Origin of the sequence: Enterobacter sp. CC120223-11, from assembly GCF_900215375.1 — a bacterium.
Taxonomy (GTDB): domain Bacteria; phylum Pseudomonadota; class Gammaproteobacteria; order Enterobacterales; family Enterobacteriaceae; genus Scandinavium.
This window is the reverse complement of sequence record NZ_OBEF01000013.1, coordinates 56,616-114,286: the sequence shown is the minus strand read 5'-3', so window position 1 is coordinate 114,286 and position 57,671 is coordinate 56,616. Positions and strand designations below refer to the sequence as shown.

56 protein-coding genes (2 of these 56 cut by a window edge) are annotated in these 57,671 nt (G+C 57.4%); 44 read left to right on the top strand and 12 right to left on the bottom strand.

The genetic code is table 11. The features are described from left to right. The 3 genes from araH to otsA all read left to right on the top strand — a co-directional run. Positions 1–70: the final stretch of an L-arabinose ABC transporter permease AraH gene (araH, locus tag CRO87_RS15685; protein ID WP_097163877.1), read on the top strand. Its footprint begins 911 nt before the window's first position; the window shows 70 of its 981 coding nt (coding positions 912–981); the start codon falls outside the window, past its left edge; it ends in the stop codon at positions 68–70. 162 nt (positions 71–232) lie between these two features. After that, positions 233–1,024, top strand: coding sequence for a trehalose-phosphatase (gene otsB, locus CRO87_RS15680; RefSeq protein WP_097163876.1), 792 nt, complete (start codon positions 233–235; stop codon positions 1,022–1,024). Beyond that, positions 999–2,423 (top strand): alpha,alpha-trehalose-phosphate synthase, encoded by a 1,425-nt coding sequence (otsA, locus tag CRO87_RS15675; protein ID WP_097163875.1) that lies wholly within the window; start codon positions 999–1,001, stop codon positions 2,421–2,423. Before otsB ends, otsA begins: the two co-directional genes overlap by 26 nt. Positions 2,424–2,461: 38 nt before the next feature. On the opposite strand, the gene uspC is transcribed toward otsA, so the two are convergent. After that, positions 2,462–2,890, bottom strand: a complete 429-nt coding sequence (gene uspC, locus CRO87_RS15670; RefSeq protein ID WP_097163874.1) for a universal stress protein UspC — start codon at positions 2,888–2,890, stop codon at positions 2,462–2,464. A gap of 799 nt (positions 2,891–3,689) precedes the next feature. Here uspC and flhD point away from each other — a divergent pair. From flhD to cheZ, 17 genes are all read left to right on the top strand, one after another. Then, complete coding sequence (gene flhD / locus CRO87_RS15665; protein ID WP_217992672.1) at positions 3,690–4,040, top strand: flagellar transcriptional regulator FlhD; 351 nt, start codon at positions 3,690–3,692, stop codon at positions 4,038–4,040. Beyond that, positions 4,037–4,621, top strand: coding sequence for a flagellar transcriptional regulator FlhC (flhC, locus tag CRO87_RS15660; protein ID WP_176504323.1), 585 nt, complete (start codon positions 4,037–4,039; stop codon positions 4,619–4,621). Before flhD ends, flhC begins: the two co-directional genes overlap by 4 nt. A gap of 125 nt (positions 4,622–4,746) precedes the next feature. Then, positions 4,747–5,637, top strand: coding sequence for a flagellar motor stator protein MotA (gene motA / locus CRO87_RS15655; protein ID WP_097163871.1), 891 nt, complete (start codon positions 4,747–4,749; stop codon positions 5,635–5,637). Continuing rightward, positions 5,634–6,563 (top strand): flagellar motor protein MotB, encoded by a 930-nt coding sequence (gene motB, locus CRO87_RS15650; protein WP_097163870.1) that lies wholly within the window; start codon positions 5,634–5,636, stop codon positions 6,561–6,563. Before motA ends, motB begins: the two co-directional genes overlap by 4 nt. Positions 6,564–6,567: 4 nt before the next feature. After that, positions 6,568–8,604: a chemotaxis protein CheA gene (gene cheA, locus CRO87_RS15645; protein ID WP_097163869.1), complete on the top strand. Its 2,037-nt coding sequence runs from the start codon at positions 6,568–6,570 to the stop codon at positions 8,602–8,604. Positions 8,605–8,623: 19 nt separating this feature from the next. Further along, positions 8,624–9,127 (top strand): chemotaxis protein CheW, encoded by a 504-nt coding sequence (gene cheW / locus CRO87_RS15640; protein ID WP_097163868.1) that lies wholly within the window; start codon positions 8,624–8,626, stop codon positions 9,125–9,127. 344 nt (positions 9,128–9,471) lie between these two features. Further along, on the top strand, positions 9,472–10,041 hold the full coding sequence (locus CRO87_RS15635) for a spore coat protein U domain-containing protein (protein ID WP_097163867.1): 570 nt from the start codon (positions 9,472–9,474) through the stop codon (positions 10,039–10,041). A gap of 20 nt (positions 10,042–10,061) precedes the next feature. Then, complete coding sequence (locus tag CRO87_RS15630; protein WP_097163866.1) at positions 10,062–10,601, top strand: spore coat U domain-containing protein; 540 nt, start codon at positions 10,062–10,064, stop codon at positions 10,599–10,601. A gap of 15 nt (positions 10,602–10,616) precedes the next feature. After that, on the top strand, positions 10,617–11,384 hold the full coding sequence (locus CRO87_RS15625) for a molecular chaperone (protein WP_097163865.1): 768 nt from the start codon (positions 10,617–10,619) through the stop codon (positions 11,382–11,384). After that, positions 11,360–13,747, top strand: coding sequence for a fimbria/pilus outer membrane usher protein (locus CRO87_RS15620; protein ID WP_097163864.1), 2,388 nt, complete (start codon positions 11,360–11,362; stop codon positions 13,745–13,747). The genes CRO87_RS15625 and CRO87_RS15620 overlap by 25 nt, the downstream gene beginning before the upstream one ends. After that, complete coding sequence (locus tag CRO87_RS15615) at positions 13,747–14,721, top strand: spore coat U domain-containing protein (protein WP_097163863.1); 975 nt, start codon at positions 13,747–13,749, stop codon at positions 14,719–14,721. Before CRO87_RS15620 ends, CRO87_RS15615 begins: the two co-directional genes overlap by 1 nt. A gap of 76 nt (positions 14,722–14,797) precedes the next feature. After that, a complete protein-coding gene (gene tar / locus CRO87_RS15610) occupies positions 14,798–16,456 on the top strand; it encodes a methyl-accepting chemotaxis protein II (protein WP_097163862.1) in 1,659 nt (552 codons plus the stop codon). Positions 16,457–16,492: 36 nt separating this feature from the next. Next, positions 16,493–18,094 carry a methyl-accepting chemotaxis protein IV gene (tap, locus tag CRO87_RS15605; protein ID WP_097163861.1) on the top strand — a complete coding sequence of 534 codons (1,602 nt, stop codon included), beginning with the start codon at positions 16,493–16,495 and terminating at the stop codon, positions 18,092–18,094. Between the two features lie 22 nt (positions 18,095–18,116). Then, complete coding sequence (gene cheR / locus CRO87_RS15600; RefSeq protein ID WP_097163860.1) at positions 18,117–18,983, top strand: protein-glutamate O-methyltransferase CheR; 867 nt, start codon at positions 18,117–18,119, stop codon at positions 18,981–18,983. Next, positions 18,980–20,029, top strand: a complete 1,050-nt coding sequence (locus tag CRO87_RS15595; RefSeq protein ID WP_097163859.1) for a chemotaxis response regulator protein-glutamate methylesterase — start codon at positions 18,980–18,982, stop codon at positions 20,027–20,029. The genes cheR and CRO87_RS15595 overlap by 4 nt, the downstream gene beginning before the upstream one ends. A gap of 15 nt (positions 20,030–20,044) precedes the next feature. Further along, positions 20,045–20,434 carry a chemotaxis response regulator CheY gene (gene cheY, locus CRO87_RS15590; protein WP_097163858.1) on the top strand — a complete coding sequence of 130 codons (390 nt, stop codon included), beginning with the start codon at positions 20,045–20,047 and terminating at the stop codon, positions 20,432–20,434. A gap of 10 nt (positions 20,435–20,444) precedes the next feature. Continuing rightward, the gene (gene cheZ / locus CRO87_RS15585; RefSeq protein ID WP_097163857.1) at positions 20,445–21,089 is read left to right on the top strand and encodes a protein phosphatase CheZ; all 645 of its coding nucleotides are present in this window, start codon (positions 20,445–20,447) and stop codon (positions 21,087–21,089) included. A gap of 135 nt (positions 21,090–21,224) precedes the next feature. Here cheZ and CRO87_RS15580 read toward each other — a convergent pair whose 3' ends face one another. Next, on the bottom strand, positions 21,225–22,118 hold the full coding sequence (locus CRO87_RS15580) for a LysR family transcriptional regulator (RefSeq protein ID WP_097163856.1): 894 nt from the start codon (positions 22,116–22,118) through the stop codon (positions 21,225–21,227). Between the two features lie 139 nt (positions 22,119–22,257). Between CRO87_RS15580 and CRO87_RS15575 the strand changes: the two genes are divergently transcribed. The 11 genes from CRO87_RS15575 to CRO87_RS15525 all read left to right on the top strand — a co-directional run bounded on the left by CRO87_RS15575 (position 22,258) and on the right by CRO87_RS15525 (position 34,675). Further along, a complete protein-coding gene (locus tag CRO87_RS15575) occupies positions 22,258–22,956 on the top strand; it encodes a CoA transferase subunit A (protein WP_097163855.1) in 699 nt (232 codons plus the stop codon). A 9-nt stretch (positions 22,957–22,965) separates the two neighbouring features. Beyond that, on the top strand, positions 22,966–23,640 hold the full coding sequence (locus tag CRO87_RS15570) for a CoA transferase subunit B (RefSeq protein WP_097163854.1): 675 nt from the start codon (positions 22,966–22,968) through the stop codon (positions 23,638–23,640). Beyond that, positions 23,633–24,823, top strand: a complete 1,191-nt coding sequence (locus tag CRO87_RS15565; protein ID WP_097163853.1) for an acetyl-CoA C-acetyltransferase — start codon at positions 23,633–23,635, stop codon at positions 24,821–24,823. The genes CRO87_RS15570 and CRO87_RS15565 overlap by 8 nt, the downstream gene beginning before the upstream one ends. Continuing rightward, complete coding sequence (locus CRO87_RS15560; RefSeq protein ID WP_097163852.1) at positions 24,823–25,743, top strand: 3-hydroxyacyl-CoA dehydrogenase family protein; 921 nt, start codon at positions 24,823–24,825, stop codon at positions 25,741–25,743. The genes CRO87_RS15565 and CRO87_RS15560 overlap by 1 nt, the downstream gene beginning before the upstream one ends. Positions 25,744–25,783: 40 nt before the next feature. Further along, positions 25,784–27,178, top strand: a complete 1,395-nt coding sequence (locus CRO87_RS15555; RefSeq protein ID WP_176504322.1) for a GntP family permease — start codon at positions 25,784–25,786, stop codon at positions 27,176–27,178. Between the two features lie 11 nt (positions 27,179–27,189). Continuing rightward, a complete protein-coding gene (locus CRO87_RS15550; protein WP_097163850.1) occupies positions 27,190–27,957 on the top strand; it encodes a 3-hydroxybutyrate dehydrogenase in 768 nt (255 codons plus the stop codon). Positions 27,958–28,072: 115 nt separating this feature from the next. Next, positions 28,073–29,227, top strand: coding sequence for a flagellar biosynthesis protein FlhB (gene flhB / locus CRO87_RS15545; protein WP_097163849.1), 1,155 nt, complete (start codon positions 28,073–28,075; stop codon positions 29,225–29,227). Continuing rightward, on the top strand, positions 29,220–31,298 hold the full coding sequence (gene flhA / locus CRO87_RS15540; protein ID WP_097163848.1) for a flagellar biosynthesis protein FlhA: 2,079 nt from the start codon (positions 29,220–29,222) through the stop codon (positions 31,296–31,298). Before flhB ends, flhA begins: the two co-directional genes overlap by 8 nt. Next, on the top strand, positions 31,295–31,690 hold the full coding sequence (locus tag CRO87_RS15535) for a flagellar protein FlhE (protein ID WP_141398708.1): 396 nt from the start codon (positions 31,295–31,297) through the stop codon (positions 31,688–31,690). Before flhA ends, CRO87_RS15535 begins: the two co-directional genes overlap by 4 nt. Before the next feature lie 257 nt (positions 31,691–31,947). Then, positions 31,948–33,531: an MFS transporter gene (locus CRO87_RS15530; RefSeq protein WP_097163846.1), complete on the top strand. Its 1,584-nt coding sequence runs from the start codon at positions 31,948–31,950 to the stop codon at positions 33,529–33,531. Positions 33,532–33,535: 4 nt separating this feature from the next. After that, positions 33,536–34,675 (top strand): glycoside hydrolase family 105 protein, encoded by a 1,140-nt coding sequence (locus CRO87_RS15525; protein WP_097163845.1) that lies wholly within the window; start codon positions 33,536–33,538, stop codon positions 34,673–34,675. A 51-nt stretch (positions 34,676–34,726) separates the two neighbouring features. Here CRO87_RS15525 and argS read toward each other — a convergent pair whose 3' ends face one another. After that, positions 34,727–36,460, bottom strand: coding sequence for an arginine--tRNA ligase (gene argS, locus CRO87_RS15520; protein ID WP_097163844.1), 1,734 nt, complete (start codon positions 36,458–36,460; stop codon positions 34,727–34,729). A gap of 188 nt (positions 36,461–36,648) precedes the next feature. Here argS and CRO87_RS15515 point away from each other — a divergent pair, with 188 nt between their 5' ends. Both CRO87_RS15515 and cutC read left to right on the top strand, forming a co-directional pair. After that, positions 36,649–37,221, top strand: coding sequence for a VOC family protein (locus CRO87_RS15515; protein WP_097163843.1), 573 nt, complete (start codon positions 36,649–36,651; stop codon positions 37,219–37,221). Positions 37,222–37,287: 66 nt separating this feature from the next. Next, complete coding sequence (cutC, locus tag CRO87_RS15510) at positions 37,288–38,034, top strand: copper homeostasis protein CutC (RefSeq protein ID WP_097163842.1); 747 nt, start codon at positions 37,288–37,290, stop codon at positions 38,032–38,034. A 143-nt stretch (positions 38,035–38,177) separates the two neighbouring features. Here cutC and cmoB read toward each other — a convergent pair whose 3' ends face one another. Genes cmoB through CRO87_RS15485 form a run of 5 tightly spaced genes read right to left on the bottom strand, consistent with a single transcriptional unit; the run spans position 38,178 to position 41,760 of the window. Then, positions 38,178–39,152 (bottom strand): tRNA 5-methoxyuridine(34)/uridine 5-oxyacetic acid(34) synthase CmoB, encoded by a 975-nt coding sequence (gene cmoB / locus CRO87_RS15505; RefSeq protein WP_097163841.1) that lies wholly within the window; start codon positions 39,150–39,152, stop codon positions 38,178–38,180. Beyond that, positions 39,149–39,892, bottom strand: coding sequence for a carboxy-S-adenosyl-L-methionine synthase CmoA (gene cmoA, locus CRO87_RS15500; protein ID WP_097163840.1), 744 nt, complete (start codon positions 39,890–39,892; stop codon positions 39,149–39,151). The genes cmoB and cmoA overlap by 4 nt, the downstream gene beginning before the upstream one ends. Positions 39,893–39,930: 38 nt before the next feature. Then, the gene (locus CRO87_RS15495) at positions 39,931–40,326 is read right to left on the bottom strand and encodes an MAPEG family protein (protein ID WP_097163839.1); all 396 of its coding nucleotides are present in this window, start codon (positions 40,324–40,326) and stop codon (positions 39,931–39,933) included. Positions 40,327–40,378: 52 nt separating this feature from the next. Further along, positions 40,379–41,197 (bottom strand): DUF72 domain-containing protein, encoded by an 819-nt coding sequence (locus CRO87_RS15490; protein WP_097163838.1) that lies wholly within the window; start codon positions 41,195–41,197, stop codon positions 40,379–40,381. Next, the gene (locus CRO87_RS15485; RefSeq protein ID WP_097163837.1) at positions 41,194–41,760 is read right to left on the bottom strand and encodes a hydrolase; all 567 of its coding nucleotides are present in this window, start codon (positions 41,758–41,760) and stop codon (positions 41,194–41,196) included. The genes CRO87_RS15490 and CRO87_RS15485 overlap by 4 nt, the downstream gene beginning before the upstream one ends. A gap of 244 nt (positions 41,761–42,004) precedes the next feature. Here CRO87_RS15485 and aspS point away from each other — a divergent pair, with 244 nt between their 5' ends. From aspS to ruvB, 6 genes are all read left to right on the top strand, one after another. After that, positions 42,005–43,792 (top strand): aspartate--tRNA ligase, encoded by a 1,788-nt coding sequence (aspS, locus tag CRO87_RS15480; protein ID WP_097163836.1) that lies wholly within the window; start codon positions 42,005–42,007, stop codon positions 43,790–43,792. 1 nt (position 43,793) lies between these two features. Beyond that, positions 43,794–44,237: a dihydroneopterin triphosphate diphosphatase gene (nudB, locus tag CRO87_RS15475; protein WP_097163835.1), complete on the top strand. Its 444-nt coding sequence runs from the start codon at positions 43,794–43,796 to the stop codon at positions 44,235–44,237. A gap of 26 nt (positions 44,238–44,263) precedes the next feature. Further along, entirely contained in the window at positions 44,264–45,004 is a 741-nt protein-coding gene (locus CRO87_RS15470; RefSeq protein WP_097163834.1) for a YebC/PmpR family DNA-binding transcriptional regulator, read from the top strand. A 37-nt stretch (positions 45,005–45,041) separates the two neighbouring features. Then, positions 45,042–45,563 (top strand): crossover junction endodeoxyribonuclease RuvC, encoded by a 522-nt coding sequence (gene ruvC / locus CRO87_RS15465; RefSeq protein ID WP_097163833.1) that lies wholly within the window; start codon positions 45,042–45,044, stop codon positions 45,561–45,563. 82 nt (positions 45,564–45,645) lie between these two features. Next, complete coding sequence (gene ruvA, locus CRO87_RS15460) at positions 45,646–46,257, top strand: Holliday junction branch migration protein RuvA (protein WP_097163832.1); 612 nt, start codon at positions 45,646–45,648, stop codon at positions 46,255–46,257. 8 nt (positions 46,258–46,265) lie between these two features. Continuing rightward, complete coding sequence (gene ruvB, locus CRO87_RS15455; protein ID WP_097163831.1) at positions 46,266–47,276, top strand: Holliday junction branch migration DNA helicase RuvB; 1,011 nt, start codon at positions 46,266–46,268, stop codon at positions 47,274–47,276. 65 nt (positions 47,277–47,341) lie between these two features. Here the strand turns inward: ruvB and znuB are convergent, their stop codons facing one another. Next, positions 47,342–48,127: a zinc ABC transporter permease subunit ZnuB gene (gene znuB, locus CRO87_RS15450; protein WP_097163830.1), complete on the bottom strand. Its 786-nt coding sequence runs from the start codon at positions 48,125–48,127 to the stop codon at positions 47,342–47,344. Further along, a complete protein-coding gene (gene znuC / locus CRO87_RS15445) occupies positions 48,127–48,879 on the bottom strand; it encodes a zinc ABC transporter ATP-binding protein ZnuC (protein ID WP_097163829.1) in 753 nt (250 codons plus the stop codon). The genes znuB and znuC overlap by 1 nt, the downstream gene beginning before the upstream one ends. 78 nt (positions 48,880–48,957) lie before the next feature. On the opposite strand from znuC, the gene znuA reads away from it, so the two are divergent. The 3 genes from znuA to lpxM all read left to right on the top strand — a co-directional run bounded on the left by znuA (position 48,958) and on the right by lpxM (position 52,326). Continuing rightward, on the top strand, positions 48,958–49,902 hold the full coding sequence (gene znuA / locus CRO87_RS15440; protein WP_141398707.1) for a zinc ABC transporter substrate-binding protein ZnuA: 945 nt from the start codon (positions 48,958–48,960) through the stop codon (positions 49,900–49,902). 15 nt (positions 49,903–49,917) lie between these two features. Continuing rightward, positions 49,918–51,237 carry a murein DD-endopeptidase MepM gene (gene mepM / locus CRO87_RS15435; protein ID WP_097163827.1) on the top strand — a complete coding sequence of 440 codons (1,320 nt, stop codon included), beginning with the start codon at positions 49,918–49,920 and terminating at the stop codon, positions 51,235–51,237. Positions 51,238–51,354: 117 nt separating this feature from the next. Then, positions 51,355–52,326: a lauroyl-Kdo(2)-lipid IV(A) myristoyltransferase gene (gene lpxM, locus CRO87_RS15430; RefSeq protein WP_097163826.1), complete on the top strand. Its 972-nt coding sequence runs from the start codon at positions 51,355–51,357 to the stop codon at positions 52,324–52,326. A 45-nt stretch (positions 52,327–52,371) separates the two neighbouring features. Here the strand turns inward: lpxM and pyk are convergent, their stop codons facing one another. Continuing rightward, positions 52,372–53,814 (bottom strand): pyruvate kinase, encoded by a 1,443-nt coding sequence (pyk, locus tag CRO87_RS15425; protein WP_097163825.1) that lies wholly within the window; start codon positions 53,812–53,814, stop codon positions 52,372–52,374. 128 nt (positions 53,815–53,942) lie between these two features. Continuing rightward, positions 53,943–54,812 carry a MurR/RpiR family transcriptional regulator gene (locus CRO87_RS15420; protein ID WP_097163824.1) on the bottom strand — a complete coding sequence of 290 codons (870 nt, stop codon included), beginning with the start codon at positions 54,810–54,812 and terminating at the stop codon, positions 53,943–53,945. A 368-nt stretch (positions 54,813–55,180) separates the two neighbouring features. Between CRO87_RS15420 and zwf the strand changes: the two genes are divergently transcribed. After that, positions 55,181–56,656: a glucose-6-phosphate dehydrogenase gene (gene zwf / locus CRO87_RS15415; protein WP_097163823.1), complete on the top strand. Its 1,476-nt coding sequence runs from the start codon at positions 55,181–55,183 to the stop codon at positions 56,654–56,656. Positions 56,657–56,891: 235 nt separating this feature from the next. Further along, positions 56,892–57,671, top strand: the 5' end (the start) of a protein-coding gene (gene edd / locus CRO87_RS15410; RefSeq protein WP_097163822.1) for a phosphogluconate dehydratase. It continues 1,032 nt past the right edge of the window; only the first 780 of its 1,812 coding nucleotides appear in the window; its start codon is at positions 56,892–56,894; its stop codon lies off the right edge, out of view.

Genomic DNA, 57,671 nt, shown 5'->3' with positions numbered 1-57,671 from the left:
GCGTGGCCTGATTTTGCTGGCGGCGGTGATTTTCGACCGCTACAAGCAGAAAGCGAAGCGTACGGTCTGATTTGATACCAACTTTTAAGTGTAATCCTAACCTTGCGCCAGGGGCTAATCCCCCTGGCGTTTTCATTCGAAAATGGCGAGGCCGGTCACACTGTCTATACTTAATCTGCTAACGTTTAATTAACATTTAATCGAAAACAGCAGTACTGAGGAGGTAGACAGGGTGACAGACCCGTTAACCGCTCCGCCGGTTTTGCGCGGAAACTTCGCATTTTTCTTCGACCTGGACGGTACGCTGGCGGAGATCAAGCCGCATCCCGATCAGGTTACGCTCCCCGAGCCCGTCCGCATCACGCTATACCAACTGGCGCAGCAGCAGGATGGGGCGCTGGCCTTGATCTCAGGGCGCTCAATGAGCGAACTTGACGCGCTTGCCGCACCGTACCACTTCCCGCTGGCGGGCGTGCACGGGGCTGAACGCCGTGATATCAGGGATCAGCTTCACCGGGTAACGCTGCCTGAGGCGCAAGCCGCGGCGCTATATCAGTGGCTAAGCGATCGGATGGCACCGCTTGCAGGCAGCGAGGTGGAAAACAAAGGGATGGCCTTTGCGCTGCACTACCGCCTGGCACCGCAGCATCAGCAGGCTATCGAGAAGCTGGCGCAGGAAGCCGTTTCCCGCTTTCCGGGCCTTGCGTTGCAGCCGGGGAAATGCGTGGTAGAGATTAAGCCTGAAGGCATCAGCAAAGGGGCTGCCGTGGCGGCCTTTATGCAGGAAGCGCCGTTCCAGGGCCGCCAGCCGGTGTTTGTCGGCGACGACCTTACGGACGAGGCCGGATTTGAAGCGGTGAATGCCGCAGGCGGGATTTCGGTGAAGGTCGGGCAGGGGGAAACACAGGCGCACTGGCGTCTGGCAAACGTGGCGGACACCCATCAGTGGCTGTTTCAGATCGCACAACTTCACGCGCTAACTGACAGGAGAGAAAGCTATGAGTCGCCTGATCGTGGTATCTAATCGTATTGCCCCGCCGGATGATAAAAAGTCCAGTGCCGGTGGGCTGGCGGTAGGGATTCTCGGCGCGTTAAAGGCCGCGGGCGGGCTGTGGTTTGGCTGGAGCGGAGAAACCGGGAACGAAGATCAGCCGTTAAAGAAAGTGACGCGCGGTGACATTACCTGGGCCTCTTTCAACCTAAATGAGCAGGATCATGACCTGTACTACAACCAGTTTTCCAACGCCGTACTCTGGCCTGCGTTCCACTATCGTCTGGACCTGGTGAACTTTCAGCGTGAGGCATGGGAGGGCTATCTGCGTGTCAATGCGATCCTTGCCGACAAGCTGCTGCCGTTAATTAAAGAAGATGACGTGCTGTGGATCCACGATTACCACCTGCTGCCGTTTGCCAGCGAGCTGCGCAAGCGTGGCGTGGATAACCGCATCGGTTTCTTCCTGCACATTCCTTTTCCAACGCCGGAGGTCTTCAACGCGCTGCCAACCCACGCCGAACTGCTGGAGCAAATGAGTGACTACGACCTGCTTGGATTCCAGACTGAGAACGACCGTCAGGCGTTCCTGGAGGGGGTTTCTGGCCAGACGAGGCTCACCAGCCGGGGCAGCAAAACCCACAGCGCCTGGAGCCACACCTTCAGCACTGAAGTCTATCCGATAGGCATCGATCCGAAGGAGATTGCCCGTCAGGCGCAGGGGCCGCTGCCGCCGAAGCTGGCGCAGCTCAAGGCTGAACTGAAGAGCGTACAGAATATCTTTTCGGTCGAGCGTCTGGACTATTCCAAAGGGCTGCCGGAGCGTTTTCAGGCCTATGAGACGCTGCTGGAGAAGTATCCGCAGCATCATGGGCATATTCGCTATACCCAGATTGCACCGACGTCGCGTGGGGATGTGCAGGCCTATCAGGAGATCCGTCATCAGCTTGAAACCGCCGCCGGGCGCATCAACGGCCAGTACGGTCAGCTTGGCTGGACGCCGCTTTACTACCTGAATCAGCACTTCGATCGCAAGCTGCTGATGAAGGTCTATCGCTACTCGGACGTGGGCCTGGTAACACCGTTGCGGGACGGGATGAATCTGGTCGCTAAAGAGTATGTGGCAGCACAAGATCCTGCCAATCCAGGCGTACTGGTTCTGTCGCAGTTTGCCGGGGCTGCCAACGAATTAACTTCGGCGCTGATCGTAAATCCTTACGATCGTGATGACGTGGCTGCGGCGCTCGACAGGGCGCTGAACATGCCGCTGACGGAGAGAATCTCCCGACATGCCGAGATGATGGAGGTGATTAAGCACAATGACATCAATCACTGGCAGGAGCGATTTACTCACGACCTAAAGCAGATTGCGCCGAGAACGGCGGAAAGTAACTTACAGAGCAAAATCGCGGCTTTTCCTAAACTCGCGTGATAAATGATTATTGCCCGGTGGAATTGGCCGGGCGATATTTATTCGTTCTCCAGCGACACCAGCAGCACATCCACACCGCTGTTTACTGCGACGGATTTGGCGCTGCACGTCGCCCGGGCAAAGAAGGTTTTGTTGTGATTTCCGCAGATGACCAAATCCACCTGCTGCTTCAGGCAAAAATCCTTAATGTGTTCGCTTAGCTCTCCACAGGCGATGGTCGCGTTGGCTATCGGGTAGTCGGCTCTCGCTTTCAGCTCATCAAGAAACTGGCGGGTTTCCTCCTGCATCAGTTCTCGTAAGTTTTCCAGCATCGGGGCAGCGAACTGGTTATACATTTCAGGATCGGCAGAGGAGGTCATCAGGCTGATGCGAGCGTTGACGGGTCTGGCGATGGACACCGCTTTGCTGACGAGTTGGTGACTTTCCGGTGTCGGTGCAACGGCAACTAACAGATGCGAGTACGTCATGGTGCCTCCTTAAAACGTGGCGATAAAACGCCCATTCATTCCTGTTACTCTTTTTTCTGGGTATCTGCAAGAGGGGGCGGCAGCCTGTACTGTGAGCTTTATCGAATATTCATTAATTATTCTTATATTAAGAATATCTCGTTTGCGCCGGTTTCATTGATTTTTTACGCACTTATCCTAAATCTGACAGATAAATAATAAACAGTTAACCAATTTCTTAATAAGATTAACAAAATGATAATAATTTCAACCTGTGATTATCAGGAATAAATAAAGATATAACTTACTGTTTTATATGATGATGATCACACTATCGCCCCGCCTATTTTCTGAGCTATTTGACTGGGGAGGGCAAGTCATTCTTATCTGCTGAAAAATAAAGCAACAGAACATGTTTTGCTTGGTTATTCACCTTAAAGGAATAGTCAAAATGTGGGATTGACCTTTTTTTACACAAATGACAATGGTAATTGATGGATTTGGTGATAAGAAACGGTCATTTTGTGTGATCTGCATCACATAATTTTCAAATTTAATGTAAGGCCACGTTGTATGTGCCATTACTGACGAGTAGAGTTGCGTCGAATTAGGAAAAATCTTAGTCAATTGTAAGAAATATTTAAAATGGCGGGCTTACCCTGTTTTAGCAGGGATCGGCCATGCAGTGCGCAGGGATCCAGCGCCTAAGTCAACTATGCATTTTGGCCTTTTCTTTTTTTACCGGGTCTTTTTACCCGGCGACATCACGGGGTGCGGCCTTGCCGCATAAAATAATGGTTGGTTATTCGGGATGGGAAAAATGCATACATCCGAGTTGCTAAAGCATATCTATGACATTAATTTGTCGTATTTATTACTTGCACAGCGTTTGATTAGTCAGGATAAAGCCTCTGCCATGTTCCGTCTCGGAATCAACGAAGAGATGGCCACCACGCTTGGGGAACTGACGCTTCCACAAATGGTTAAATTAGCGGAAACCAATCAACTGGTCTGTCAGTTCCGCTTTGATAGCCATCAAACCATCACCCGACTCACACAAGAGTCGCGAGTCGATGATCTGCAGCAAATTCATACCGGTATTCTGCTCTCTACACGCTTACTGAAGGAAGCCAGCCTCGCAGACGGCTCTGCACGGAAGAAAAGGGCCTGATCATGAGCGAAAAAAGCATTGTTCAGGAAGCCCGTGACATACAGCTGGCAATGGAACTGATTACGCTTGGCGCGCGTCTGCAGATGCTCGAAAGCGAAACCCAGCTGAGTCGTGGTCGCCTCATTAAGCTTTACAAAGAGCTGCGCGGAAGCCCGCCGCCGAAAGGCATGCTGCCGTTTTCTACCGACTGGTTTATGACCTGGGAACAGAACATTCACTCCTCCATGTTCTGTAATGCCTGGCAGTACCTGTTGAAAACCGGCCTGTGCAACGGCGTTGATGCGGTGATAAGAGCCTATCGTCTCTATCTCGAACAGTGTCCACAGCAGGAAGATGGGCCGATTTTAGCCCTGACCCGCGCCTGGACTCTGGTGCGTTTTGTTGAGAGCGGCATGCTTGAACTCAGCGGCTGCAACAGCTGCGGCGGCAATTTTATCACCCATGCTCACCAGCCCGTTGGGAGCTTTGTGTGTAGTCTCTGCCAGCCGCCATCGCGAGCAGTAAAAAGACGTAAACTTTCCGGCGAAGGTGCCGATATATCTCCACAACTGCTGGATGAACAGATAGAGCAAGCTGTTTAACCGAAAATCAGGTGTGGCAAAACACTCCAGCAGCGGACGCAGGTCCGCTGCTTTTTTTTTGCCACCGCTTCGGTGAAATGCTCTGTCGTTCTTCCCGGGCTTAACAACAGCGGAAGGATGATGTCGTGCTTATCTTATTAGGTTACCTGGTTGTTCTTGGTACAGTTTTCGGCGGGTATGCAATCACCGGCGGACACCTTGGGGCACTCTATCAGCCTGCAGAACTGATCATTATTGGCGGCGCGGGGATAGGGGCGTTTATCGTTGGCAACAACGGGAAGGCCATCAAGGGCACGCTGAAGGCGCTGCCGTTACTGTTTCGTCGTTCAAAGTACACCAAGAGTATGTACATGGATCTGCTGGCCTTGCTCTATCGCTTGATGGCCAAGTCACGTCAGCAGGGCATGTTCTCACTCGAACGTGATATCGAAAACCCAACGGAAAGTGAAATCTTCGCCAGCTATCCACGGATCCTCGCGGACAAACTCATGCTGGAGTTTATCGTCGATTATCTGCGGCTCATCATCAGCGGCAACATGAACACCTTCGAAATTGAAGCGCTGATGGATGAAGAGATCGAAACCCACGAAAGCGAAGCCGAAGTGCCGGCGAACAGCCTCGCGCTGGTAGGCGATTCCTTGCCTGCATTCGGGATTGTCGCCGCGGTCATGGGCGTGGTGCACGCGCTTGGCTCAGCGGATCGTCCGGCGGCGGAACTCGGGGCGATGATTGCGCATGCGATGGTCGGCACCTTCCTCGGCATTCTGCTGGCCTACGGTTTTATTTCACCGCTGGCGACGGTGCTGCGTCAGAAAAGTGCTGAAACCACCAAGATGATGCAGTGCGTCAAAATCACGCTGCTGTCGAACCTCAACGGCTACGCGCCGCCGATTGCGGTTGAGTTTGGTCGTAAAACGCTCTACTCCAGCGAACGTCCATCGTTTGTTGAGCTGGAAGAGCATGTGCGTGCGGTGCGTAATCCAACGGCACAACAGACGACCACCGAGGACGCATGAAAAATCAGGCCCACCCGATAATCGTCGTCAGGCGCAAAAAGCATAAAAGTCACAGCGGGGCAGGTCACGGCTCGTGGAAGATTGCTTACGCCGATTTTATGACCGCGATGATGGCCTTCTTCCTTGTGATGTGGCTTATCTCCATCTCCAGCCCGAAAGAGCTGATTCAGATTGCCGAATACTTCCGTACCCCGCTGGCAACTGCGGTAACCGGCGGCTCGCGCATTTCTGAAAGTGAAAGCCCCATCCCCGGCGGCGGCGACGACTACACCCAGCGTCAGGGCGAAGTGAAGAAAGAGCCAAATATTGACGAACTGAAAAAACGCATGGAGCAGAGCCGCCTGAAGAAGATTCGCGGCGAACTGGATCAGCTGATCGAGTCGGATCCGAAGCTAAAAGCCCTGCGTCAGTACCTGAAGATAGACCTGGTGCAGGAAGGGCTGCGTATTCAGATTATCGACAGCCAGAATCGGCCGATGTTTAAAACCGGTAGCGCGGAAGTGGAATCCTATATGCGCGACATCCTGCGCGCAATTGCGCCGATCCTGAACGAAGTCCCGAACAGAATCAGTCTTTCAGGCCACACCGATGACTACCCTTACGCCACGGGTGACAGGGGCTACAGCAACTGGGAGCTTTCCGCCGATCGCGCCAACGCGTCGCGCCGGGAGCTGGTGGCAGGTGGCCTGGATGACGGCAAAGTATTGCGGGTAATTGGCATGGCTAACACCATGAAGTTACAGCAGCACGGCGGAGATGACGCTATCAACCGCCGCATCAGTTTACTGGTGCTCAATACTCAGGCTGAACAGGCAATTCTCCACGAGAACGCCGAAAGCCAGAATGAACCCTTAAGCGTATTACAGCAGCCGGCGGCAGTGCCTCCGGCGGCCAGTCCCACATCGCCACAATCTCTACAGAGGTGATAGCGTGAGCATGGATATCAGCGATTTTTATCAGACATTTTTTGATGAAGCCGACGAGTTGTTGGCGGATATGGAGCAGCACCTGCTGGATCTCGTCCCGGAAGCCCCTGACGCCGAGCAGCTGAACGCCATTTTTCGTGCCGCGCACTCCATTAAAGGCGGCGCGGGCACCTTCGGTTTCAGCGTATTGCAGGAAACCACGCACCTGATGGAAAACCTGCTGGATGACGCCCGGCGCGGTGAGATGCAGCTCAATACCGACATTATCAACCTGTTTTTGGAAACGAAAGACATTATGCAGGAACAGCTCGACGCCTATAAAAGCTCGCAGGAGCCGGACGCTGCCAGCTTCGAATATATCTGCCAGGCCCTGCGCCAGCTGGCTTTAGAAGCCAAAGGTGAAGCGGCGACTCCGGCCCCGACTGCGGGCGCCAAACTGAGCGTCGTGGATAACGAAACGCCTGAGAGCGAAGTGGCGATAGCGCCCGCGCAGGCAGGCGGCCAGACCCGCATCGTGCTTTCCCGCCTGAAGGCCGGTGAGCCAGAGATGCTGCAGGAAGAGTTGAGCAACCTCGCTCAGATTAGCCAGGTGGTGAAAACCGCAGATTCACTCAGCGCGAACCTCGATGGCGCGGTGTCGCAGGACGATATCGTGGCGGTGCTCTGTTTCGTTATTGAAGCCGATCAAATCGCCTTTGAAACTGCATCAGCTGCGGTGACTGAAACCCCGGCGGTGGTGGTTGTGGAAGCGGCTGAAGTGCCTGCCGTGGTGAATGCTCCGGCGCTGAAAGCCGTGCCGAAAGAAGCGGCGGCAGCCCCGCGTGTGGAGCGTGAAAAACCGGCACGCGTGAGCGAATCAAGCAGTATTCGCGTGGCGGTGGAGAAGGTCGATCAGCTGATCAACCTCGTCGGCGAACTGGTTATTACCCAGTCCATGCTGGCGCAGCGTTCCAACGAACTTGACCCGGTGCAGCACGGCGATCTGATCACCAGCATGGGTCAGCTCGAGCGCAACGCCCGTGACCTGCAGGAATCGGTGATGTCGATCCGCATGATGCCGATGGAGTACGTCTTCAGCCGCTTCCCGCGTCTGGTGCGTGACCTGGCGGGCAAGCTGAATAAGCAGGTGGAACTGACGCTGATGGGCAGCTCCACCGAGCTGGACAAGAGCCTGATCGAGCGCATTATCGACCCGCTGACGCACCTCGTGCGCAACAGCCTGGATCATGGCATTGAATCGCCTGAAAACCGCATGGCGGCAGGGAAATCTGCCGTCGGCAACCTGATCCTTTCCGCTGAGCATCAGGGCGGCAATATCTGTATCGAAGTTACCGACGACGGCGCGGGCCTCAATCGCGATCGCATCCTGGCGAAAGCGCTGTCGCAGGGGATGGCGGTCAGCGAAAGCATGACGGATGAAGAAGTCGGGATGCTGATTTTCGCCCCGGGCTTCTCCACTGCCGAACAGGTGACGGACGTCTCCGGGCGCGGCGTCGGCATGGACGTGGTGAAACGAAATATCCAGGAGATGGGCGGCCACGTTGAAATTAAATCGAAGCAGGGCGCGGGCACCACAATCCGTATTCTGCTGCCGCTGACGCTGGCGATCCTCGATGGCATGTCCGTCAAGGTGAGCGGAGAGGTGTTCATTCTGCCGCTCAATGCGGTGATGGAATCCCTCCAGCCGCGTGAAGAAGATCTGCACCCGCTGGCGGGCGGCGAGCGCGTGCTGGAAGTGCGTGGCGAATACCTGCCGCTGGTCGAACTGTGGAAAGTGTTTGATGTCCAGGGGGCCAAAACCGAAGCCACCCAGGGCATCGTGGTTATCCTGCAAAGCGCAGGCCGCCGCTACGCGCTGCTGGTGGATCAACTGATCGGCCAGCATCAGGTCGTGGTGAAAAATCTGGAAAGCAATTACCGCAAAGTGCCGGGCATCTCGGCGGCGACTATCCTCGGCGATGGCAGCGTCGCGCTGATCGTCGATGTCCAGGCTTTGCAGGGTTTGAATCGTGAACAACGTGTGGCGTACAGCGCTGCCTGATGCTTAAGAAGGGAAAAAAATGACCGGTATGACGAACGTAGCAAAACTGGCGGGCGAGCCATCAGGCCAGGAGTTTCTGGTTTTCACGTTGGGCAATGAAGAGTACGGGATTGATATCCTGAAGGTGCAGGAAATTCGCGGCTACGACCAGGTGACGCGCATTGCCAACACACCGTCGTTTATCAAAGGTGTGACCAACCTGCGCGGTGTGATCGTGCCTATCGTTGACCTGCGCGTGAAGTTCAGCCAGGAAGACGTGGAGTACAACGACAACACGGTTGTTATCGTCCTGAACCTGAGCCAGCGCGTAGTTGGCATCGTGGTTGATGGCGTATCCGACGTGCTGTCGCTCGCCGCCGACCAGATTCGCCCGGCGCCGGAATTTGCCGTCACGCTCTCCACCGAATACCTGACCGGCCTCGGCGCGCTCGGTGAGCGTATGCTGATTCTGGTGAACATCGAAAAGCTGCTCAACAGCGAAGAGATGTCCCTGCTTGATAACGCGGCTATTAGCGCGGCATGATGGTTATCCCCCCGTAATTTCGGGGGGAAATTCCTTCAGATTTCACCCCCTCTAAACTCCCCGTAAGCCCCGCTAATATCTCCCTGAAAACGTTGTGTGATTCTGATCACAATACCTGCAATATATTCTCTGCAACCTGTCATTTTTTCCTGCCGCTGCGTTGTTAATTTATTGATATATAAAAGATAAATATGTAAATAAGGCGAAAGGCTTAATTTGTGTCATAAACTTGGTTGAATGAAATCTCCTGAACTAGATTTCAGTTAAGGCACCCGTGGGGTGGCCTGTTAACCGTCTGACGCAAAACAGAAAAGCGCCAGGACTTCTGACTCCGGAGACGCCCTATGAACAGAACTCGTCTTCTACTGACCGCCGCGAGTTTTCTGGCGCTGGCTGCCCCTGGCGCACAGGCTGTGACCAGCCTCGGCACCATCGCCGCAACCCTGACGCTGACCAACGGTTGCCTGATAAACAGCTCCCCAAGCCAGAGCGGGATCAACTTCGGTACCCTGGACTTTGGTACGCGGCCAGCCACCTTCTCGACGCTGACCACTCAGCTGACCGGGGCCAGCGGTGGGAACAGCTTCACCGTCCAGTGTACGACCAGCAGCTATACGGTGACGATCACCGGCAATGCCAACAGCACCGCGCCGGGCACGGTGGTGGGCACGCCTGGTACGCCTGGTCGCTACCTGATCAGCACCACCAATGCGGCGCAGGGTGTGGCCTACAGCCTCTATAGCGACAGCGGCTACAACAACATCATCACCAACGGTGCCGCGTTGCCGATTGCCTCGACAACCGGCAACGTGGACAGCTACACGCTCTACGGGCGCATTCAGGGCGGGGGCAACAGCGTGAGCGTGGTGCCGGGGACCTACACCGACACGATTAACGTCAGCGTCAATTATTAACTTCGCGAATGACATTGGGTATGACTGGCCTCCTGCAGGTGGCCCGGGAACGGCTACGCCTTTTTCTGCTGGTTGTGCTGCTGGTTCAGGGCTTTCCGGTGCAGGCGCTGACGGTCACGACCCAGTCATTTAAGGTGAACGCCACCATCACGCCGGGCTGTTCGGTGGCGACGGGCAGCGGTGGGGCGATGGGATCGCTGAGCTTTGGCAGCTACAGCGGCGTAAGGTCGGGGCAGGTGAGCACGCAGTTTGTGCCTAACGCGTCGTTAAAACTTGCCTGCACGCCGGGCGTGGCATTGAGCATGAGCATCAATGGCGGGCAGAACTACACCACGGTGCGCAATCTGCAGCGCTCCGGCGGAACGGACAGAGTGCCGTACCGGCTGTACACCAACAGTTCGCTGGCGGCGAATAGCGAAATTGGCGTGAATCAGGCCGTGTCGGTGAGTTACAGCAATGGCGACAACATCTCGCTGACGCTTTACGGCGCGGCGCAACTGACCGGGTTCAGCCCGGCGGGGACCTACAGCGATCAACTTACCGTGACGTTGTCATGGTAGACAGGGAGAAACAGCATGAACCAGAGTTGTCTGCCTCGCGCGCTCATCGCGCTGGCGTGTCTGAGCGGCCCCGGCCTGTTTTCTGCTGGCGCACAGGCCGCGGCTACTGTGCTTATCTGGCCCATCGATCCTTTTCTGACGGCAGACAAAAAAGCCACCGAGCTGTGGATTGAAAATCAGGGCACGAACGCCACCACCATGCAGGTGCGCATTGTGCGCTGGCAGCAGGAGGGTGGCCATGAGCGCTATCAGCAGCAGCAGGACGTGGTGGCGAGTCCGCCCATTTTGCGTATCGATCGCGGCGGCAAGCAGCTGATTCGTTTGATTAAGCAGGCTGATGTGCCGCAGGGTAAAGAGCAGGCCTACCGCATTATCATCGACGAAATTCCTCAACCCACCGAGACCGGCAAGCCGCAGATCGGCCTGAAGCTGCAAATGCGCTACTCCATTCCGCTGTTTGTCTACGGGCAGGGCATGCCGGTGGAAACGGAAGGCGCCAATCACGTGCTGGTCGATGGCCGGAACCTCAGCTGGAGCAAAACGACGCTCGACGGCAAACCGGCCATTGAGGTGCGTAACCGCGATTTAGTCCACGTGCGGCTGAGTCAGGTGTCCGTCCGTCAGGGCGGCAGCGAACGGGAAGTTGCGCCGGGCCTGCTTGGGTATGTGTTGCCCGGCCAGTCGCGCAGCTGGCCGTTGCCTGCCGGGGTAACAAACCCCACGGGCCTTAGCGCGACCATCAATGCCCAGGACGCGAAATGGCAGTCCGCCGCGGGCAACTGACGAAACTTGCCATGTGCACGCTGTTATTAAGCTCAGGTCTTTGTCAGGCGGAATCGGGCGACGATCTGCTGCCTCCGCCGCCGGACGCCCGCAGCATCAATCAGCAGGCTGTGTATCAGCTAGGGTTGGTCATCAACCACTATGACACCCAACTGGTGGTACCCGCCACGCAGCGTGACGATCACTGGTTTGTCGCCAGCCAGGATCTGCAGCGCGCCGGGCTTCCGGCCGCACAATTCCCGACAGGAGAGGTCGATCTTTCGGCGCAAAGTCAGGTCAAAACCGAATATGACGGTAACGGTCAGCGGCTGCTGTTAACCGTACCGTCAGACTGGTTTGCAGCCAAAGAGGCCGCATTTGACGGCGGCATTCAACGGGTGAAACCGCTGGACGGCAGCGGCGCCTTGCTCAATTACGACTTCTATACCAGCCAGACTGAGCACGGCATTGGCCAGGCGGCCATCTGGCATGAACTGCGCTTCTTTCGCGGCAAAAGCAGCCTCTCCTCAACCGGCTACGTCCGGCAAAATCTCAGTGGCGACAACCCGATCGACGATGGCTATATGCGCTACGATACCACCCTGAGCTACACCGACGACGATACCGCGCTGGAGTGGGAACTGGGCGATACGCTCAGTGATGCTCTGAGCTGGAGCAACAGCGTGCGCGTGGGCGGGGTACGTATCGGGCGTGACTTTACCCTGCGCCCGGACCTGGTTACCTGGCCACTCCCTGCCTTTACCGGCGATGCGGCGGTGCCGACCTCGGTGGATCTGTTCATTGATGGCTATCGGGCGGGATCGACGCAACTCCAACCCGGGCCGTTTACCCTCACCAATCTGCCCTACATTAACGGGGCGGGTAACGCCGTGCTGGTGACCACCGATGCCCTCGGTCGTCAGGTCAGTACCACGCTGCCGTTTTATGTCGCCAGCCAGATGCTGAAGCCCGGACTCAGCGACGGAGCCGCCACCTTTGGCGCGCTGCGCCGCAACTACGGCATTGAAAATTTTGACTACGGCCCGGCGGTGGGCAGCGGGACGTATCGCTACGGCGTGAATGAGTACCTGACGCTGGAAAGCCACGCTGAAGCCGCTGATTCGCTGGCGCTGGGTGGGGCTGGCGCGCTGGTGAAACTCGGGCAATTTGGTATCGTCAACGGCAGCTACACCCACAGCCAGATGTACGGCGAAGGCGGCCAGCAGCTGAACTGGGGCTACCAGTACAGCACCGGGGCGTTCAGCTTTATCACCCAGCACACCCATCGCGATAAAACCTTCGGCAACCTGGCGCTGTATGACATGCCGCGCCTGTATGACGACAATCACAACCCCATTGCCAGCCTCAGCCAGCGCAGCGACCAGTATTCGCTGTCGCTGAATATGGGAAATTACGGCAATATCGGCGCGGCATGGATAGGGGTGCAAAGCTTCGACAGCCAGAAGACCGAGCTGCTGAATCTCTCCTGGAGCCGCAACCTGTGGGGGAGCAGCAGTATCTATCTGGCGGCGAGCCGCGACCAGCAGCGCGGCGACTGGACGGTGGCGCTGTCGCTGCAAATCCCTCTCGGCGACAGAGACAGCGTAGCGGTCAGCACCGAAAGCACGCCGGATTCCGGCAGCACGCAGCGCATCAACTACAACCACACCATGCCGACGGACGGCGGCTTCAGCTGGAACCTGGCCTGGGCAAGGCAGTCGCAGTCGAACAACTACCAGCAGGCGACGCTCGGCTGGCGCAACAATAACGTCGAACTGCAGGGCGGTGGCTACGGCGAAGAGGATCAGATGACCTGGTGGGGCGAGGCGTTGGGCTCGCTGGTACTGATGGACGGCCAGGTCTTCGCCGCCAATAAAATCAACGACGCTTTTGTGGTGGTCAGCACCGACGGTCAGCCTTCCGTGCCCGTCAATTATGAGCATCAGCAGGTGGGCGAAACGAACGACAAAGGCTATCTGCTGGTCAGCGGAGTATCGGCCTGGTACCCGGCGAACTACAGCATCAACGCGCTGAATTTACCGGCGGATACGCAGCTTAAAGAGACGGAAAAACGCATTGCGTTACGGCGTAACAGCGGCTATCTGCTTGAATTCCCGATGGAACAGGAACGCGTTGCCAGCGTGATTCTGCATGACGAGCAGGGTCAGCCATTGCCGGTGGGCAGCATTGTTTCGCGTCCCGGCAAACCCGACGCGCCCGTTGGCTACGACGGTATCGGCTGGCTGGAAAACCTCAATGACATTAACCCGCTGACCGTTGTGGCGCCGGGAGGCAAGCGCTGTGCAGCCAGCTTCAGCACGCGGCCCAATCCGGATCACAAACTTCAGACCTACGGCCCGCTTATCTGCCGGGAGACAAAATAATGTGCCGCACGCTCGGATTGCTGTTCCTGCTCTGGCTGATAAGCGCGCCGCTGTATGCGGCCTGTACCGTGTCGATGGGGAATGCCTCGTACGCCAGCCAATCCTCTTTCACCGTCAACAGCACCGAGCAGCAAACGTCCGCCAACCTGGTGGTTTCCTGCGATACCGTGCTGAATCTGCTGACCGCAGGCGACACCGTGTCGATGAACGTGCTGAGCGCCACGGCTACCTCGGGCACGCGGGCGGCGATGAAGCGCACGGATAACACCACGGTGACGGATGTGATCCCGGTGCGGGTGTGCGGCACAGCCAGCTGTAGCAACAGCACCGAAACCCCCATCGGGCAAACTTACACCTGGAGTGGCAGCATGCTGCTGGGGCTGCTGACCTCCAAAACCTATACCTTGCCGATTTACTTCCGCACCGTGGCCGGGCAAAGCGTCAGCGCCGGGCCTTACCAGGCAAGCATCACGCTCAACGTCAGCTACAGCGTGTGTGCCCTGAGCGCGCTTGGGCTGTGCATCGGCACGCCGCAAACGGGTACGGTACCGGTGACGGTACAGCTCACCATGAACGTCACCACTGACTGCATCACCATCAGCGCGCCGGATGTCAATTTCGGCAGCGCGCCGCTGATAAGTGGCTTCTCCTCTGTGTCGCAGTCCGTCGCCATCACCTGCACCAAGGGCAGCACTTACACCGTTGGCATTGATAACGGGGCGAATGCAAGCGGCGGTTCGGTGCGCAAAATGGTTAACGGCAGCAACTCGATGAGCTATGACATCTATAAAGGCAGCACCAGCAGCCGCTGGGGGCCTGCTGGCACTGAGCGCTGGGCCAGCAGCGCTGCGAGCCTGACCAGCAGCGACGGTACGGTGAACACCTACAACTATACAGCGAAGATCCTGAGCGGGCAGAGCACACCGCCTGCGGGGACCTACACCGACACGCTGATCGTCGACATCGCCTTCTGAATAGGAAGTGACTTAACGTAAAGTTCCGTCACAACGTGCCGATAACACCGCTATCACGTTATTGAAAAGGTGTTGTATGTTGAACCGTCTGCGCGTTGTCACCCTGTTGATGCTGGTGCTGGTCGTTTTCGCACTGCTTCAGCTGCTGTCCGGTGGCTTTCTTTTCTCGTCACTTAAGCAAAACCAGCAAAGTTTCGCCCTCTCGAACGACCTGCGCACCCGCCAGACTGAGCTGAGCAAAACCTGGGAGCTGATGCTGCAAACGCGCATCAACCTCAGCCGCTCCTCAGCCCGCATGATGATGGATGCCGCCAACCAGCAAAGCAGCGCCAAAACGGACCTGCTCAATAACGCTAAAACGTCGCTTGCCGAAGCGGCAAAACACTATGCGGCGTTCACGCAAATAGCCGCGCAGCCTGAACTGACTGACGTCAGCGCCGTGGTTGACGCCAGCTACCAGAAATATTTCGCCGGGCTGACCGAGCTGGTTGGCTTCCTGCAAAACGGCAACATGGATGCCTATTTCGCCCAGCCGACTCAGGGCATGCAGAACGGCCTCAGCGACGCGATGACGCGCTACGCCGCGCAAAGCGAAACGCTCTATCAGCACGCCTTCACCACCAGCAAGCATGACTACAAGTTTGCCCAATGGCAGCTGGCGATCATCGCCCTCGTGCTGGTGACCATTCTGGCGGCGGCTTGGTACGGAATTCGCCATATTCTGCTCAATCCTCTGGCGGGCGTAATGAATCATTTGCGTCATATCGCTCAGGGAGATTTAACCCAGACGGTGACGGTCCGCGGGCGCAATGAAATTGCCGAACTGGCCGACACGGTCAACCACATGCAGCAGTCGTTGATCGACACCGTCACCCGTGTGCGTCAGGGCTCGGATGCGATTTACAGCGGCACCAGCGAAATCGCCCTCGGCAATAACGACCTCTCCTCACGTACTGAAGAACAGGCGTCCGCGCTGGAGCAAACCGCTGCCAGCATGGAAGAGCTGACCGCCACCGTGAAGCAAAACGCCGAAAACGCCCGCCAGGCATCGCAGCTGGCGCTGAGCGCCTCGGAAACGGCACAGCGCGGCGGCAAAGTGGTCGATGGCGTGGTGAAAACGATGCACGACATCGCCGCCAGTTCGCAGAAAATCTCCGACATTACCGGCGTTATCGACGGCATTGCCTTTCAGACCAATATTCTGGCACTCAACGCCGCAGTCGAAGCCGCCCGTGCGGGTGAGCAGGGGCGTGGCTTTGCGGTGGTTGCCGGGGAAGTGCGCAACCTTGCAAGCCGCAGCGCGCAGGCCGCCAAAGAGATTAAAGGCCTGATAGAAGACTCGGTGTCGAAAGTCGATACCGGATCGGTGCTGGTGGAAAGCGCCGGGGAGACCATGAACGACATCGTCAACGCCGTCACCCGCGTGACCGACATCATGGGCGAGATCTCCTCCGCCTCCGATGAGCAGAGCCGTGGCATCGATCAGGTGGCACTGGCGGTCTCGGAAATGGACAGAGTCACCCAGCAAAACGCCGCGCTGGTGCAGCAGTCTGCTGCCGCTGCCGCCGCGCTTGAAGAGCAGTCCAGCAGCCTGACCCGCGCCGTCTCGGCGTTTCAGATTGCGAGCGTCAATAGCAATACCGTCAGTAAAAAAACAAACGTGCTTCCGGTCAGCACCGTGCCGCAGCGTGCGCGTGCCGCCACCGGAACCGACGACAACTGGGAAACCTTTTAACTTTACGCGGCCTGTTGCCGTTTATCGGGAGTGGTGATGTTCAATCGTATTCGTATCTCGACCACCTTATTTGTGATTCTGGTGGTGTGTGGCCTGTTGCAGGTGGGTAGCAACGGGCTGTCATTTTTGGCGTTTCGCGATGGACAGCAAACTCTGGGGCAAGTGGAAAAGGGAAATCAGTTACTGAACAGCCTCGGCGATGCGCGCGTAGTGCTGTTGCAGGCGAGCACGGCGCTGAACAAGGCCGGAACGCTTACGGCGCTCAGCTATCCGCCTGAGGATATCAAGGCGCTGATTGCCGGGGCACATCAGAGCCTGAAGCAGTCGGACAAAGAGTTTGCCGAGTTTATGGCCATCCCGGCGATGAACGACGACGCTCAGGCCCTGAAGGATCAAACGAAAAAACGCTTTACCGACTGGCATGACGCGTTGACTCATCAGGTCGCGTGGCTTGAAAACAACCAGCTGTCGGACTTTATGACCGCCCCGGTGCAGGAGGCTCAGCAAGGGTTTGACGGCAGCTGGCACAACTGGATCCAGTTTATCGGCTCCCACGTTGAAGCCGCTCGTGAGGCAGGGGAAAGCAACTACCACCGCTCAGCGCTGATCTTCGGCGTGGTCGTGATTCTGGCCGTGCTGCTGGTCGGTGGGGCGCTGCTGTGGACGCGCAGGATGATTGTCCAGCCACTCGCCATCATCAGCGATCACTTTGAAAGCATCGCCAAAGGCAATCTCGCAAGGCCGATTTCGGTGTACGGCAAAAATGAAATCTCGGCGATCTTCTCCGGGCTGAAGGCGATGCAGATTGCGCTGCGCGGCACCGTGAGTCAGGTTCGTCAGGGCAGCCACGCCATGCATACCGGTATTTCAGAGATTGCGGCGGGCAACAACGACCTGTCTTCTCGCACTGAACAGCAGGCGGCATCACTGGCGGAAACGGCGGCAAGCATGGAGCAATTGACCGCCACGGTCGGGCAGAACGCCGACAACGCTCGCCAGGCATCCGGGCTTGCCAGCAGTGCTGCGAGCACCGCCAAACGCGGCGGTGAGCAGGCTTCGCACGTGGCAGAGACGATGCATGAAATTGCCACCAGTTCGCAGAAAATTGGCGACATTATCAGCGTGATCGACGGCATTGCCTTCCAGACGAACATCCTGGCACTCAACGCCGCCGTGGAAGCCGCGCGGGCAGGAGAGCAGGGCCGCGGATTCGCAGTTGTGGCAGGTGAAGTGCGTAACCTTGCCAGCCGCAGCGCCCAGGCCGCTAAAGAGATTAAGGGCCTGATAGAAGAGTCGGTCGCCCGCGTGCAAGAAGGTTCGGCGCTGGTGGATACCGCCGCCAATACCATGACTGAAATCGTCCGCTCCGTAACTCAGGTGAACGACATCATGGGCGAAATTGCCTCTGCATCGGATGAACAGCGTCGCGGCATTGAGCAGGTAGCGCTGGCGGTGAGTCAGATGGATCAGGTCACGCAGCAGAACGCCTCGCTGGTGGAAGAAGCCGCCGCGGCAACGGAACAGCTGGCCGGGCAGGCCGATAACCTGACCTCGCTGGTGTCCGTGTTTGAACTGGAAGAAAAGCACGTAACGCAGCACGAAGGGGGGCGGCCGACGGCCGTACCTGTTGTTTCCTGAAAGGACGTAAAAAGAAGGCGCTATGACAGCAACTCTGCCCCAAGGGCAATCGTCACTCCTCACGCAGATGACACAGCGCCTCGCGCTATCCGACGCGCAGTTTCGTCGGATTTGCCAGTTGATCTACCAGCGCGCAGGTATTGTGCTGGCCGATCACAAGCGCGACATGGTGTACAACCGGCTGGTGCGCCGTCTGCGCCAGCTTGGACTGGATGATTTTGGCCGCTATCTGGCGATGCTGGAGGCCAATCAGGATAACGCCGAATGGCAGGCGTTTATCAATTCCCTGACCACTAACCTGACGGCCTTTTTCCGTGAGGCGCACCATTTCCCGACGCTTGCCGAGCACGCAAAACGGCGTCAGGGCGAGTATCGCGTGTGGAGTGCGGCGGCGTCGACCGGGGAAGAACCCTATTCGATTGCCATCACGCTTGCCGACACGCTCGGCACCGCGCCGGGTCGCTGGAAGGTGTTTGCCAGCGACATTGATACCGAAGTGCTGAACAAAGCGCAAAGCGGCGTCTATCGTCAGGATGAGCTGAAAACGCTGTCGCAGCAGCAGCTTCAGCACTATTTCATGCGCGGTACCGGGCCACACAGCGGGCTGGTACGCGTGCGTCAGGAACTGGCGAACTACGTGGATTTCTCCCCGGTGAACCTGCTGGACCGAACCTACAACGTGCCGGGGCCGTTTGACGCTATTTTTTGCCGTAACGTGATGATTTATTTTGATAAGACGACGCAGCAGGACATATTGCGTCGCTTTGTTCCCCTGCTAAAGCCTGACGGATTACTGTTTGCCGGGCATTCAGAAAACTTCAGCAACCTCGTGCGCGAGTTCAGTCTGCGGGGGCAGACGGTGTACGCGCTGAGTAAGGATAAAGCATGAATAAAATCAGGGTGTTGTCTGTAGATGATTCGGCATTGATGCGTCAGATAATGACGGAAATTATTAACAGCCACAGCGACATGGAAATGGTGGCAACCGCGCCCGATCCGCTGGTTGCCCGCGATCTTATTAAGAAATTTAATCCTGACGTACTGACGCTCGATGTCGAAATGCCGCGCATGGACGGCCTCGATTTCCTGGAAAAGCTGATGCGCCTGCGCCCGATGCCGGTGGTGATGGTTTCTTCGCTGACCGGTAAAGGTTCAGAGGTCACGCTGCGTGCGCTGGAGCTTGGGGCTGTGGATTTCGTCACCAAGCCGCAGATCGGCATCCGTGAAGGGATGTTGGCCTACAGCGAAATGATTGCCGACAAAGTGCGGGCCGCCTCGCGCGCCCAGCTGAGTGCGCATAAACCGCTGGCTGCGCCCAAAGCGCTGAAGGCCGGGCCGATGCTGAGCTCGGAAAAGCTGCTGGTGATTGGCGCGTCAACGGGAGGAACCGAGGCCATTCGTCACGTCTTACAGCCTTTACCCTTGACCAGCCCGGCGATTCTGATCACCCAGCATATGCCGCCAGGATTCACCCGTTCCTTTGCTGAACGGCTGAACAAGCTGTGCCAGATAGCGGTGAAAGAAGCGGAAGACGGCGAGCGCGTACTGCCGGGGCACGCCTACATCGCGCCGGGCGACAAGCATATGGAGCTGGCGCGCAGCGGGGCGAACTATCAGATCAAAATTCACGACGGGCCGCCGGTGAACCGGCACCGTCCGTCGGTGGATGTGCTGTTTCATTCGGTGGCGAAAAACGCCGGGCGTAATGCCGTGGGGGTGATCCTCACCGGCATGGGCAACGACGGCGCCGCCGGAATGCTGGCGATGCACCAGGCGGGCGCCTGGACCATTGCCCAGAACGAAGCAAGTTGTGTGGTGTTCGGCATGCCGCGTGAGGCCATCAATATGGGTGGCGTCAGCGAAGTGGTCGATCTCAGCCAGGTAAGCCAGCAGATGCTGGCGAAAATCAGTGCCGGACAGGCAATACGTATTTAAGGGGAGTAAAAATAAATGGCGGATAAAGAGCTTAAATTTCTGGTTGTGGATGACTTTTCCACCATGCGTCGCATTGTGCGTAACCTGTTGAAGGAACTGGGATTCAACAACGTTGAAGAAGCGGAAGATGGCGTGGATGCACTGAACAAGCTGCACGCGGGCGGGTTCGGTTTTGTGATTTCAGACTGGAACATGCCGAACATGGACGGCCTGGACCTGCTGAAAACCATTCGCGGCGACGGTGCCATGGCGGCGCTGCCGGTGCTGATGGTGACGGCGGAAGCCAAGAAAGAGAACATCATCGCGGCGGCGCAGGCGGGTGCCAGCGGATACGTCGTCAAACCGTTTACGGCGGCTATCCTCGAGGAGAAACTGAACAAAATCTTCGAAAAACTCGGTATGTGAGGCCCTGACGATGACTCAACACCCCATGAAACCGAGTGACGAGCATTCAGCGGGCGACATTATCGCCCGAATCGGCAGCCTGACCCGCATGCTGCGCGACAGCCTGCGCGAGCTCGGTCTTGACCAGGCCATTGCCGAAGCGGCAGAGGCTATCCCGGATGCCCGCGACCGTCTGGATTACGTCGTGCAGATGACCGCACAGGCCGCAGAGCGCGCGTTGAACTGTGTGGAGCTTTCGCAGCCTCATCAAAACCAGATGGAAAAGGAAGCCAAAGCGCTCTCCGGCCGCTGGGATGAGTGGTTTGAAAACCCGCTCGAGCTGAGCGATGCCCGCGAGCTGGTGACCGACACCCGAAGCTACCTGTCGGAGGTACCAAAGCACACCAGCTTCACCAATGCCCAACTGCTGGAAATCATGATGGCGCAGGACTTCCAGGATCTGACCGGGCAGGTGATCAAGCGGATGATGGACGTTATCCAGGAGATTGAGCGCCAGTTGCTGATGGTGCTGCTGGAAAACATGCCTGACCAGAACGCACGCCAGAAGCGGGAGAACGAAAGCCTGCTCAATGGCCCGCAAATGGACACCAGCAAGGCGGGCGTGGTTGCAAGTCAGGACCAGGTGGACGATTTGCTGGACAGTTTAGGGTTCTGATTTGTCGGGCAGATTGCAGGATGGCGCTGATGCTTATCCGGCCTGCGGCCCGTACCTTGAAACACCGTAGGCCCGGTAAGGCGTAGCCGCCACCGGGCAGGAATGTAACGGGAGGCTTCGGCCTCCTGTTGCTTTTTATCGCGGCTGACACTGTTGCAGGATCGTGTTAAGCAGAGCGGCAGCGGCCGTGGAAAGCTGGCCGTGGGCCGTACGGATCACGCCAATCTGACGCTCAATTACCGGGTTTCCCAGCGGGACGCACACCGCGCCCAGCTCTCCCATTTGTGCTTCGCATAAGGCGGGCACGGCGCTGACGCCAAGCCCGTTTGCCACCATCCTGCCGACGGTGACCAGTTGATGGCTTTCAAACGCGACCTTCAGCGCATGTCCGTGCTGAATCAACGTCTCTTCCAGCAGGATACGCACGGCGGACGGGCGCTGGAGGGTGATGAAATCGGACATCAGCAATTCTCGCCAGGTGACGTGCGGCTTCTGTGCCAGCGGGCTGTGCTGTGGAACAACAGCCACAAAACGATCCACCCCTAATGGCGTAAATTGCAGGCTGGACGATGCCGCAGGCTCGAACGCCACGCCCATTTCCACGCGCCCCTCGCTCACCATTTCAATCACCTGCTCATTGATCACATCATGCACGGTCACGTTCACGCCACGATAGCGGTCGCGAAAGGTTTTCAGCACCGGCGGCAGGGCATTGGCGGCAAAGGAGGGCATCGCCGCCACGGATACTTTCCCGGTTTGCAGGGTAAAGCGCTGGCGCATGGCTTCTTCGGTGTTATCCCAGTCGGCCAGCAGCCGTCGTGCCATCGGGAAAAAGGCATCACCCTCTGCCGTCAGCGCCACGCGTCGGGTGGTTCGGGTGAACAGCATTCCGCCGAGGGCATCTTCCAGACTGTGGATAGCAAGGCTCAGGGCAGGCTGCGACATATTCAGTTTTTCACTCGCCAGAGCAAAGTTCAGAGTGTGAGCTACCGCTAAAAACGCGCGTAACTGTTTGATGCTCATTTTCATTTTTGTTTTTCTTAACGATATGAAAACATTGATTTAACAATTTATTGATTTAGAAAACTCATCAATCGCTCACAAATTCAAAATTAACAGATGAGTTCCTGCCCGTGATGATGCCTCCACCATAAAAGGAGGGCAGGCAATGGCAGGACTGGATAAACGCGTTGGCAGCTACGCCGAAGCGCTGGAAGGCATTACCGATGGCATGACCGTACTGGCAGGCGGGTTTGGCCTCTGCGGTATACCGGAAAACCTGATTGCAGAAATTCGTCGCCGTGCGGTGAAGAATTTGACCGTAGTTTCCAATAACTGCGGCGTGGACGGTTTCGGTCTGGGGTTGCTGCTGGAAACAAGGCAAATCAAAAAGGTGATCGCCTCTTATGTTGGCGAAAACGCGCTGTTCGAACAACAGGTGATCTCCGGTGAGCTGGAAGCAGAGCTCACCCCGCAGGGAACGCTGGCGGAAAAGCTGCGGGCGGGTGGGGCAGGCATTCCGGCGTTTTACACCGCCACCGGCTACGGCACGCCTGTCGCCGAAGGTAAAGAGGTACGCGACTTTGACGGTCGGCCTTATATCCTGGAGCAGGCTTTACGCGGCGACTTCGCCATTGTGAAGGGCTGGAAAGCGGACTGGTACGGCAACGTTATCTATCGCCACACGGCACAAAACTTCAACCCGCTGATGGCCTGCGCCGGGCGCATCACCGTGGTGGAAGTGGAAGAGATAGTACCTCCGGGCGAGCTAGACCCGGCCGCCATTCATACCCCGGGTATCTACGTCGATCGCCTCATTCAGGGGCATTTCGAAAAACGCATTGAACAGCGCACGCTGCGCACATAAGGAGCCAGGATGTTGACTCGTGAACAGATGGCGCAGCGTGTGGCACGCGAACTGCGCGACGGCTATTACGTCAATCTTGGCATCGGTATTCCGACGCTGGTGGCCAACTACGTACCAGACGGTATGGACGTGATGCTGCAATCCGAAAATGGCCTGCTCGGGATGGGGAGCTTTCCCACCGAAGCCGAGCTGGATGCCGACATGATCAACGCCGGAAAGCAGACCGTCACCGCTCGCCCCGGAGCTGCCATTTTTAACTCCGCCGACTCCTTCGCCATGATCCGCGGTGGTCACGTGGACCTTACCGTGCTCGGCGCGTTCGAGGTGGACGTTGAGGGCAATATCGCCTCATGGATGATCCCGGGAAAGATGGTGAAAGGGATGGGCGGGGCGATGGATCTTGTCGCGGGCGCGGAAAATATCATCGTGGTTATGACCCACGCGGCGCGCAACGGAGAGTCCAAGCTGCTTTCGCGCTGCACGCTGCCGCTGACGGGGGCGGGCTGCATTCGCCAGGTGCTCACCGATCTGGCGTGGCTTGAGATTCGTGACGGTGCATTTGTACTGAAAGAGCGTGCGCCTGGCGTCAGCGTCGAGGAGATCGTCAGCAAAACAGCCGGGCGGCTGGTCGTGCCTGACCACGTGCCGGAGATGCAGTTTGGTGAGGAGAGTCATTATGCATAACGTCGTCATCGTGGCTGCCACGCGCACGCCGATTGGCGCTTTTCAGGGCAGCCTTTCGCTGCTGGCGGCCAATGAGCTTGGGGCTATTGTGATTGGCGAACTGCTCAAAAAAACGGGCCTTGATACCTCGCTTGTAGACAGCGTGCTGATGGGGCAGGTGTTAACCGCGGGCTGCGGGCAAAATCCGGCTCGTCAGAGCGCTATTAAAGCAGGTCTGCCAGTCACAACGCCCGCTATGACGCTGAATCTGGTTTGCGGTTCAGGATTGCAGGCGGTCATTGAAGGGGCCCGTGCCATCGCGCTCGGTGATGCTCGTGTGGTGATTGCCGGGGGCCAGGAGAGTATGAGCAATGCGCCATACCTCCTGCCAGGCGCCCGTTCCGGGCTGCGGGCCGGGCATCGACAGATTCAGGACAGCATGATTCAGGATGGACTGTGGGATGCCTTTCACGATTACCACATGGGCATCACTGCTGAAAACCTGGCCTCGCGCTACTCGGTGAGCCGGGAACAGCAGGACGCCTTTGCCGTTGCCTCGCAGCAAAAAGCGGCTGCCGCACAGGAGGCCGGTCGCTTCAGCGCAGAAATCACGCCGGTCACTGTGCCTGTCGGAAAGGGCAAAACGCGAGTGATCGACGCCGACGAACAGCCGCGTAAAGAAACCACCCAGGAGAGCCTGGCGGTGCTGCGCCCGGCCTTTTTACCGCAGGGTGGAACGGTCACGGCCGGGAATGCCTCGACTCTCAACGACGGGGCCGCGGCGGTGATGCTGATGAGTGAAGATTTGGCTCGCGAGATGAAATTACCGGTGCTGGCGCGCATCGCGGGATATGCCAGTGCAGGCGTCGATCCGCAAATTATGGGCTTTGGCCCAGTGCCTGCCACGCAGGCTTGTCTGGCGAAAGCGGGCTGGAATATCGATGAACTCGATCTGGTGGAAGGCAACGAAGCCTTTGCCGTGCAGGCGCTGGTGGTGTTGCAAAGTCTTGGGCTGGATCCGCAGCGGGTAAACGTCAACGGCGGGGCGATCGCGCTTGGGCATCCGATTGGCGCTTCCGGCTCCCGCATTCTGGTCTCGCTGCTGTATGAAATGCAGCGCCGGGAGGCTCAGAAGGGGCTGGCGACGCTGTGCGTCGGTGGCGGAATGGGCGTGGCGATGGCCATCGAAAGAGGAGGGAACTGATGCAGCATCGTTACTGTGTGATTGGCGCAGGCCTGATGGGCGTGGGGATTGCCACCGCTTTTGCCCGCGCGGGGAAATCCGTATTGCTGCTCGATAACGACCTGGCCCGGCTGGCGGCGGTGAACACAACGGCGGCGGCCATCCTGGATGAGCTGAGCGATGCGGGCCAGTTTGAACCGAAGAACAAGGCCTCCGTGCTGGCCCGAATCGAAACAACGTCCTTCATGGACAGCCTGCGCGATTGTGAACTGATCGTCGAAGCGATTCCTGAGCAGCTCGAACTCAAGCACAAGCTTTACGCGATGCTGGAAGACTGCGTTTCGCCGCAGACGATTATTGCCAGCAACACCAGCGGCCTGCTGCCCGACAGGCTGGCAGAAAATATGCGTCATCCTGAACGCCTGCTGATCGCCCACTTCTGGCATCCGCCGCACTTTATTCCACTGGTGGAATTGGTACCCGGCAGCGCGACCGTCCCGGCTTACCTCGAGGGGCTCCAGACGCTGTTCAGCGAAATGGGCCTTGAAGCCGTGCGCCTGAATCGGGCCGCGCCGGGGTTTATTGGCAACCGGCTGCAGTTTGCGCTTCTGCGTGAAGCACTGCACATCGTCGGGAGCGGGATCGCCACGGCCGAGGAGGTCGATCGCGTGATGCGTGCTTCGCTTGGGCGTCGCTACGGCATGGTGGGCCCGCTGGAGGCCGCCGACATGACTGGACTGAATACCGTTGCCGATATTTGTGCCCACCTGCTGCCGGAACTCGCCAGCGGCGAAGAGATGATGGCGCTGGTTCGCGACAAGGTGGCGGCAGGCCAGACCGGTGAACGCAGCGGGCAGGGATTTTATCAATGGGATGAGGCGCGCAGGGAACGCATTCGTGAGCGACGGGTCTGGCAAATGCGCCACGCCCTGAAGCCGTAGTCACTTTATCTGTACCCACAATGACAATAATTCTGGAGTGATGATGAGCGTATTGATTGCCCTGGCCGCACTGGCCCTGCTGATGCTGGCCGCCTATCGCGGCTACAGCGTGATACTGTTTGCCCCGATAGCGGCGCTGGGTGCGGTGCTGCTGACCGAACCGAGCGCTGTGGCCCCGGCGTTCACCGGCCTGTTTATGGAAAAAATGGTCGGCTTTGTGAAACTCTACTTCCCGGTGTTTCTGCTGGGCGCGATTTTTGGCAAGCTGATTGAGCTGTCAGGCTTTTCCCGCTCGATTGTGGCCGCCGCCATCCGCATTCTCGGGCGCCGTCACGCGATTCCTGTGATCGTACTGGTTTGCGCGCTGCTGACCTATGGCGGAGTGTCGCTGTTCGTGGTGGCCTTTGCCGTCTATCCCTTTGCCGCCGAGCTGTTCCGCCAGAGCGGCATCCCGAAGCGCCTGATTCCGGCGACGGTCGCGCTGGGCGCATTCTCTTTCACCATGGACGCGCTGCCGGGCACGCCGCAAATCCAGAACATCATTCCTACCAGCTTCTTTGGCACTAACGCCTGGGCCGCGCCGTGGCTGGGGCTGATTGGTTCGCTGTTTATCATCGCCGTTGGGCTTTTTTACCTCGACGTGCAGCGCCGTAAAGCGCTGTCGCGCGGAGAAGGCTATGGCACGGATCTGCAAAACGAACCGGAAACCCCAGATAACATTGCTCTGCCCAACCCGCTGTTGGCCATTGCGCCGCTGATCCTGGTGGGGCTGTTTAACCTGCTGTTCACGCGCTGGATCCCCGAGTGGTACGGCGCGTCACATCAACTGGTGCTGCCGGGTCTTGCGGCACCCATTGACACTGACGTGAAAAAAATCACCGCGATTTGGGCCGTGGAAGCGGCTCTGGTCATCGGCATTCTGGTCGTGCTGATTGGCGGTTTTCGTCAAATTCGTGGGCGCATGGCCGAGGGGAGCCGAACGGCGGTGTCCGGGGCCATTCTGGCGGCAATGAACACAGCATCCGAGTATGGCTTTGGCGCGGTGATTGCGGCGCTGCCGGGTTTCCTGGTGCTGTCGAAGGGACTCGCGGCTATCCCTAACCCGCTACTGAACGAAGCGATCAGCGTCACCACGCTTGCGGGGATCACGGGGTCCGCCTCTGGCGGGATGAGCATCGCGCTGGCGGCCATGTCCGATACGTTTATCGCCGCTGCCCACGCCGCCAATATTCCGCTTGAGGTGCTGCACCGCGTAGCGTCGATGGCGAGCGGTGGCATGGACACGCTGCCGCACAACGGCGCGGTCATTACTCTGCTCGCCATCACGGGTCTGAGCCATCGCCAGGCCTACGGCGGTATCTTTGCTATCACCCTGATTAAAAGTCTGGCGGTGCTGTTCGTGATTGCCGTCTACTACACCACCGGGATCGTTTAAGGAGATTTCACATGCTGAAAGGCAAAACTGCGCTGGTGACTGGCTCTACCAGCGGGATTGGATTAGGGATCGCGATTGCGCTGGCAAAACAGGGCGCGGCAATTATCCTCAACGGCTTTGGCGACGTGGACGGCGCAAAAGCGCAGCTCGACGGGTTGGGCGTCAGGTATGGCTATCATCCTGCGGACTTAAGTTCGGCCGGGCAGATAGAGGAAATGATGGCCTGGGCGCGCGCTGAGTTCGGTGGGGTCGATATTCTGGTGAATAACGCCGGTATCCAGTACGTCGCGCCGGTGGATGAGTTTCCGGTAGATAAATGGAACGCCATTCTCGCCATCAATCTGTCGGCGGTGTTTCACACCACGCGGCTTGCGCTGCCAGGAATGAAGGCGAAAAACTGGGGCCGCATCATTAACATTGCCTCGGTGCATGGCCTGGTGGCCTCAAAGAATAAGGCGGCGTACGTGGCGGCGAAGCACGGCGTGGTGGGCTTCACCAAAACTACCGCGCTGGAGCTGGCGCAAACGGGCATAACCAGCAATGCGCTTTGCCCGGGCTGGGTGTTGACGCCGCTGGTGCAGCAGCAAATTGATGCCCGCATTGCCAAAGGGGAAAGTCCGGATGCCGCCCGCGACAGCCTGCTCGGTGAGAAGCAGCCTTCCGGGGCGTTCGTCACGCCCGAACAGCTTGGCAGCCTGACCTGCTTCCTGTGCAGCGACGCCGCCGAACAGGTTCGCGGTGCCGCCTGGAATATGGACGGCGGCTGGGTCGCGCAGTAATCCTCTTCGTGGGCTAATGCAGCCATTAGCCCACACATTTACCTCCTTTTCCGTCCATTGGCCTTTCCCTTCGCTGGCATTATGTCCTCAGAACTGTATTTGCAGGATGCTGTCTGTGGCAGACGAAAGCGACAACGAAGACAAAACAGAAGCCCCCACACCCCAACGGCTTGAGAAAGCGCGTGAGGAAGGGCAGATCCCGCGATCGCGCGAGCTGACCTCATTTCTCATTTTGCTGGTTGGCGTTTGTGTGCTGTGGTTCGGCGGTGAAGCGCTGGCCCGCAGGCTGGCGGGTCTGCTTTCATCGGGCCTGCATTTTGACCACAGCATCGTCAACGACCCGAACCTGATCCTCGGGCAAATCATTTCCCTGATTAAGCAGGCGATGCTGGCGCTGATGCCGCTGATTGTCGGCGTGGTGATTGTGGCGATCCTCGGCCCGGTGATGCTGGGCGGGCTGGTATTCAGCCCGAAATCGCTCGCGTTTAAATTCGACAAGCTCAACCCGCTGCCGGGAATTGGGCGCATGTTTTCCGCTCAGTCGGCGGCTGAACTGCTGAAGGCTATCCTGAAATCGGTGCTGGTGGGCTGCGTGGCGGGGCTGTTCGTCTGGATCCACTGGCCAGATATGATGCGGCTTATCAGCGAATCGCCGATGACCGCCATGGGCAATGCCCTGAACCTGGTGGGCCTGTGCGCGCTGCTGGTGGCGCTGGGCGTGATCCCGATGGTGGGTTTTGACGTCTTCTTCCAGATTTTCAGCCATATCAAAAAGCTGCGCATGTCCCTGCAGGATATTCGCGATGAATTCAAGCAGAGCGAAGGCGACCCGCACGTGAAAGGGCGCATTCGTCAGATGCAGCGAGCTGCCGCGCGTCGTCGCATGATGGCGGACGTGCCGAAAGCGGATGTGATTGTGATGAACCCGACTCACTACGCGGTGGCGCTGAAGTATGAAGAGAGCAAGATGAGCGCGCCGAAGGTGGTGGCCAAAGGGGCCGGGCTTATCGCGTTAAAAATTCGCGATCTGGGCGAGGAGAACCGCATTCCTGTATTGCAGGCGCCGCCGCTGGCGCGTGCGCTGTATCGCCATGCTGAGATTGGTCAGCAAATTCCCGGCACGCTGTACGCCGCCGTGGCAGAAGTGCTGGCCTGGGTCTGGCAGCTCAAACGCTGGCGTCTGGCGGGCGGTTCGCCGCCGAAAAAACCTGATCATTTACCGGTGCCTGAAGCACTGGATTTTTTGAACGAGACTGACACTGATGGCTAATTTGGTCGCAATGCTGCGCCTGCCCGACAGCTTTAAATCCACCCAATGGCAAGTTCTTGCCGGGCCGGTGCTGATCCTGCTTATCCTCTCGATGATGGTATTGCCGCTGCCGGCATTCGTCCTCGACCTGCTGTTTACCTTTAATATTGCGCTGTCGATCATGGTGCTGCTGGTGGCGATGTTCACCCAGCGCACGCTGGAGTTTGCCGCCTTCCCGACTATTCTGCTGTTCACCACGCTCTTGCGCCTGGCGCTGAACGTGGCGTCGACGCGTATCATCCTGATGGAAGGGCATACCGGGGCCGCCGCGGCGGGGAAGGTGGTGGAAGCCTTTGGTCACTTCCTGGTGGGCGGCAACTTTGCTATCGGCATCGTGGTGTTCGTCATTCTGGTTATCATCAACTTTATGGTTATTACCAAGGGTGCGGGCCGTATCGCCGAAGTGGGCGCGCGCTTTGTGCTGGACGGGATGCCGGGCAAGCAGATGGCAATCGATGCGGACCTCAACGCCGGACTGATTGGCGAAGATGACGCCAAGCGCCGTCGCGCGGAAGTAACCCAGGAAGCGGATTTCTACGGCTCGATGGACGGGGCGAGTAAGTTCGTTCGCGGTGATGCCATCGCCGGGATTTTGATCATGGTGATCAACGTCATCGGCGGCCTGCTGGTGGGCGTGCTGCAACATGATATGGATTTGGGGCACGCCGCAGAGTCTTACACCTTGCTGACCATCGGTGATGGCCTGGTGGCGCAGATCCCGGCGCTGGTGATCTCCACCGCGGCGGGTGTGATCGTGACGCGCGTGGCGACGGATCAGGACGTGGGCGAGCAGATGGTCGGCCAGCTGTTCAGCAACCCTCGCGTTATGCTGCTGAGCGCCGCGGTGCTCGGTTTGCTCGGCCTGGTGCCGGGCATGCCAAACTTTGTCTTCCTGCTGTTTACCGCCGCGCTGCTGGGCCTGGCCTGGTGGCTGCGCGGGCGTGAGCAGAAAGCACCTGCGGAAGCCGCTCCGGTGCGCACGCAGGAAAACCCACAGGCTGTAGAAGCCACGTGGAGTGACGTGCAGCTGGAGGACACGCTGGGCATGGAGGTGGGCTATCGGCTGATCCCGATGGTGGATTCCCTGCAGGACGGCGAGCTGCTGGGGCGCATTCGCTCCATTCGTAAAAAGTTTGCTCAGGAGATGGGCTTCCTGCCGCCGGTCGTTCACATCCGCGACAATATGGATCTCCCTCCGGCGCGTTACCGTATTCTGCTCAAGGGCGTGGACATCGGCAGCGGCGACGCTTATCCGGGGCGCTGGCTGGCGATTAACCCTGGCACTGCCGCAGGCACGCTGCCGGGTGAGCCGACGGTCGATCCGGCCTTCGGGCTGGCGGCCATCTGGATTGAGAGCGCGCTGAAAGAGCAGGCGCAAATCCAGGGCTTCACGGTGGTGGAGGCCAGTACCGTGGTTGCCACGCACCTCAACCATCTGATAAGCCTGCACTCGGCGGAACTCTTCGGGCGTCAGGAGGCGCAACAGCTGCTCGACAGGGTTACCCAGGAGATGCCGAAGCTGACCGAAGACCTGGTGCCGAGCGTGGTGACGCTGACCACGTTGCACAAGGTGTTGCAGAACCTGCTGGATGAAAAAGTGCCGATCCGCGATATGCGCACCATTCTGGAAACGCTGGCGGAACACGCGCCGGTGCAGACCGATCCGCATGAGCTGACTAACGTGGTGCGCGTGGCGCTTGGCCGCGCAATCACTCAGCAGTGGTTCCCCGGCAACGGTGAGGTGCAGGTTATCGGGCTGGATACGCCGCTCGAACGCCTGCTGCTTCAGGCGCTGCAAAACGGCGGTGGCCTGGAACCAGGCCTGGCAGACAGGCTGCTGGCGCAGACTCAGGAAGCGTTATCGCGCCAGGAGATGCTCGGCGCGCCGCCGGTGCTGCTGGTGAATCATGCGCTGCGACCTCTGCTCTCCCGCTTCCTGCGGCGCAATCTGCCCCAACTGGTGGTGCTGTCGAACCTGGAGCTGTCGGACAACCGTCAGATCCGCATGACCGCCACCATCGGAGGTAAATAATGCGTCGTTTACTCTGGCTGCTGCTATTCCCGCTTTGCGCGCAGGCAACAGGTGAGGGCGCCTGGCAGGCCAGTAGCCGCGGCATCATTCTTAGCCATCGTGGCGAATCCATGTCGTCACCGCCGCTGGTGCCTTCTCAGCCCGCCAGCGGCCTGGTGACGATGATTGCCTGGCGCTATACCCTGATCGGCCCGACGCCTGCCGGGCTGCGGGTGCGTTTATGTTCGCAAACCCGCTGCGTGGAGCTGGACGGGCAGAGCGGTAATACGTGGGGGCTCCAGAACATCCCGGCCTCCGAACCGCTGCGCTTTGTCTGGGAAGTACCGGGCGGCGGGAGGCTTATCCCGGCGCTGAATGTGCAAAGCAATCAGGTCATTGTGAACTACCGTTAAGCCTTTCTTATCACCTGCCTGTCGCGGTTATGCAGGCAGGCTCGCAATTTTGACCTCTCCTTTTGAATCAAACGAAACGTTGTTTTATAAATCAGTGAAGCTAATACGCTGACTCTTTGTATTTCTGCCAGCCGTCGTGATGGGCTGGCAAAAATGAAAAGGTTTCACCGCAGGCATCGCTCTACTGTAGCCGTGTAAGGACATCCTCAGCGCTGATGAGGCGGGCTTTCCTGATAAAAACACGGGAATTACGGCACATGAAAACACGTAAGATCGGATTAGCAAATTATCTTGCCTACGGGTCGGGCGATTTCCTCGGGGCAGGAACCACTGCGCTGACCGCCGCCTGGCTTTTGTACTTCTACACGACCTTCTGCGGACTCACGCCCATCGAGGCGACCTTTATCTTTGCCTCCGCCAGGGTGCTGGATGCGGTGGTCAGCCCGCTAATGGGATTCCTCACGGATAACTTCGGCTCCACCCGGCTTGGCAAACGCTTCGGTCGACGTAAGTTCTTTATCCTGCTCGGCATTCCCTGCGTGTTCAGCTACTCCTTTATGTGGGTCGGCGATATGGGATTCTGGTACTACCTGCTGACTTACCTGGTGTTTGACATCGTCTACACCATGATTCTGGTGCCGTACGAAACGCTGGTGCCGGAGATGACTGACGACTTCAAACAGAAAACCAAATTCTCCGGCGCGCGCATTTCGATGGCGCAAATGTCGGCGATTCTGGCCTCCTTCCTGCCGGGCATCCTGCTGACGCAGTTTGGCAAGGACAACGCCATCTCTTTCTTCTATGCAAGCCTGGTGTTCTCCGTGCTCTGCGCGCTGATGCTGACCTTCGTCTGGTTCTTCACCTGGGAACGCCCGCGTGAAGAGTGGAGCGAAGCCGCGCTGCGTGCCGAAGAAGAGAAGAAAAGGCTGAGCCTTGCGCAGAGCCTGAACCGGCTGATTATTGAGCTGACCTCGACGCTGCGCATCAAAATCTTCCGTCAGCATCTGGGCATGTATCTCGGTGGTTACATCGCCCAGGACGTATTCAACGCGGTGTTCACCTATTACGTGGTGTTCGTGCTGATGCAGGAGGCTTCTTTTGCCTCGAATCTGATGGGCACGATGGCGATTTTCCAGTTCATTGCGGTGCTGGCGATGATGCCGCTGTGTATCCGCTTCGGGCCTGCGCCGTCGTACCGGATGGTGGTGGTGCTGTTTGGTCTGAGCTCGCTCTCCTACGCCATCCTCTACTATGCGGGCCTCAGCGATATCTGGTCGCTGATGCTGATGGTTTCCGCGATTGCGGGCCTGGGGCGTGGCGGCATCAATTACGTGCCGTGGAACACCTACACCTATATTGCCGACGTGGATGAAGTGATCACCGGCCAGCGCCGCGAAGGGATTTTCGCCGGGATCATGACGCTCACCCGCAAGGCCTCACAGGCCGGGGCCATCATGCTGGTGGGGATCGTCATGCAGATGTCCGGCTTTGTCTCCGGGCAGAAAACGCAGCCTGCAGAGGTGAGCCACACCATTCTGATGATCCTGAGCTTTGGCACCATCGCGGTCCTGATTTGCGGCTTCCTGGTGTCGCTGCGCTTTAAGCTCAATCTGCAAACCCACAGCGTGCTGCGTGAAGAGACCGCCAAAATGCGCGAGTCCGGGCATGCCTTTGCCGAAGCGGCCACGCCGGAAGCGAGAGCCACGGTGGAGATGCTCGCTGGCATGCCGTTCGACTCGCTGTGGGGCAATAACAATATAGGTTATCTGAATCGCAACAAGCCTGCGGCCCCAACGCTGAAGCAGGGTACGCCACTCAATTCGACGTATAACAGAGGTTAATGAAATGAAAGTCTGGCCTGTCAAACATAGCCCATTGCTGTGTCAGCCGGAGCGCTTTATCGCCCGGGACGAACTGAAGGCATTGATCGAGAAAGTGACGCACAGTCTGGTCAACATCAAGGATGAAAGCGGCGCGTTTCTGCTGCGCCTCGACGACGGGCGGGTGATCGACACCAAAGGCTGGGCGGGGTGGGAGTGGACCCACGGCGTCGGCCTCTACGGCATTCATCAGTATTTTCAGCAAACCGGTAACCCGCAGATGCGCGACATCATCGACGGCTGGTTTGCCGACCGTTTCGCCGAAGGGGCCACCACCAAAAACGTCAATACCATGGCGCCCTTCCTGACGCTGGCATACCGCTACGAAGAGACAAAAAATCCGCAGTATCTGCCGTGGCTTGAAAGCTGGGCAGAGTGGGCGATGCACGACATGCCGCGCACCGAACATGGCGGCATGCAGCACATCACGCTGGCGGAAGAGAATCACCAGCAGATGTGGGACGACACGCTGATGATGACGGTGCTGCCGCTGGCGAAAATCGGCAAGCTGCTGAACAGGCCTGAATACGTGGAAGAAGCGGTCTATCAGTTCCTGCTGCACGTGCAAAACCTGATGGACCGGCAGACCGGGCTGTGGTTCCACGGCTGGAGCTATGACGGAAAGCATAACTTTGCCAATGCGCGCTGGGCGCGGGGCAACAGCTGGCTGACCATCGTGATCCCGGACTTCCTCGAACTGGTGGATTTGCCGGAAAACAACGCTGTGCGCCGTTACCTGGTGCAGGTGCTGAATGCGCAAATCGCCGCGCTGGCGAAATGTCAGGACGACAGCGGCCTGTGGCATACGCTGCTCGACGATCCGCATTCGTATCTTGAAGCCTCGGCAACCGCAGGGTTCGCCTATGGCATTCTGAAAGCGGTACGTAAGCGCTATGTCTCTTCGGAGTACGCTGAGGTTGCCGAGAAAGCGATCCGCGGCATTGTGGCGAATATTTCGCCGGAAGGGGAGTTGTTACAGACTTCGTTCGGCACAGGGATGGGCAGCAATCTGGAGTTTTACCGCCAGATCCCGCTGACCTCGATGCCGTATGGCCAGGCGATGGCGATTTTGTGTCTGACGGAGTATTTGCGGAAGTACTTCTGATAATAAAAAACCGGCAATAATTGCCGGTTTTTTTATGGACTATTTTGGCGCTTACATACGCTCTACGGTTTCGATGCCGAGGGTATCCAGACCGAGCTTCAGCGTTTTCGCCGTCAGCAGCGCCAGCTTCAGGCGGCTGTTGCGCACCTGTTCGCTTTCCGCGCTCAGGATTGGGCAGTGTTCGTAGAAGCCGGAGAAAAGGCCAGCCAGATCGTACAGGTACGCACACATCACATGCGGCGTGCCTTCACGAGCAACTACGTTCAGGGTTTCTTCGAACTGCAGCAGGCGGGCAGCCAGCTGGGCTTCGCGATCTTCGTTGATAACCACTTCGGCATTGATGATGGCGCTTTCATCCAGCTCCGCTTTACGGAACACGGACAGCACGCGGGTGTAGGCATACTGCATGTACGGCGCGGTATTGCCTTCGAACGCCAGCATGTTGTCCCAGTCGAACACGTAGTCGGTGGTGCGGTTTTTGGAGAGATCCGCGTATTTCACCGCGCCGATACCCACTGTGTTCGCCAGTTTTTCCAGCTCATCTTCAGGCATGTCCGGGTTCTTTTCGGCAACCAGTTTACGGGCACGTTCGAGCGCTTCGTCCAGCAGATCGGCAAGCTTCACGGTGCCACCTGCGCGCGTTTTGAACGGCTTGCCGTCTTTGCCCAGCATCATGCCGAACATGTGGTGCTCCAGCGGCACGCTGTCCGGTACGTAACCGGCTTTGCGCACGATGGTCCAGGCCTGCATCAGATGCTGGTGCTGGCGGGAATCGATGTAATAGAGCACGCGGTCGGCGTGCAGGTTTTCATAGCGATATTTCGCGCAGGCGATATCGGTGGTGGTGTAAAGGTAGCCGCCATCCTTTTTCTGGATGATGACGCCCATCGGGTCGCCGTCCTTGTTTTTGTACTCATCAAGGAACACCACGGTCGCGCCTTCGCTTTCGGTCGCCAGACCTTTGGCCTTCAGATCGGCCACAATGCCCGGCAGCATTGGGTTGTACAGGCTTTCACCCATCACATCGTCACGGGTCAGGGTGACGTTCAGGCGATCGTAGGTGATCTGGTTCTGCTTCATGGTGATGTCGACCAGCTTGCGCCACATCTCGAGGAAGTATGCGTCGCCACCCTGCAGTTTCACCACGTAGTTACGGGCGCGCTCGGCAAAGACTTCGTCTTCGTCGTAGTGCTTCTTCGCGTCACGATAGAAGCCTTCGAGATCGGCCAGCGCCATTTCACCGGCGTTGTCCTGCTGCTGTTTTTCCAGGTAGGCGATCAGCATGCCGAACTGGGTACCCCAGTCGCCAACGTGGTTGGCGCGGATAACTTTATGGCCGAGGAACTCCTGAGTACGGACGGCAGCGTCGCCAATGATGGTGGAGCGCAGGTGACCGACGTGCATCTCTTTGGCCACGTTCGGCGCAGAGTAGTCGATAACGATGGTCTGGGCTTCAGGCTTCGCCACGCCGAGACGATCGGATTTCAGCGCATCGCTCACGCCCTGCGCCAGAAACGCCGGGTCGAGGAAAATATTGATAAAGCCCGGGCCGGCAATTTCAATCTTGCTGGCTATGCCGCTGAGATCGAGGTGCGTCAGAACCTGCTCTGCAAGCTGTCGGGGTGCCATGCCCAGTTTTTTGGCGACGGCCATCATGCCGTTGGCCTGATAGTCACCGAACTGAACTTTGGCTGACTGGCGAACCTGAGGTTCGCAATCGGCAGGGGCGCCCGCCGCAATCATCGCCTGACTGACTTTTTCTGAGAGAAGAGCCTGAATATTCACCGGAATACCTTACGTTTATGGCGCGGCGAACGTGTTCATGCCGCGCCGAAATGGGGAGAAATTAAGCCCGACAGTATACTGCATTTGCGCCATGCCGTCAGCCCTGGCGCGGTGGGTTAATCAGCAGTTGGTTGCGGCGGGGCAACAGGGTAAATTAGCGGCCTGCAAAAAAGAGCAAAGGTGAACGTGTGAACTGGCAAACCATCGAGGCATTACAGGATATTCAGGCAGATTTGCCGCGTTTTGAACAGGCGCTGGGTGAGCTGGCGGCGCGGCTGGGGCTGGAAACCGGAGAGCTTGCCGCCGACCATATTTCGCTGCGCTGCCATCAGAATACCACCGCAGAGCGCTGGCGCAGCGGCTTTGAACAGTGCGGCGAGTTGCTGTCTGAGAACATCATCAACGGCCGCCCGATTTGCCTGTTCAAACTGCATGAGCCGGTTTGCGTGGCGCACTGGCGGTTCACGGTGGTTGAGCTGCCGTGGCCGGGTGAAAAGCGCTACCCGCATGAGGGCTGGGAGCATATCGAAATTGTCCTGCCGGGCGAGCCTGAAACGCTGAACGCCCGCGCGCTGGCGCTGTTGTCTGACGACGGATTAAGCCAGCCGGGTATTTTCGTCAAAACCAGCTCACCAAAAGGCGAACGTGAACGCCTGCCAAACCCGACGCTTGCGGTGACCGACGGCAAAGTGACAATCAAATTCCACCCGTGGTCCATCGAAGAGATTGTTGCCAGCGAAGCAGGCGACACAACAATGTGAGCTTACGCGGCATCTGCGCCATAAGAGTGTGTCATGATGTCGCACCCGATGAAAAAGGAGAAGGTAATGGCTTTGCTGGAAGTGTGCTGTTACAGCATGGAGTGTGCCCGCGAGGCGCAGAACAGAGGTGCTGACAGAATTGAACTCTGTGCCGCGCCGCTGGAAGGGGGCTTAACGCCGTCTCTCGGCGTGCTTAAATCAGTGCGTGCGCAGGTGACGATCCCTGTGCATCCGATTATTCGCCCGCGCGGCGGTGATTTTTGCTACACCGACGGCGAGTTTGCCGCGATGCTGGAAGATGTGCGAACCGTGCGTGAACTCGGGTTCCCTGGGCTGGTTATCGGTATTCTCGACCCTCAGGGCAACGTGGATATGCCGCGTATGCGTCAGGTGATGGAAGCCGCAGGCAATCTGGATGTTACTTTCCATCGTGCGTTTGATATGTGTGCCGACGCAGGGCAGGCCTTTGATAATCTTGCCGAACTCGGCGTGGCGCGCGTGCTGACTTCCGGGCAACAGCCGTCGGCGGAAAAAGGTCTTTCACTTCTTAGGGAACTTATTGCCAAGGGCGATGCTCCAATCATTATGGCGGGTGCAGGCGTGAGGGCGAACAACTTGGCGTTGTTCCTGGAGGCAGGCATCAGCGAGCTTCACAGCTCGGCCGGGCAGTGGATACCTTCGGTGATGGAGTATCGCAATCCGGGGTTATCCATGTCGACGGACCCGACGGCAGATGAGTATTCGCGATACGCCGTCAACGGCGAATCGGTAGCGGAGATGAAGGCGATCGTTGACCGTTACAGACCACAGTGATTTTTACCGTGCATCATGTCGCCCAATGTGATGCGTATTTGTACCAGGCCCCTGCCTTTTAAACAGGGGCCTTTTTTTCGCCGTCATATTTCAGGCTGCAGCTGCGTTGGCAGCCTTATAGAGGCGAATGACTAATGGGCAATTTACGGTTTTTTCGCCACAATCACCGCCCGCAGCGGGGCAGGGTAGCCTTCGATGGTTTTGCTGCTGTCGTTCGGGTCGAGGAAGTCGGCGAGCGACTCGGTGACCATCCACTCGGTGCGGCGCTGCTCTTCGATGCTGGTGACGTTCATGTCCACGATTCGCACGTCAACAAAGCCGCATTTTTCCAGCCACTGCTTCAGCGCCGGGGCAGAAGGAATGAAGTACACGTTGCGCATCTGCGCATAGCGATCGCCCGGCACCAGCACCGTGTTTTCATCGCCCTCAACAACCAGCGTTTCGAGCACCAGTTCCCCTTCGCTGACAAGCTGATCTTTCAGCTGCCACAGGTGTTCCAGCGGCGAGCGGCGGTGATAGAGCACGCCCATCGAGAAGACGGTATCAAACGCGTTGAGCGCAGGCAGTTGCTCGATGCCGAGCGGCAGCAGGTGCGCACGCTGATCGTTACCCAGCAGCTTGCGCACCGCTTCGAACTGGCAAAGGAAAAGCTGCGTCGGGTCGATACCCACCGCGAGCTTCGCGCCAGCGCCAATCATGCGCCACATGTGATAGCCGCTGCCGCAGCCCACATCCAGAATGGTGCGGCCGGTTAAGTCAGACAGGTGCGGAAGCACGCGATCCCATTTCCAGTCGGAGCGCCATTCGGTGTCGATATCCACGCCGTACAGCGAAAACGGCCCTTTGCGCCACGGCATCAGGTTACGCAGCAGCACTTCCATGCGCGTCTTCTGACCTTCGCTTAACGGCGTTTCGCTTTCTGCCGTCACGCTGTGCAGCAAATCCAGCTTCCACGGCTGAATTTCCGGCATAAATTCCACGGCACGGGACCACTGCTTCATCAGGCCGTGAACGCCTTCACGCTGCCAGGCACCAATCTGCGCAGGCAGCGTTTCCAGCCAGCGGGCGAGCAGCGGATCTTTGGCAATCAGCTGATAAAAATTACCGAACTCGATCATTCTTCTGCCCCGGCTTTCAGTGCGATCAGTGAACCAAAGTTAAAGCACTGGAACCACAGTTCGCTGTGGGCAAACCCGGCGGTGTGCAGGCGCGCTTTATGGGTTTCCACCGAATCGGTGAGCATCACATTTTCCAGCATGCTGCGCTTCTGGCTGATCTCCAGCTCGCTGTAGCCGTTCGCGCGTTTGAAGTCGTGGTGCATGTTGAACAGCAGTTCGCCCACGTTTTGATCTTCAAAACTGAATTTCTCCGACAGCACCAGCGCCCCGCCAGGGTTCAGGCCCTGACAGATTTTGGTCAGCAGCGCCTGGCGTTCTGCAGGCTCGAGGAACTGCAGGGTGAAATTGAGTACCACCATCGAGGCGTTCTCAATCTGCACGTCGCGAATATCGCCTTCGATGATTTCTACTGGCGTCGGCGCTTTATAAGCGTCGATATGGCGACGGCAGCGTTCCACCATCGCCGGGGAGTTATCAATGCCGATGATTTTGCAGCCGTCCACGGCGATATTACGACGAATCGACAACGTCGCCGCACCGAGCGAGCAGCCGAGGTCATAAACCTGCGTGTTGGGCTGGACAAAGCGCTCCGCCAGCATGCCAATCATCGAAATGATATTGGAGTAGCCCGGGACGGAACGCTGGATCATGTCGGGGAACACTTCGGCTACCCGTTCATCAAAGGTCCAGTCGCCCAGGCTTGCGATCGGGGCAGAAAAAAGCGTGTCGCGATGGGGCATAACGTGATTCCAGAAAATAAAAAACGGCGTATTGTGCGCTAACGCAGGGAGAAAACCAACTCCCAGGGCAGATACCAGAGGTTTGCCAGCACCATCAGCACCAGCGAGCACCAGGTGGCGCTCATGGCGGAACGCCGCCAGCGAAACAGCCGATGGTGGAAACCGTAATAGTGCATCAGGCGTCCGGCAATCAGCAGCAGCCCGCAGACGTGCACCATCCAGGTTTCCGCGCCGTTCATCTCCATAAACAGCAGCAACAGCAGGCCGATGGGAATATATTCCACCGCGTTGCCGTGAATGCGAATGGCGCTTTGCAGCTCGCTGAAGCCGCCATCACCATAGGCGACGCGATACTGCAGACGCATACGTACCACATCGAAAGAAAACTTAATTAACAGCAACGCACCCAGGACGGCGTAAAGCGCGCTTACCATACAAACTCCCTTTTACCTGGCAGATGGTTTTGACTCTGGGCTGAAGGATAACTCAAAAAAGTGAAGTTTGCTGCGGGATGGAGGGCGCGGGACCTATCTCCGGCAGCGCCTGGCGTAAATCGTGCCACAGCGCATCGACAAGTTCAGGGGCTTGCGCAATATCCGGCGTGTGCAGGAAAAGATAAGGTGTCGTGCTTTGAGCCCACGTCGGCAGCGCTTTCAGCCAGACGGCGAACAGCTCACGGTTTTGCAGCATGTTGTCGCTGCCGATAAAGCGCACCATCGGGTTCTGTGCTGTCACAACGGCATGCACAGGCACCTTCGGTTTTTTACGCTGGGCGTCAATAATCGCCTCGCTGTGCGCTATGGCGCTGTGAACCGGGCGGCTGTCGAGAATAACCCGATTCACGCCTCGCTCGTGCAGACCGCGATTGAGCAGTTGTTCCTCTGCGCCTTTAGCAAAGAAGCGTGGATGACGCACTTCGACGCCATAGGTGAACTCTTTCGGTAAACCATCCAGAAAATGCCACAGCGCGGGCAGGTCGGCGGGCGAAAACGTCGCGGGCAGCTGCAGCCAGTACTGACCGATGCGGTTTGCCAGCGGTTCCATGCGATCGAAAAACTCAGTGGTTAAATCATCGCAGTGCTGCAGCGCGGCCTGATGGCTTATGGTCGACGGAAATTTGAAGCAGAAGCGAAACGCGTCTGTGGTCTGCTCGCGCCAGCGCTGAACTATTTCGGCGCGGGGCAGGGCATAGAGCGTGGTGTTGCCCTCCACACAGTTAAAGTGGCGGGCGTATTCTTCCAGACTGGTGATACCAAGGCGCACCCATTTAGGGTGCGACCATTGCGGCAGACCGATGTAGATCATAACGCTTTGAGGATTTCCTCTGTGCTGCGCACGCGGCCCAGGCGCGGGAAGATGTTTTTCATGCTGCCCTCGTGCTGGTCGGCGCTTGCTGCGCTGCACGCGTCTTCGGCAATCACTAAGTTAAAGCCCAGTTCCCACGCGTTACGGGCGGTGGATTCCACGCCGATATTGGTAGATATACCGCAGAGGATAATGGTGTCGATGCCGCGACGGCGCAGCTGCAGCTCGAGATCGGTGCCGTAAAATGCGCCCCACTGGCGTTTGGTCACTTCAATGTCGCTCTCTTTTTTGCTCAACGCCTGCGGGTAAGTCCACCAGTTATCCGGCAGCGCATGTGCGCCCGCCTGGGCATCCACGGGTTGCTTCAGCGCTTCGGCGAAATCCGCAGACCAGCCGACGCGCACCATGATGACGGGCGATCCCTGCGCGCGACATTTCTCAGCAAGCTTCGCCGATTTTGCGACCACGTCGTTGGCCGTATGCGGGCCGCCGGCAAAAGGCAGAATGCCTTCCTGAAGGTCAATGACGACCAGCGCGGTTTTTTTGGCGTTCAGTTCAATCATGATAATCCCCGTTAAATCACTTGATTAGGCCGCTAACCATACGCTGAGACGCGGCGGGCATGCGTCACAAAATTTGTTAATTTTTGTGAGTCCCCGCAACAAGCGTACAGCAAACGTGCGGCTGGTGCGCGACGGACTTATCCTGAGCCAGAATTTCCAGTATAATAGCCCCCTTTTTTCATCCAGTTGTGACATTCAGCAAAGCTGCGACAGGTGTGCCTGCGGCTAAGTTAAGGGAACTCATATGCGTACAGAATATTGCGGGCAGCTGCGTCAGTCCCACGTTGGGCAGCAGGTGACTCTGTGTGGTTGGGTCAACCGCCGCCGTGACCTCGGCAGCCTTATCTTCATTGATATGCGCGATCGCGAAGGCATCGTGCAGGTGTTTTTCGATCCGGACACGGCAGAAGCCCTGAAGCTGGCTTCCGAACTGCGTAATGAGTTTTGCATTAAAGTCACCGGCACCGTGCGTGCGCGTGATGCGAAAAACGTCAACGCCGACATGGCGACCGGCGAAATCGAAGTGCTGGCCTCTGACCTTGAGATCATCAACCGTTCAGACGCTCTGCCGCTCGATTCCAACCACGTGAACACCGAAGAAGCGCGACTGAAGTACCGCTATCTCGACCTGCGCCGTCCGGAAATGGCCAACCGCCTGAAGACTCGTGCCAAAATCACCAGCTTCGTGCGCCGCTTTATGGATGACCACGGTTTCCTCGACATCGAAACCCCGATGCTGACGAAAGCCACGCCGGAAGGCGCACGTGACTATCTGGTGCCATCCCGCGTACATAAAGGCAAGTTCTACGCGCTGCCGCAGTCTCCTCAGCTCTTCAAACAGCTGCTGATGATGTCCGGTTTCGACCGCTACTATCAGATCGTGAAATGCTTCCGTGATGAAGACCTGCGCGCCGATCGTCAGCCTGAATTTACCCAGATTGACGTCGAGACTTCCTTCATGACCGCGCCACAGGTGCGTGAAGTGATGGAAGCGCTGGTGCGTCAGCTGTGGCTGGAAATCAAGGGCGTGGATCTGGGTAATTTCCCGATCATGACCTTTGCCGAAGCCGAGCGTCGTTACGGTTCCGATAAGCCAGACCTGCGTAACCCAATGGAACTGGTGGACGTTGCGGACCTGCTGAAAAGCGTGGAATTCGCAGTGTTCTCTGGCCCGGCAAATGATGCTAAAGGCCGCGTAGCCGCGCTGCGTGTGCCTGGCGGGGCAGCGCTGAGCCGTAAGCAAATTGACGACTACGGCAACTTCATTAAGATCTACGGTGCGAAAGGCCTGGCTTACATCAAAGTCACCGAGCGTGCGAAAGGTCTGGAAGGCATCACCAGCCCGGTGGCCAAATTCCTGAACGCAGAAATCATCGAAGAGATCCTGACCCGCACCGGGGCACAGGATGGCGACATGATCTTCTTCGGCGCGGACAAAAAGAAAGTGGTTGCCGACTCAATGGGCGCGCTGCGTCTGAAAGTGGGCAAAGACCTCAGCATCACCGACGAAGCCAAATGGGCACCGCTGTGGGTTATCGACTTCCCGATGTTTGAAGACGACGGCGAAGGCGGCCTGACCGCGATGCACCACCCGTTCACGTCACCAAAAGACATGACGGCTGCTGAGCTGAAAACCGCTGCGGAAGACGCGGTAGCGAACGCTTACGATATGGTTATCAACGGCTACGAAGTGGGTGGCGGTTCAGTCCGTATCCACAGCGGCGAAATGCAGCAGACCGTGTTCGGCATTCTCGGCATTAACGAGCAGGAACAGCGCGAGAAGTTCGGCTTCCTGTTAGACGCCCTGAAATACGGCACGCCGCCGCATGCAGGTCTGGCGTTTGGTCTGGATCGCCTGACCATGCTGCTGACCGGCACCGACAACATCCGTGACGTTATCGCCTTCCCGAAAACCACCGCGGCGGCCTGCCTGATGACCGAAGCGCCAAGCTTCGCCAATCCGGCTTCCCTGAGCGAACTGGGTATTCAGGTTGTGGCGAAAGAGACAAAAGAGTCTGCGGAGAACAAGTAAGATGACATTCAAACGCCCGGTTTCGGTTTTAGTGGTGATTTATGCCCAGGACACGAAGCGGGTGTTAATGTTGCAGCGGCGCGACGATCCGCAATTCTGGCAGTCGGTGACCGGCAGCCTGGAAGAGGGGGAAACCGCGTTGCAGGCCGCCGCGCGTGAAGTAAAGGAAGAGGTCGCCATTGATGTTGACGCAGAGCTTCTGGCCTTAATTGACTGTCAGCGCACGGTGGAGTTTGAAATCTTTACGCATTTACGTCATCGCTATGCTCCGGGCATCGAGCGCAATACCGAATTTTGGTTCTGTCTTGCGCTTCCCCATGAACGTCAGCCAGAGATCAGTGAACATCTCGCCTGGCGTTGGGTCGCCGCCCCTGAGGCGGCCGCGCTCACCAAGTCGTGGAGCAACCGGCAGGCGATTGAAGAATTTGTAATTAAAGCGGCCTGAGGGCCGCTCTTTTCGGAGAACTTTTTATGGCAGGTCATAGTAAGTGGGCCAACACCAAACACCGCAAAGCAGCACAGGATGCCAAGCGCGGTAAGATTTTCACCAAAATCATTCGCGAGCTGGTTACCGCTGCGCGTCTGGGCGGCGGCGATGCGGGTTCCAACCCACGTCTGCGCGCGGCTATCGACAAAGCGCTGTCCAACAACATGACGCGTGACACCTTGAACCGCGCCATCGCGCGTGGCGTGGGCGGTGACGAAGACGCGAACATGGAAACCATCATTTATGAAGGTTACGGCCCTGGCGGCACGGCAGTGATGATCGAATGCCTGTCTGACAACCGTAACCGTACCGTGGCCGAAGTCCGTCACGCCTTCACTAAAACCGGCGGCAACCTCGGTACCGACGGCTCCGTAGCCTATCTGTTCAGCAAGAAAGGCGTGATTTCCTTCGAGCAGGGCGACGAAGACGCGATCATGGAAGCGGCGCTGGAAGCCGGTGCAGAAGACGTTGTGACCTTCGACGACGGCGCGATTGACGTATATACCGCATGGGAAGAGATGGGTGCCGTGAAAGACGCTCTGGAAGCGGCTGGCCTGAAGGCGGACAACGCTGAAGTCTCCATGATCCCATCTACCAAAGCGGACATGGATGCGGAAACCGCACCAAAACTGCTGCGTCTGATCGACATGCTGGAAGACTGTGACGACGTGCAGGAAGTCTATCACAACGGTGAGATCTCTGATGAGGTGGCGGCTACGCTGTAATGGCGGGCTGTAAATCTTCTTCAACCGGAGACGCGTGATGGCTATCATTCTCGGCATTGACCCGGGCTCACGCGTGACCGGTTACGGCGTGATTCGTCAGGTCGGACGGCAGTTAACCTACCTGGGCAGCGGCTGTATTCGCACCAAAGTTGAAGATTTGCCGTCGCGCCTGAAGCTGATTTACGCCGGCGTGTCGGAAATCATCACCCAGTTTCAGCCGGATTTCTTTGCCATCGAGCAGGTCTTTATGGCGAAGAACGCGGATTCCGCGCTGAAGCTTGGGCAGGCGCGTGGCGTGGCCATTGTCGCCGCAGTAAACCAGGATCTTCCTGTGTTTGAATACGCGGCGCGACAGGTGAAGCAAACCGTCGTCGGCAACGGCGGCGCGGAAAAGAGCCAGGTGCAGCACATGGTGCGAACCCTGCTCAAGCTTCCGGCCAACCCTCAGGCGGATGCCGCCGATGCACTGGCGATTGCCATCACCCATTGCCACATCAGCCAGAACGCGATGCAGATGAGTGAATCAAGGCTCAACCTGGCTCGCGGAAGATTACGCTAGATTAAGAGAATAGAGGCTGGATATTCATCCAGCCTTTTTTTATGATAGCGCATTGGTTTTTTCTCTTACGCAGGAGCGTCACGTGATCGGCAGACTCAGAGGCATCATCATTGAAAAACAACCCCCGCTGGTGTTACTGGAGGCGGGCGGCGTTGGCTATGAAGTGCATATGCCGATGACCTGTTTCTACGAACTGCCGGATCAGGGCCAGGAGGCCATCATCTTCACCCACTTTGTGGTGCGTGAAGACGCTCAGCTGCTGTTTGGTTTCAACAATAAACAAGAGCGCACGCTGTTCAAAGAGTTGATTAAGACCAACGGCGTCGGACCAAAACTGGCGCTGGCCATCCTCTCAGGCATGTCCGCCCCGCAGTTTGTGAACGCCGTTGAGCGTGAAGATTCCGCCGCGCTGGTGAAGCTGCCTGGCATCGGCAAAAAAACTGCAGAGCGTCTGGTGGTCGAAATGAAAGACCGCTTCAAGGGCCTGCACGGCGACCTGTTCACCCCGGCTTCCGATCTGGTGCTGACCTCTCCGGCAAGCGAGTCTTCGGACGACGCCGAGCAGGAAGCGGTTGCTGCGCTGGTGGCGCTGGGCTATAAACCACAGGAAGCCAGCCGGATGGTGAGCAAAATTGCCACCCCGGGCGCCAGCAGTGAAACGCTAATCCGCGACGCGCTTCGCGCCGCGATGTGAGGTAACGGATGATTGAAGCTGACCGCCTGGTCTCCGCAGGCAGTATTACCCCTGATGATGTTGTCGATCGCGCGATCCGCCCGAAGCTGCTGGAAGAGTATATCGGCCAGCCGCAGGTGCGCTCGCAGATGGAAATCTTTATTCAGGCGGCGAAGCTGCGCGGTGAAGCGCTCGATCATCTGCTGATTTTCGGCCCGCCAGGGCTCGGGAAAACCACGCTTGCCAACATCGTCGCCAACGAAATGGGCGTGAACCTGCGCACCACCTCCGGCCCGGTGCTGGAAAAAGCAGGCGACCTGGCGGCAATGCTCACCAACCTCGAACCGCACGACGTGCTGTTCATCGATGAAATCCACCGTCTTTCCCCGGTCGTCGAAGAAGTGCTCTACCCGGCGATGGAAGACTATCAGCTGGATATCATGATTGGCGAAGGGCCTGCGGCCCGTTCGATCAAAATCGATCTGCCGCCCTTTACCCTGATTGGCGCAACCACCCGTGCGGGCTCCCTGACTTCGCCGCTGCGCGATCGTTTCGGTATTGTTCAGCGTCTCGAGTTTTATCAGGTGCCGGATTTGCAGCATATCGTTGGGCGCAGCGCCCGCTTTATGGGGCTGGAGATGAGTGATGAAGGCGCGCTGGAAGTGGCCCGCCGCGCGCGCGGTACGCCACGTATCGCCAACCGTCTGCTGCGTCGCGTGCGTGATTTCGCCGAAGTGCGCCACGACGGCACCATTTCTGCCGATATCGCCGCTCAGGCGCTGGACATGCTGAACGTGGATGCGGAAGGCTTTGACTATATGGACCGCAAGCTGCTGCTGGCGGTGATCGACAAATTCTTCGGCGGCCCGGTCGGGTTGGATAACCTGGCGGCGGCGATTGGCGAAGAGCGTGAAACGATCGAGGACGTGCTGGAGCCGTATCTGATTCAGCAGGGCTTCTTACAGCGCACACCGCGCGGGCGCATGGCGACGGTGCGGGCCTGGAATCACTTCGGCATCACGCCACCGGACATGCCTTAAGTTGCTGCATAAAAAAACCGCCTACGAGGCGGTTTTTTAAATGCTACTCCTGAATAAAAAACCGCCTACGAGGCGGTTTTTTTCATCATGCTGAAGATAAACAGCACGGCGGCACAAAGCACCACCGAAGGCCCGGCGGGCGTATCATAGAATGCGGAGAAGGTCAGACCGCCGGTCACCGCTATCATCCCCACACCTACGGCGATACCCGCCATCTGCTCTGGCGTGCGTGCAAAACGACGTGCGGTGGCGGCAGGTATAATCAGCAGTGAAGTGATAATCAACGCGCCGACAAACTTCATCGCCACGCCGATGGTCAGCGCGGTGACCAGCATCAGCAGCAGCTTCACGCGCTGAAGTTTGACGCCATCGACAAAGGCCAGATCCGGGCTGATGGTCATCGACAGCAAGTTGCGCCATTGCCAGAGCAGGATCGCCAGGACAATGACAACCCCGATGGCAATCGAGATTAAATCTTCCGGCGTGACGGCCAGCAAATCCCCGAACAGATACGCCATCAGATCGACACGCACGTTGGACATCAGGCTCACTACCACCAGGCCGAGAGACAGGGCGCTGTGCGCCATAATACCCAGTAAGGTATCAACGGCAAGATGTGGACGGCGTTCAAGCCACACCAGACCTGCGGCCAGCAGCAGGGTGATGGCAATGACCGCATAAAAAGGATTCACGTTCAATAAAAGACCAAAGGCCACGCCAAGCAGAGAGGCATGGGCAAGGGTATCGCCAAAATAGGACATCCGACGCCAGACCACGAACGATCCCAGCGGCCCTGCGGCGCAGGCCAGCATGATCCCGGCGAGCCAGCCGGGGAAAAGTAATTCAATCATTAACGGTCGTTCCCTCTGCGCAGAACAATGCGGCCCTGCAAATCGTGGCGGTGATTGTGCTGATGGCGATAAATGCCGAGTTGCTGTGCGCCGCGTGGGCCAAACATCGAAATAAATTCAGGATGTAAAGACACGACTTCCGGGGTGCCTGAGCAGCAGATGTGATGATTCAGGCACAGCACTTCGTCCGTTTTTGCCATGACCAGATGGAGATCGTGGGAGACCATCAGCACGGCGCAATTGAGTTCGCTCCGGAGCTGATCGATGAGGTCATACAGGGCGACCTGGCCGTTAACGTCAACACCTTGTGTGGGCTCATCAAGCACCAGCAACTGAGGGCTGTTGAGCAGGGCGCGAGCCAACAGGACGCGCTGGGTTTCCCCGCCGGAAAGCTTCTGCATCGGGGCACCTAACAGATGCCCCGCCTGCACGCGTTTCAGCGCGGGCAGGATCTCATCCTTGCGGGTTCCGGGGCGAAGACGCAAAAAACGTTCCACGGTTAAGGGCAGGGTGGCATCGAGGTGAACTTTCTGCGGGACATAACCGATTCGCAGTTTTCCGTCGCGCTTGATCGTCCCCGAATCTGGTGCTATCAGTCCGAGCACCACGCGTACAAGCGTCGATTTTCCCGCGCCATTTGGCCCAAGAAGGGTAAGAATTTTGCCCGGTTTCAACGTCAGTGAGACATCAGACAGCACGCGACGCTGGCTGAAAGAGACTGAGATATTTTCGAGCGTTACAAGATTCGTCATCGCATATTTGAGGTTGCATAAGTCAGTGAATGTTATAATATCACATTCAATTCATTCATTACGATGGTTAGACGTATTATGTTACATAAAAAGACGTTTCTTTTCGCGGCACTTTCCACCGCGCTTTTAGGTACTTCCCTTCCTCAGGCAAATGCCGCTGTCGTCGCCTCGTTAAAACCCCTTGGATTTATTGCGTCCGCCATCGCCGATGGCGTTACGCCCACGGAAGTTTTACTGCCGGATGGCGCCTCTGAACATGACTATGCCTTACGCCCAAGTGATGCAAAACGCTTACAGAACGCCGACTTAGTGGTGTGGATTGGTCCGGAGATGGAAGCATTTATGGGCAAGACAGCCACCGCGTTTCCTGAAGCAAAAAAGGTGACGATTTCTACACTGCCGGGCGTGAAACCGTTACTCATGAAAGGCGCTGACGACGACGATCATGACCACGGTCACGAGCACGGTGCGGCGGAAAAAGGTGATGAAGATCACCATCATGGCGAGTACAACATGCACCTGTGGCTGTCGCCTGAGATAGCGCGCCTGTCGGCGGTTGCAATCCACGATAAATTAGTGGAACTTATGCCGCAAAGTCGAGCCAAACTAGACGCCAACCTGAAGGATTTCGAGGCCCAATTGGCCGCGACCGACAAGCAGGTGGGTAACGAGCTGGCACCGTTGAAAGGAAAAGGGTATTTCGTTTTTCATGACGCCTACGGCTACTTCGAAAAACACTACGGAATGACCTCGCTGGGGCATTTTACCGTCAACCCTGAGATCCAACCCGGTGCGCAGCGTTTACACGAAATCAGAACACAGTTGGTTGAGCAAAAAGCGACCTGCGTTTTTGCTGAGCCACAATTCAGGCCAGCCGTGGTAGAAGCGGTTGCCCGCGGAACAACCGTTCGCATGGGAACGTTGGATCCGTTAGGCACCAACATCCAGTTGGGTAAAGCGAGTTATCCCGCTTTCCTGGCCAAACTGGCGAACCAGTATTCGAGCTGCCTGAAAGGAGATTAACGAGGAAGTGAATACGTGCAACAGGTAGCCCGCTCTGTCGCCCTGGCATTTAATAATTTGCCGCGACCCCATCGCGTTATGCTGGGGTCGTTGACTGTACTAACCTTAGCGGTCGCCGTCTGGCGACCATACGTCTACCACCCCGATTCAGCCCCTATCGTTCGAACCATTGAGCTTGAAAAGAGCGAAATTCGTTCTCTGCTTCCTGAAGCCAGCGAGCCTATCGACCAGGCGGCGCAGGAAGATGAAGCCATCCCTCAGGATGAGCTGGACGACAAAGTCGACAACGAAGCGGGTGTCCACGAATATGTCGTCTCAACGGGCGATACGCTCAGCAGCGTGCTCAACCAGTACGGCATTGATATGGGCGATATCAGCCAGTTGGCCAGTGCAGACAAAGATCTACGCAACCTGAAAATTGGCCAGCAGCTCTCCTGGACGCTGAACGCCGATGGCGATCTGCAACGCCTGACGTGGGAGATGTCCCGCCGCGAAACACGTACCTACGATCGTGCTGCAAACGGTTTCAAAATGAGCGCCGAAACGCAGCAGGGTGACTGGGTGAACAGCGTGCTGAAAGGCACCGTCGGCGGCAGCTTCGTTACCAGCGCGCGCAATGCAGGCTTAACCAGCACTGAAGTCAGCGCGGTGATCAAAGCCATGCAGTGGCAAATGGACTTCCGCAAGCTGAAAAAAGGCGATGAGTTTTCGGTGCTGATGTCCCGCGAAATGCTGGACGGCAAGCGTGAGCAGAGCCAACTGCTCGGCGTGCGTCTGCGTTCAGGCGACAAGGATTATTACGCCATTCGCGCGGAAGACGGCAAGTTCTACGATCGCAGCGGTACGGGTCTCGCGAAAGGCTTTATGCGCTTCCCGACTGCGCGTCAGTTCCGTGTTTCGTCCAACTTCAACCCACGTCGTCTGAACCCGGTCACAGGCCGCATCGCGCCGCATAAAGGCGTCGATTTCGCCATGCCGCAGGGGACACCAGTGCTGGCTGTCGGTGACGGCGAAGTGGTCGTAGCGAAGCGCAGTGGGGCAGCAGGTTATTACGTGGCGCTGCGTCATGGTCGCACGTACACCACCCGCTACATGCATTTGCGTAAGCTGCTGGTAAAACCGGGGCAGAAAGTGAAACGCGGTGACCGTATTGCGCTCTCGGGCAACACGGGGCGTTCAACTGGCCCACACCTGCACTATGAAGTATGGATTAACCAGCAGGCGGTCAACCCGCTAACGGCCAAACTGCCGCGTACCGAAGGGCTGACAGGCTCCGATCGTCGCGACTACCTGGCGCAGGTTAAAGAGGTTGTGCCGCAGCTGCAGATTGACTAATCACTGCGCTCATAAAGCCGATACCGTAAGGGTGTCGGCTTTTTCTTTTGTGTCACGCCTGGCACGTCGCTAAACTATCTGCATCTCACTTATTCCCGGCACGACTCTGGAACAGGCATGGAAACGAAAAAAAATAACAGTGAATTTATTCCTCAGTTCGAAAAAGCTTTTCTACATCCACGCTACTGGGGCTCCTGGCTCGGCGTGCTGGCATTTGCAGGTATTGCGCTGACGCCACCTTCGTTTCGCGACCCGATTTTAGGTGCGCTTGGCAAGAAGGTCGGGCGTCTGGCTAAAAGCTCCCGTCGCCGCGCGCAGATCAACCTGCTTTACTGTTTCCCTGAAAAATCGGAAGCCGAGCGTGAGGCTATCATCGATGAGATGTATGCCACCGCGCCGCAGGCGATGGTGATGATGGCCGAGCTGGGTCTCGGCGATCCTAAAAAGATCATGAAGCGTGTCGACTGGAAAGGCCTCGAAATCGTCGAAGAGCTCCAGCGCAACGACGAGAAGGTGATTTTCCTAGTGCCGCACGGCTGGGGCGTGGATATTCCGGCGATGCTGATGGCCTCAAAAGGGCAGAAGATGGCGGCGATGTTCCACAATCAGGGCAACCCGGTCTTCGACTACATCTGGAACACCGTGCGCCGTCGCTTCGGTGGCCGCATGCATGCACGTAACGATGGCATTAAGCCATTCATTAAATCCGTGCGTGAGGGCTACTGGGGTTATTACCTGCCGGATCAGGATCACGGTGAAGAGCACAGCGAGTTCGTGGACTTCTTCGCTACCTACAAGGCAACGCTGCCGGCCATTGGCCGCCTGATGAAGGTTTGCCGTGCTCGTGTGGTGCCGTTGTTCCCGATTTACGACGGTAAAACGCATCGCCTGACGGTGGAGATCCGCCCGCCGATGGACGACCTGATGACGGCCGATGACACCACTATCGCGCGCCGGATGAACGAAGAAGTGGAAATCTTTGTCACGCCACACACCGAGCAGTACACCTGGATCCTCAAGCTGCTGAAAACCCGCAGGCCTGGCGAAACTGAGCCGTATAAGCGAAAAGAGCTGTTCCCGAAGAAATAAAAAAAGCGCCGAAAGGCGCTTTTTTGTTGTCAGCGTTACGCAGGCTTATTCAACGGTCAGAACACGCGTGGTGTTCGTTGTGCCTACGGTGCTCATCACGTCGCCCTGAGTGACGATCACGATGTCACCAGAGACCAGGTAGCCTTTGTCACGCAGCAGGTTTACCGCGTCATTGGCAGCGGCTACGCCGTCAGTGGCGCTGTCGAAGTGAACCGGCGTCACGCCGCGATAGAGGGACGTCAGGTTCAGCGTGCGCTCATGGCGGGACATCGCGAAGATTGGCAGGCCGGAGCTGATACGGGAAGTCATCAGCGCGGTACGGCCAGATTCGGTCATGGAGATGATCGCGGAGACGCCTTTCAGGTGGTTAGCCGCGTACATCGCAGACATCGCAATGGCTTCTTCCACGTTGTCGAACTGCACGTCCAGGCGGTGCTTGGAGACGTTGATGCTTGGGATTTTTTCTGCGCCCAGGCACACGCGCGCCATAGCCGCGACGGTTTCAGAGGGATACTGCCCAGCGGCGGTTTCCGCAGAGAGCATTACCGCATCGGTGCCATCCAGCACGGCGTTTGCCACGTCCATGACTTCGGCACGGGTTGGCATTGGGTTGGTGATCATCGATTCCATCATCTGGGTGGCGGTGATCACCGCGCGGTTCAGTTGACGGGCGCGGCGAATCAGCGCTTTCTGGATGCCGACCAGTTCCGGGTCACCAATTTCCACACCCAGATCGCCACGGGCAACCATTACAACGTCGGAAGCAAGAATGATGTCGTCCATCGCATCCTGGCTGCAGACGGCTTCCGCACGCTCCACTTTGGCGACGATTTTCGCGTCGCAGCCTGCGTCACGCGCCAGACGGCGAGCATAGTTCAGGTCTTCCCCACAGCGAGGGAAGGAGACGGCCAGGTAATCGACGCCAATCAGCGCCGCGGTCTGGATATCCGCTTTATCTTTTTCGGTCAGCGCTTCCGCAGAGAGGCCACCGCCGAGTTTGTTAATGCCTTTGTTGTTGGAGAGCGGGCCGCCGACGGTGACTTCGGTGAACACTTTCATGCCCTGAACTTCCAGCACCTTCAGCTGCACACGACCGTCGTCCAGCAGCAGGATGTCGCCAGGTACAACGTCAGCAGGCAGGCCTTTGTAGTCGATACCGACTTTATCTTTGTCACCTTCGCCTTTACCGAGGTTGGCATCGAGCAGGAATTTGTCGCCAATGTTGAGGAAAACTTTGCCTTCTTTGAAGGTGGACACGCGGATTTTAGGCCCTTGCAGATCGCCGAGGATAGCGACGTGGCGACCCAGCTTGGCCGCGATTTCGCGGACTTTATCGGCACGAAGCTTATGGTCTTCAGCTGTGCCATGGGAGAAGTTCATGCGGACAACGTTAGCGCCCGCCGCAATCACCTTCTCAAGGTTATTATCGCGATCGGTGGCCGGGCCTAAGGTGGTGACGATCTTAGTTCTGCGAAGCCTTCTGGACATGTAATACTCCGTTGCTGAAACAATTTTGGTGTTGCGTGAACAGGAAGTCGGCGATTTCCAACTCTGCTGTAGCCATATGCTGGAACTTAACCGAATGTATAAATAGGTTACAAGCTTGTTATAAACATTTAATGATTATCGCTGCGAATCCGCAGCTCCTTATCAAACCGCGATTCCTTCAGCGCTTCCTTGACCCGCTTCAAGTTATCCCGGAATTTTGCCCCGCGCCGTAAGGTAAAACCGGTAGCAAGAACATCGATAACCGTCAGCTGCGCCAGCCTGGAAACCATCGGCATATAAATGTCTGTATCTTCTGGTACATCCAGCGTGATGGCGAGCGAGGCCTCACGTGCCAGCGGCGTGCCTGCCGAAGTAATGGCGATGACCATGGCATCGTTCTCACGCGCCAGCTGTGCCAGTTCAACCAGGTTTTTTGTTCGACCGGTGTGCGAAATGAGCACTACCACGTCGTCGTCGCTACAGTTCATACAGCTCATACGTTGCAGTACGACGTCATCGGAGTAGATAACCGGCACGTTGAAGCGGAAAAATTTGTTCATCGCATCGTGTGCCACGGCCGCGGATGAGCCTAAGCCAAAGAAGGCGATTTTTTTTGCCTGAGTCAGCAAATCCACGGCGCGGTTCACGGCCGCCATATCCAGCGAGTGGCGAACGTGGTCCAGACTGGCCATGGCGGACTCGAAAATTTTACCGGTGTAGGCCTCAACGCTGTCGTCTTCATCGACGTTACGGTTCACGTAAGGTGTGCCGTTGGCGAGACTTTGCGCCAGATGCAGCTTAAAATCAGGGAAGCCACGGGTGTCCATGCTGCGGCAAAATCGGTTGACGGTCGGTTCACTGACCGCTGCCTGAAGCGCAAGCGTCGCGATGCTGGAGTGAATTGCCTGAGAAGGGGCGGCGAGGATCACTTCCGCCACTTTACGCTCGGATTTGCTAAGGTTTTCCAGATGGGACTGGATTTTTTCCAGCATGTTCATGGTTAACAGGCGCTCATGGGTGAAAGCGATTCCACTCTTTACCCGGAAAGGGGTGAAATCGGCGTGCAATTTAGTGAGAATATACCCCTGTGAATTGTCCAATGCTGAAGTAAAAAGGGCAATTTACGTTGTTTTTTTTCATTACATGATCACAGTCGACTTTTAATCAGGTGCGACTGGTGAAATGACGAACAAAATGAGGCTGTTGCCCGGCGCTGAAGGCGCTTTTTTTCCCGAGAAATGCCTTTATCTGGCCTCGACCGGGCCCGGGGGTTTCGGCATTCACGTAAACACAGTACAGTGCAGCGTAAGAAAATTACAAATAGCGCCTGGCGGACGTACCAGGCAATCCAACTGAGGAGAATGACATGGCGGTAACGCAAACGGCCCAGGCATGCGATCTGGTCATTTTCGGCGCAAAGGGTGACCTGGCGCGTCGTAAATTGCTGCCTTCCCTGTATCAACTGGAGAAAGCGGGCCAGATCCATCCGGACACGCGTATCCTTGGGGTAGGACGTGCCGACTGGGATAAAGATGCATACACCAAAGTGGTGCGCGAGGCGCTGGAAACCTTCATGAAGGAGAAGATTGACGAAAGTCTGTGGGACACCCTGAGCGGGCGCCTGGACTTCTGCAATCTGGATGTTAACGACACCAAAGCCTTCACCCGTCTGGGCAAAATGCTCGACCAAAAAGATCGCGTCACCATCAACTATTTCGCCATGCCGCCAAGCACCTTCGGTGCCATCTGCAAAGGCCTCGGCGAAGCGAAGCTGAACGCCAAACCGGCGCGTGTGGTGATGGAAAAGCCGCTGGGCACGTCACTTGCTACCTCCCGCGAGATCAACGATCAGGTTGGCGAATACTTCGAAGAGTGTCAGGTATACCGTATCGACCATTACCTCGGTAAAGAGACAGTGCTGAACCTGCTGGCGCTTCGTTTTGCTAACTCTCTGTTCGTTAATAACTGGGACTCCCGCACTATCGATCACGTGGAAATCACCGTGGCGGAAGAAGTGGGCATCGAAGGTCGCTGGGGTTACTTCGATCAGGCCGGGCAGATGCGCGACATGATCCAGAACCACCTGCTGCAGATCCTCTGCATGATCGCCATGTCTCCGCCGTCCGATCTGAGCGCCGACAGCATCCGTGATGCAAAAGTGAAAGTGCTGAAATCCCTGCGCCGCATCGACCGCTCAAACGTGCGTGATAAAACCGTGCGTGGTCAGTACACCGCAGGCTTCGCGCAGGGCAAAAAAGTGCCTGGCTATCTGGAAGAAGAGGGCGCGAATAAAAGCAGCAACACGGAAACCTTCGTGGCTATCCGTGTGGATATCGACGACTGGCGCTGGGCGGGCGTACCGTTCTACCTGCGCACCGGGAAGCGTCTGCCGACGAAATGCTCTGAAGTTGTTGTCTACTTCAAATCGCCGGAGCTGAACCTGTTCAAAGAGTCCTGGCAGGAACTGCCGCAGAACAAGCTGACCATTCGTCTGCAGCCGGACGAAGGCGTGGATATTCAGATCCTCAACAAAGTGCCGGGTCTGGATCACAAGCACAATCTGCAGACCACCAAGCTGGATCTGAGCTATTCCGAAACCTTCAATGAAACGCACCTGGCAGATGCCTACGAGCGCCTGCTGCTGGAAACCATGCGTGGCATTCAGGCACTCTTCGTGCGTCGTGATGAGGTGGAAGAGGCGTGGAAATGGGTCGACTCAATTACCGAAGCCTGGGCCGCCGATCAGGACGCGCCAAAACCGTATCAGGCAGGCACCTGGGGACCGGTCGCCTCCGTCGCGATGATCACCCGTGATGGCCGCTCCTGGAACGAGTTTGAGTAAAACCTGAAGCTACCACGATCTGGGTATTTTACCGGTAACATGATCTGACACAGAAACTCGTGCGTTAGTTGCATTTTTAAGCCCTGGGTGGTTCACCACCGGGGCTTTTTTTATTACACTGGCGCAAGATGATTATTCCCCTGAGCTACAGCACAAGCGCGTTTCAGCATTGTTAATGACTGCTGGATCTCATGTTAATGCCAATGCTCAGGCACTCAGAATCTGTGGAGCTATTATGAATCCTGCAATGTTACGCGTAACAAATCGCATTATCGAGCGTTCAAAAGAAACCCGAAGTGCCTACCTCGCCCGCATTCATCAGGCAAAGTCTGACACGGTCCAGCGCTCCCGCCTGGCATGCGGTAACCTGGCGCACGGTTTTGCGGCCTGCCAGCCAGAGGACAAAGCCTCGCTTAAAAGCATGCTGCGTAACAATATCGGGATTATTACCTCCTACAATGACATGCTCTCAGCGCATCAGCCCTACGAGCGCTACCCGGATGTTATCCGTAAAGCGCTGCATGGCGTGAATGCCGTGGCGCAGGTCGCCGGTGGCGTGCCTGCCATGTGCGACGGCGTGACCCAGGGTCAGGACGGCATGGAGCTTTCCCTGCTCAGCCGTGAAGTCATCGCCATGTCAGCGGCAGTGGGGCTGTCTCACAACATGTTTGACGGCGCGCTGTACCTCGGCGTGTGCGACAAAATTGTCCCGGGTCTGGCGATGGCGGCGCTGTCGTTTGGCCACCTGCCGTCCATTTTCATTCCGTCTGGCCCGATGGCCAGTGGCCTGGCAAACAAAGAGAAAGTGCGTATTCGTCAGCTGTATGCGGAAGGCAAAGTTGACCGCATGGCTTTACTCGAATCCGAAGCTGCGTCCTATCATGCGCCTGGCACCTGCACCTTCTACGGCACAGCCAACACCAATCAGATGGTGATTGAGTTTATGGGCATGCAGCTGCCGGGCTCCTCCTTCGTTCACCCGGACGCGCCATTGCGTGATGTGCTGACCGCCGCG

Coding starts and splice junctions, on each gene's coding strand:
- otsA (WP_097163875.1), top strand. CDS start 999: ATGAGTCGCCTGATCGTGGTATCTAATCGTATTGCCCCGCCGGATGAT.
- uspC (WP_097163874.1), bottom strand. CDS start 2,890: ATGACGTACTCGCATCTGTTAGTTGCCGTTGCACCGACACCGGAAAGT.
- flhD (WP_217992672.1), top strand. CDS start 3,690: ATGCATACATCCGAGTTGCTAAAGCATATCTATGACATTAATTTGTCG.
- motB (WP_097163870.1), top strand. CDS start 5,634: ATGAAAAATCAGGCCCACCCGATAATCGTCGTCAGGCGCAAAAAGCAT.
- cheW (WP_097163868.1), top strand. CDS start 8,624: ATGACCGGTATGACGAACGTAGCAAAACTGGCGGGCGAGCCATCAGGC.
- CRO87_RS15635 (WP_097163867.1), top strand. CDS start 9,472: ATGAACAGAACTCGTCTTCTACTGACCGCCGCGAGTTTTCTGGCGCTG.
- CRO87_RS15630 (WP_097163866.1), top strand. CDS start 10,062: ATGACTGGCCTCCTGCAGGTGGCCCGGGAACGGCTACGCCTTTTTCTG.
- CRO87_RS15625 (WP_097163865.1), top strand. CDS start 10,617: ATGAACCAGAGTTGTCTGCCTCGCGCGCTCATCGCGCTGGCGTGTCTG.
- CRO87_RS15620 (WP_097163864.1), top strand. CDS start 11,360: ATGGCAGTCCGCCGCGGGCAACTGACGAAACTTGCCATGTGCACGCTG.
- CRO87_RS15615 (WP_097163863.1), top strand. CDS start 13,747: ATGTGCCGCACGCTCGGATTGCTGTTCCTGCTCTGGCTGATAAGCGCG.
- tar (WP_097163862.1), top strand. CDS start 14,798: ATGTTGAACCGTCTGCGCGTTGTCACCCTGTTGATGCTGGTGCTGGTC.
- tap (WP_097163861.1), top strand. CDS start 16,493: ATGTTCAATCGTATTCGTATCTCGACCACCTTATTTGTGATTCTGGTG.
- cheR (WP_097163860.1), top strand. CDS start 18,117: ATGACAGCAACTCTGCCCCAAGGGCAATCGTCACTCCTCACGCAGATG.
- CRO87_RS15595 (WP_097163859.1), top strand. CDS start 18,980: ATGAATAAAATCAGGGTGTTGTCTGTAGATGATTCGGCATTGATGCGT.
- cheY (WP_097163858.1), top strand. CDS start 20,045: ATGGCGGATAAAGAGCTTAAATTTCTGGTTGTGGATGACTTTTCCACC.
- cheZ (WP_097163857.1), top strand. CDS start 20,445: ATGACTCAACACCCCATGAAACCGAGTGACGAGCATTCAGCGGGCGAC.
- CRO87_RS15580 (WP_097163856.1), bottom strand. CDS start 22,118: ATGAAAATGAGCATCAAACAGTTACGCGCGTTTTTAGCGGTAGCTCAC.
- CRO87_RS15575 (WP_097163855.1), top strand. CDS start 22,258: ATGGCAGGACTGGATAAACGCGTTGGCAGCTACGCCGAAGCGCTGGAA.
- CRO87_RS15570 (WP_097163854.1), top strand. CDS start 22,966: ATGTTGACTCGTGAACAGATGGCGCAGCGTGTGGCACGCGAACTGCGC.
- CRO87_RS15565 (WP_097163853.1), top strand. CDS start 23,633: ATGCATAACGTCGTCATCGTGGCTGCCACGCGCACGCCGATTGGCGCT.
- CRO87_RS15560 (WP_097163852.1), top strand. CDS start 24,823: ATGCAGCATCGTTACTGTGTGATTGGCGCAGGCCTGATGGGCGTGGGG.
- CRO87_RS15555 (WP_176504322.1), top strand. CDS start 25,784: ATGATGAGCGTATTGATTGCCCTGGCCGCACTGGCCCTGCTGATGCTG.
- CRO87_RS15550 (WP_097163850.1), top strand. CDS start 27,190: ATGCTGAAAGGCAAAACTGCGCTGGTGACTGGCTCTACCAGCGGGATT.
- flhA (WP_097163848.1), top strand. CDS start 29,220: ATGGCTAATTTGGTCGCAATGCTGCGCCTGCCCGACAGCTTTAAATCC.
- CRO87_RS15530 (WP_097163846.1), top strand. CDS start 31,948: ATGAAAACACGTAAGATCGGATTAGCAAATTATCTTGCCTACGGGTCG.
- CRO87_RS15525 (WP_097163845.1), top strand. CDS start 33,536: ATGAAAGTCTGGCCTGTCAAACATAGCCCATTGCTGTGTCAGCCGGAG.
- cutC (WP_097163842.1), top strand. CDS start 37,288: ATGGCTTTGCTGGAAGTGTGCTGTTACAGCATGGAGTGTGCCCGCGAG.
- cmoB (WP_097163841.1), bottom strand. CDS start 39,152: ATGATCGAGTTCGGTAATTTTTATCAGCTGATTGCCAAAGATCCGCTG.
- cmoA (WP_097163840.1), bottom strand. CDS start 39,892: ATGCCCCATCGCGACACGCTTTTTTCTGCCCCGATCGCAAGCCTGGGC.
- CRO87_RS15495 (WP_097163839.1), bottom strand. CDS start 40,326: ATGGTAAGCGCGCTTTACGCCGTCCTGGGTGCGTTGCTGTTAATTAAG.
- CRO87_RS15490 (WP_097163838.1), bottom strand. CDS start 41,197: ATGATCTACATCGGTCTGCCGCAATGGTCGCACCCTAAATGGGTGCGC.
- CRO87_RS15485 (WP_097163837.1), bottom strand. CDS start 41,760: ATGATTGAACTGAACGCCAAAAAAACCGCGCTGGTCGTCATTGACCTT.
- aspS (WP_097163836.1), top strand. CDS start 42,005: ATGCGTACAGAATATTGCGGGCAGCTGCGTCAGTCCCACGTTGGGCAG.
- nudB (WP_097163835.1), top strand. CDS start 43,794: ATGACATTCAAACGCCCGGTTTCGGTTTTAGTGGTGATTTATGCCCAG.
- CRO87_RS15470 (WP_097163834.1), top strand. CDS start 44,264: ATGGCAGGTCATAGTAAGTGGGCCAACACCAAACACCGCAAAGCAGCA.
- ruvC (WP_097163833.1), top strand. CDS start 45,042: ATGGCTATCATTCTCGGCATTGACCCGGGCTCACGCGTGACCGGTTAC.
- ruvB (WP_097163831.1), top strand. CDS start 46,266: ATGATTGAAGCTGACCGCCTGGTCTCCGCAGGCAGTATTACCCCTGAT.
- znuB (WP_097163830.1), bottom strand. CDS start 48,127: ATGATTGAATTACTTTTCCCCGGCTGGCTCGCCGGGATCATGCTGGCC.
- znuC (WP_097163829.1), bottom strand. CDS start 48,879: ATGACGAATCTTGTAACGCTCGAAAATATCTCAGTCTCTTTCAGCCAG.
- znuA (WP_141398707.1), top strand. CDS start 48,958: ATGTTACATAAAAAGACGTTTCTTTTCGCGGCACTTTCCACCGCGCTT.
- lpxM (WP_097163826.1), top strand. CDS start 51,355: ATGGAAACGAAAAAAAATAACAGTGAATTTATTCCTCAGTTCGAAAAA.
- pyk (WP_097163825.1), bottom strand. CDS start 53,814: ATGTCCAGAAGGCTTCGCAGAACTAAGATCGTCACCACCTTAGGCCCG.
- CRO87_RS15420 (WP_097163824.1), bottom strand. CDS start 54,812: ATGAACATGCTGGAAAAAATCCAGTCCCATCTGGAAAACCTTAGCAAA.
- zwf (WP_097163823.1), top strand. CDS start 55,181: ATGGCGGTAACGCAAACGGCCCAGGCATGCGATCTGGTCATTTTCGGC.